Below are 57671 nucleotides of genomic sequence, written 5' to 3'. Positions count from 1 at the left end.
ACAATCAGGTCATACTCTGAAAATGCATGAATAATTTGCCCGGCATTAACTTGGGTATTGTTTCCGATGGCAATGAAATAGTCACTCTCGTTTGTTTCATAACGTATGATGTCATCATCTATAAGCAAATTGGTCTGCTTCAAGATGCTAACATCATAGAAATCACCTTGCACCGTATCGACTAGCAAAGTGTAATCACCGCGTCCCGGTACATACTGAGAAGATATTAAATAGTCTCCACTCGACGACACTTCACCCACGTTTTTGACCGTGTCATTCGACTCATTTGATAAAGGTTGATCCGCGAAATTCTCTGCACTTTCATTCAAGTAGAAGTTGCTTTGAATGATAGCATCTGTCGAATAGTAGTTCCCGACTACAATAAAAGATGAAGACGCTTCGCTAGCATTTACAATTGCGGCCACGTTAACCGTCTCGTTATCGCCGAGGCTTACCACTTTTCCCGGTTCCAGGTCTCCTGTAGGGGCGGCGTCTCTTTCTGCGATTAGGTTTTGCCCTATGGATATGTTCAATCCGTCATTTAGACCGCTTTCTGCTCTAGTTACCTGACCTTGAGCGAAATCCGTTAGCGCCTCATCCGCTCCACCATTACCTAAACCATTTAGAAATTCTATTTCTAAATGGCTCGATACCATGTTGAATTCTTCAGATAACGCGTCTCTTTGCTCTAACTCGGGACCGCCTTGCCAATGAACATGCTCCATTGTCAGCTCGTCATTGTCGGTGACCTCGTTTCTTTGGGAAGTAAAGATATGACCGGACGGCGCATCTATGCTCCGGTAGTAGGCCGTTATCGTATAAGTATACTCGGGAGGGAACGGAAACTCCGGAATATTCACTTCACCATCAGTAAATCCATGTAGCGCTTCCGAAGCAGATGGAACAACATCACTGAATGCCGGATCATAGCTGTTACCAAACAGTAGTGGGGCGGCAGCGGCGACATTGGAAGATACGGAGGCGACAGTCACTGACTGTTGATTGAAGGAAGGAAGATCATCATCATTGATCTCGACTTGGGCTTCGAATGCAACATCGGCATTAGGAAGCCCAGCCAACACTTCAGCACCACTTTTGTATTCAACCAAATCACCGAACTGGTCATCGTAGAGCTTCAAATACCCTAGATAGTGCCAGGTAATTTCGTTGATCACTTGCGAAAGCATTTGGTTCCCCTCGAAAAAGAAAAGGGCCCACGCAGGATGTCCGCGTGAACCCAGTTTAATAGATTAGGCTAGGTCGTCTTCACCAACGACGTTAACGGTCGAAGAACCGCCAACGACGCCGATGTCTACAGAGTTAGCCTGAACGTTGGCACCCATTACGATGTTCTGGTTGAAGGCATTTGCCACACCAACTGCGTCAGCAGACGCGGAGCTCAGAGCATCTACGGTGTAATCATCCCCGACACTCACATCGAACAATGCTTCTGCATCGAGAATGCCATCGCCAGCAGTTGCGGTACCGCCAAGGACATCCACGGTCTGGCTAAAGGATGCACCGTTGTTAACGACTGATGGATTTGTGATTACATCCTGATCGTTAAGCGCATTTGCTTGTTCAATGGTGAATGCTGAATCGGTGCCGTTGGCATCAACGCCGCCGCCGCCGACTTCGTCTGCCCCAACTGGGATGACATCAAGAGCGGCCAAACCAGACCCAAGAGTGCTATCCCCATCAGTGAAGAGGTAGGTGTCGTTGTCTCCGGTAACATCAGCGGAAGCTGCGTTGACCTGAGTGTTCGAACCGACCGACAGATTCTGATTGAATGCAAATGCGGAACCGGTAGCGTCTGCGGACGCCATGGCCTCAGCAGTGATGCTATAATCACCACCTACGTTGCTGCTAGGATCGAAGTCCTTGGTATAATCATCGTAGATGCCGTGACCTGTAGTTGCCACACCAGTTTCAGGATCACTGTCCTCGCCAACACTAACGTTTTGACTAAAGCTAGCACCAGAAGCATGTTCTACGGACGGATCAGTAATCCGATCGTTATCCGCCAGATCGTTATTCTGTTGAATATGGATATCACTATCCGCATCATTCGAACGTAGACCAGAGAATAGGTTTCCAGAGTGCGCTTCAGAATCCGCGCCAATCGAGACCATATTTTCCGAAGCACCCACAATATCAATCGCAGACTGATTGACCTGCGTGTTTCCGCCAGTGCTGATATTCTGATTGAACGCCGAGGCCTGACCAACGGAGTCAGCTGACGCTGAAGTCGTGCCTGCTACCGAAGAATCGTCACCAACATCGTGTGCGCCAATGAAGCTTTCAGCACGGATGCCATTCCCAGAGCCAGCGTTGCCGCCATCGGCAGTCACGTTCTGTGCAACATTGCCGTTGTTTTGGAGGGTCGGAGTGTTCACATAATCTGCGTCACTAAGGTCATTGTCCTGCGACACATGTAGAACAGAATCCGTCGAATTGTCAGCCAATTCTGCAGCTGGTGTAGATGGCGCTGATGCGGTGCTACCAAGAGCCACAGTATTGTCTTCGCCCGTAGAAACCAGATTGCTATCACCGCCAGTAACATCAATCTCAGCGCCGTTACCCTGCCAGTTACCAGCAGTTCCGATATTCTGTCCGAATGCCGAGGCAACAGCCGAAGCGTCTGCGCTAGCAGAAGAGGAGCCGGTAATGGATGAATCATCACCTACTACGCTACTACCCAGTATTGGAGTATCTAGGTTCTCGTCCACAGAATCAGACCGGATACCATCTCTGGCAGTAGCATCACCGCCCGTAGCAACAACATCTTGAGTTACTGTGCCATCGTTGGTGAGTGTTGGATTCTGAATGTAATCATCATCGTCGAGATCATTAGACTGATAGAGATGAACATCGGTATCCGTATCGGGCTCAACGCCAGCAGGAACAACGCCTAGATGAGAGTTGTGTGCATCGTTCTCACCTGCAGAAGCGCCGTTTTGGTTATTACCCACCACAGACATATCTGCTGCATTGGTCTGCATATTCCCACCGGTAGAAAGTGTTTGGTTGAAACCAAAGGCATATGCAGACGCATCAGCGGACGCTTCAGCAGAGCCAGAAATGCTGCTATCGCCACCGTCGCCACCGCCGGCAGATCCGACATGCGCAACAGAATTAATGCCATAGTGGGCATTGGAGGTTCCGCCGGTTACATCAACATCCTGATCAAGAGAATTGCCACTTCCATTATTTACCGTCGGATCATAAATAAGATCCTGATCATTCATTGGCGTAGGCGCACCACCGCCAGTTACACCACCGTTAGCTTGTGTTAAATGAACGTAAGTATCGGTATCAGATTGACCTGTACTGCCAATAGCCCCTGGCACTGCCGCATCACTACCGCCTGCGGAGGCAATATTTACATCAGTACCAACTACAGACACATCAGCGCTATTAGACTGCTGATTACCGCCGGTGCTCAGTTCTTGGTTAAATGCGTTTGCAACGCCAAGAGCATCAGCGGATGCAGAAGTAGTACCCGCGATAGAAAGATCATCACCGACAGAGATGAGGCCAGACGACCCGCTATCTCCACCCAGAACAACATCGTCGTTACGAAGGCTTTCGATACCGCTTTCAGCCGTAGCCGTACCACCGTTGACATCAACATCCTGATGAAGCGTACCGTTATTCTGTACGGTTGCGGCATTATCTGGAACGGTCACGCTACCAATAATATCCACGTCGCTCAGTTCGTTAACCTGCGAGCCACCTAGAGCTGTGTCGGTACCATCGCTGGCGAGCTGCGTCTGCTCACCATTGTTAAAGCTGGCACCATCACCACCTGAAGCGGAAACATCATAGTCACCGCCGACGATGGAGGCATTTAGGCTGTTTGATTGCGCGTTGCCGCCCATCGAAATGTCTTGGTTGAATGCTTCGGCATAACCGGCACCGTCAGCGGATGCAGCAGATGCGCCCGATACGGACATGTCATCGCCGACGACATCGGCACCACTGGTGTCATCGATGCCATCTCGGGAGTGAGCAGTACCGCCATCAACACCAACGGTTTGCGTTGGAGCTGCGTTATTTTCTACTTCGGCATTGATCAACCGGTCATGGTCATTGTTGCCATTGAATTGCGTAGAGGAAAGATTGGAGTCCGTTCCGTCAGAATTAAGGTCAACAGTGATTGTTGGGGTAGGCTCAGACCCACTGCCGCTGGAAGGGCTAGGCGTAGAAGACGGAGGAGGCGTGGTAGGGTTCGTAGTATGATCAGTCATTAATAAAAGCTCCAGACGCGCCTTCACTCTAAACCTGCAAAGAAATGTCGATCTTCTGCGTCGTCAAATCCCGGCGGTTACAGACCAAAGGCTGTTAAAACCGGATGACAATGAGCAAACACTTGAAGAGGGAAATGCAGGCGAGTTCGTGCGATCCCAGCCCTAAGGCAGGGACACTGCTCACCTAACTATACGATTGCTAGCCGGAAATTGGCTTTGAGACAAAAAGTATATCCTTCAAAGTAAAATGCTTGCTATGTGCCACCATCAGAGGCTTGAAATGTTGGCCTCGACGGACACACTTATGCGGAGATTTTATCGGGAAGAAAAACAGCTCAAAATATCTGGAAACATTCACTCAGTAATAAATTAGGGCCACTTACATATTCAGAAATAGATAATCTCATTTATCACCAAAGGAAGGCTGAGATTGCATCATTTACTTGAAATAGTACATGTAACTAATGACAGGTTATTCAAACATCTCTTTTTATATAACTTCAGAGACATTGATCTTACGCAAATGAATTTGCTGGACTTTTTGGCTTATCCTCACATTTAGGCAAGCCAGTAACAGTTCATCTTCTTGAGGCCGACCAGTTCATCAAAGGCTCCACTACCTCATTTCCTCTCCATTTTATTAGATTATGGCCGATCGCCCCCTTGCTGTGCTAATCTTTAAAAAGTGACATCTACGTCACTCTACACAATGACAGCGGGAAGCTTTAGGAATGGCTGAAAGCACGATCGAGGAACCAGACTTCGAAGCGTTGGAACGTTCGGCAGCCTCCCATGCCAAGCAAAGAACCCGCCTGTTTGCGCTCATGGGCAACATGAACTACTGCTGGTCGAACAACGAAAGCATGTTCATCTATATTCTTCAATACCTTATGCAAACAGATGAGATTACCGCGACGCTCGTGTTCGGCACGCTCAACACCACCCGTGCACGTACAGAACTGGTGGAGCGACTCTCTGGCGTGAAGTTGCGACGCAAAGATATGGTTCGAGATCTGCGCCGAATAATCCGTGTTTTCAATGACGTTACCAAGGTGCGTAACGAGTTCAACCACGCGATGTTCAAGATTGATCAGGAAGGCGCAATAACCCATACCCAAACAATGCGCATTCAAAGAAAGCACGGGCAGCTGCAACTGGGTGAGGTAAAGCCGATTGACGATGAGCGCGTTAAGCAAATGCAAGCGAGCATTACCAAAATGGTTCGTCTCAACAGAGAGATTTGGCACTTTCTGCCAAGGCTAAAGGAATACATGCAGAACGACAGTGCTAGGCCCTCACAGGCCAGTTAGCGCACTTGAGAGTTGTCAGCTGTCAATCTCAGCAGACCATCGTTTTCGCAAGGTGGCTCTATTCAAATTGATCGACTTGAGATTTCCTTGCCAGTGTCTTTGGATTCTACTTTGGAAAACAAGGCTGCCTTGTAAATTGAGAATGACAGCAACCGCTTAGTTACCTAGGAATTTCGTCAGTAACATTCGTTGTCCTCCTGCAAACTGGCGGTTTCATGAACATGCTTTCAAAGGCAGTCTGGAAGCTGATCTCGGACTCTCTCCGGCTCTTTATGGTTATGGTGAAAACCATGGTGCCGGTGATGATTGCAGTCCGCGTCGCAACAGAACTCGGTGTCGTTGATTATCTGGCGATAGCCCTAAAGCCGATTATGGGCCTCGTTGGCCTACCTGCAGAACTGGGCCTTGCCCTCGCCTCCGGCCTGTTGATCAATATCTACGCGGCAATCGCTGTCTTCGTTGGCCTTCTTCCGACGCTTGAGCTCACCGTCGCCGATTCTACCATCCTGCTTTCTATTCTTCTTATCGCCCATGCGATTCCTCTTGAGCAGATGATTTCACGAAGCGCGGGCGTTAGTTTTGTGTTCTCATCAACGCTGCGCATTGTTATCGGCTTGCTATATGGCATGACGTTGAACTTCATTTATTCCGCAGGCGGCTGGCTGCAGGAGCCGCTGGATCTGAAATGGCTGCCTTTTGAGCCGAAGGTGAATGAGACATGGCTTGAGTGGGCTTATGGAAGCGGAACACTGCTCTTCACGATGTTCTGGATCATTCTTGGGCTGATTATCTTTCTTAAAGTCCTTGAAGTTCTCAAAATCACCGACTTCCTCAACAAACTGCTCGCCCCACTGCTTGGCATTATGGGAATTTCCAAGGAAGCAACATCAATCACCATGGTTGGTGTACTGCTCGGACTTTCCTATGGCGGCGGCTTGATTATTCGTGAGGCTCAGGCAGGCAAACTCCAGCCTCGTGACGTAGTGCTATCACTGTGCTTCATGGGTATATGCCACGGGTTGATCGAAGACCCGCTGGTGATGATCGCCTTCGGCGGTCACTGGTCCGGAGTATTGGTGGGGCGCTTCATCTTCTGCGTATTGGCAATGGCACTCGTTAGCCGCGTGGTGTTGATGATGCCAGAGGATGCCTTCCGAAAATATCTATACCGACCAAGCAACACAGCACCTGCAGCAGCTTAAAAACCAAAAGGCGCGATACCATTCGGATCGCGCCTTTCCTATATTCCAACGCCTGCTTAGTCTTCCATAGCACGCAGGTAAGGCGGGATCTTAATATGCCCGCGATCACGAATGCGGTCGAAGTTATCGCACATATACGTCCGACCGAGTTCCAAATGCTCGCGAAGCAACTCAGAGGCGTCTTTAGGTTTGCGCTCGATGATGCGGTTCAAAACTGCCTCGTGCTCATCAAGCAGCATCTCCTGCCCTCTGATGTCGCGATGGAAACGCGGCGAGAAGCTCACATTAATCAGCGGGATCTGAGAACGATAAATCGCATGGCGCATCTCCTCGTTTGGACAACGCTTTAGCACGCCCACATGCAGATCCATCTCGAATTCATAGAAGTCGTTACCGGTCAGGCTATCGAGGTTTTCTCTACCGCGGCGTAGACGAGAAACTTTCTCTTCCAGTATTGTGCGGCTGTATCGGCCAACACCAAGGATAAGCGCTGCTGGCTCCAACAGAATGCGCATCTCATAGTAATCAGAGATGCGATCTTTGGTGAGCGGCACTGTAAACCAACGCCCTTTGTTGTTCTGACGCACAAGACCAATGCGCTCTAAACGGGTCAGCAAATCTCGTACAACTGTCCGGCCAACACCAAGGTGCGCGGAAACATCCAGCTCCGTTAGCTGAAACTCGCCAAGACGCATGATGCAGGCGATCTCACGCTCCATCTGCGGATAAAGGCGCTCGCGTACACTGCGGATTTTTAAAGTGTCTTCGCTCTGCGCATTCATGCGCACGCGCATATCGCTCAACGGGCTGCGGTTGATATCGGCATGCTCTGGACCGAACGCAACCAAAAAGCCCCTACCGGCAGCAGGTACGATTAGTTTTTCTTGAATGAGTAGCTTGAATGCCTCTCGAACCGGCGTGCGGCCAACTTTGAAGTAACGCGCTGTATCGGTTTCGTTGAGGGCGTAGTTGTGGTGGAGAGCGCCATCTAGAATGCTATCGCGCAGTACGCCATAGATCGTCTTATATGATGCTTTTGGCGTCATGATGATGGCTTCCCTGAGTAATAATGGTTAGAGCATATGTGCATTGTACGCAAAATGCTAACTACCATAAAGAAATGGCGAGGAAAGACTTTGTTTTCTTTCCCCGCCAGAAATGTGTAGATCCCCTCCCCCGGTTTCCCACAAAACCGCAGGAGGGCGATCTATCAGAGTGGAGAAGGCATAGAGATGCCGAAACCTTCTGCGACAGGCTCAATGCCTTTCATGATGGTTTCGTACAGTTCCAGACCTTCAGCCTTGGCTGCACGCAGCCCTACGGAAGCCTTACCACCTGGCAAACGCACAGGTCGGGAAACATCGGCAGGCTTCACGTTGCGGCAGGTTTCTGCGAGGAACTCGGTCTGACGCTTAAGGGAATCCGCACCCGCAAAAGCTTCAGGATCAAGAACTTGGAGGAACACAGAACCCTGCCAACCGGTTGGTTGGTCAGCGCGACCAAAACCAGAAAGACCTTGGGTTAGAGTTTCAACCATCAGAGCCATGCCATAACCTTTATGGCCATATTCCTGACCGCCCAATGGCAGCAAGGTGCCTTTTGGTTCGCTCAGCATTACGGATGGATCGTCGGTTGCATTACCTTCTGCATCCTGCACCCATTTTCCAGGGAAGCGGCGGCCTTCGGCGTTCAAACGGCCAGCCATAGAAACGGTGCTGATGGAGCAGGAGATATCTACGAGGATAGGATCACCCTCTGTAGGGATACCCATTGCATATGGGTTAGGAGTAAAGACAGGCTCTACACCACCAAACGGTGCAACTGCTTTACCGGAAGGATCGGAGGTCGCAAGAATTGCGATCATGCCCTGTTCTGTAACAGCAGGAAGGAATGCTGCCAGACAGCCGATGTGGTGCGCTTCACGCATGGTCAAAGTACAGGTGCCGTACTTCTTCGCGCGTTCTGCAGCCAGTGTCATTGCTTTTTCCGCAAGCCAGATACCTGGCAGGCGTTTGCCGTTCCAAACAACAGTTGGACCGCGATCCTGAAGAACTTCCGGCTCACCTTCGATGGTCATAGTGCCGTCTTTCAGACCCTTCACGTAGAAAGGCACCTGAGCCAGACCGTGGGTGGTGTGACCCATCGCGTCAGCTGTCACCAAAAGGCGAGAAACGGACTCTGCTTTTTCTTCATTCAAACCGGCAGCAAGAAAAATCTTTGTGCCAAGGTCTACGAGATCCTGAAACGCATACTTCATTGAATTTTTCCCAGTCTGGATACTCGGTATCCTTGTTCCCATGGATTAGCGCCGAATGGGCGGCGCCAAAGCCTCCTCCGAGGCGACCCATGAGAAGAACCGTATCATTTGGATTTTGCACGCAAAATCCATATTGCCACCTATGGAAAATCACTACCCACACAAAACACAAGGAAAACCCTAGGTTTCTGCTAGGAAAATGAGGGGGTTTTTATGAACTCAAAGGCAAATTACCCTTTGGATATCACTGATTTGTGGAGCCAAAAATGCGTTTGCAGAACCTAAAAAAACCAATTGGCGTCATAGCATTTGGGTGCCTGATGGTTGCTCTAACTGGTTGCAATAATGAAAATCGTCTGGCTCCCGCCTTCTCAACTTTGCTCACCGTTCCGCCTGATGGATACATCCTCACAGTGGTCACACAACCAATTGGCGCTACCTGCTATATATCGGGTGCGCGTGATCGGTTTGTAATTGAAAAGACACCCGGCACAATTTCCATGCCCATGGGGTATGAAGGCCGAAATCTGATTTGCGAGAAGCAGGGTTACCAAACGAGCGAAGGCATTTGGTACGTGCAGCCAATAGGCGGCAATACCCAGTACATAATTCAGCGGCAGCTCTCTCCTCTTTAGCCGCACTTGCAAAAAGATCACTTGCGCAGCATCTGCTTTTGCCTTCTTACTAGCGCGTCAATTGATTGGAGTTTTCCATGTCTTGGGAGCATTGGTCTGCGTTTGTGCTTGCCAGCGTTGTTGTTCTGGCAATACCCGGCCCTACAATCCTGCTTGTTATCAGCTATGCCCTTGGGCAAGGGCGGCGCAGTGCCGTAGCTACTGTCAGCGGCAGCTCTCTCGGTGATTTTGTTGCAATTACTGCTTCTCTCTTAGGCGCGGGCGCTATTCTCGCGGCCTCGTCAACGTTGTTTACCCTTCTCAAACTTGTAGGTGCTGCCTACCTTGTATGGCTGGGTATCAAGATGTGGCGAGCACCCACACTAACCCGCGATATTAAGGCCGCAGGTGCACACACACCGCTTCGGAAAATCTTCGGAAATTGTTTTCTTGTTACAGCTCTCAATCCTAAGAGCATCATTTTCTTTACTGCGTTCGTACCGCAGTTTGTGGACCCTGCTTCAGCCCTAACCCCGCAGTTTGTAACGCTTATTGTGACATTCGTAAGCCTTGCAACAATCAATGCCGTTATGTGGGCCATGATGGCGGGCAGCCTGCGCGTTCATTTCCAAAAACCAACCGCCATGAAAATTGCCAATCGCATCGGCGGTGGTTTTCTCGTAAGCGCAGGGCTTCTCACAGCGGCGGTACAGCGCGCTTAAACCATTGAAAGCGCGACTTTGAGTATTCTCGGACTAGACCACATTCAAACTGCCATCCCCGTTGGCGAGGAAGACAAAGCTAGAGCCTTTTATTCCAGCCTCCTTGGCTTCAAGGAAGTCCCTAAACCTGTGTCATTAGCAGGCAGAGGTGGACTTTGGCTGCAAGGCGGATCTCTAAGCCTTCACATCGGTGTGGAAGCGGAATTTAAACCGGCAAAGAAAGCACATCCTGCTTTCTTGTTTTCCAATCTGGACGAGGTTCGTGCCCAGCTTGAGGCAAATGATTGCCTCATAAAGGAAGATGCTCCCCTACCCGGTTATAAGCGATGCTTTACGCAGGACCCCTTTGGCAATCGTATCGAGCTAATGCAACGCGTTTAGCCGCCATCTGAGGAAACCAGACAAGAGAGAGTGATGTCGCTCTGTATGCGCGTCGTTCAAACGACACGCGATTTCTGGAGCTACCAGTAGCGATATTCAGCGTACAAACCTGCACTCTACGAGAGTATCCCGATTTTCCGTAAATCCAAGCAAGGTATCGTGCCTCGAATTCGGTGGGGGCACGATGAACTGCAATTCTTATAGCTGGCGGAGCGCGTTAACAGGCCATCTAGTAGCTTGGGACGCTTCTTCATATTCCGCATCTATGGTGCGTTCACTTGATGACGGGCTCTTTTGCGCATTCATGCTCGCCAAGACCGGCAGGAGTGGAGAAGCACGCACCTTGATGTCCATGCTGGGCGGCAGACACGCCACTCAGCTGTCTGTGTGCATGAAGAAAACCGCCGAGTTCATCCTCGTAGACATCCACGTAAAGGCTTACGAGAGCAAGGCGTTTGACCAGACCGACAAGCAGCTCATTTTGAATGCCTTGCGCAGTATTGATGCTGACGACTGTATCGGCCAAGCTCTTGCCAACAACCACCTAAGCACCATTGAGTTTCACCTTGGAAACTTCGATAGAGCGCAGGAATATGCTGAAACAGCAGCAGCCTTGTATCTGCAGGCAGGCGCTGTGTTTGGTGCGAACCATCTGCATTCCCATATCGGGCAGGTTCGCCTCTACCGCGGTGATCTTCTCGGTGCGGCGGGGCAGTTTACCAAGATGGTCTCTTCAACCCATCCCAACGCACCAGATGGAAACTCGCTAGAAGATGCGTACCGCATTCTTTCGGCCGAGGTCTGTTACGAAGCCGACCAGCTTCAAGAAGCCGAGCAACTTTTGGCCCCGCTTATCGGTCGGCACAAGGAAATCGATGCTTGGGGGACGCTGCATGGCGCGTACTTTCGGGTTCGTACCCGTTTAGCGCTGGAGCGCGGCGGCCTAGCAGAAGCCCTTGGCATTCTCGCTGAAGGTGAAAGCTACGCGCAAACCAGACAAATGAAGCTCCTGAAGCGGCAAATGCAGCTGGAAAGAGCTGAGGCTTACATCCGCTTTAACGAGCTACCCCAAGCCAGAAGAGAGCTTTCGCAACTCAAAGCGCATCCGGACTTGAAGCTTTGGAGAAACAACGACGACTGGGGCTTGCACAGCACCCTAATTGTTACCGCGGTTGCTAGGTGGCTTGTACGAAATCGGCAAGGTGCGGATGCGCTGGATCTAATTACCCTTTGCGAAGATGAAGCGATACGACGGGGCCGTCTTCTATGCCTTGCCAAGATGCGTATCGTTAAAGCGGAAGCGCACTGGCAGGTCGATCAAAAAACACTGGCAACCAACTCTCTGCTTAGCTCCTTGCGACTACTCACCGGCCAGCCATTTCGACGTTTTCTGGTAGAAGACGGCATGTATGCCAAGCCCATTGTTCAGGCCATTCTCGATGGAAACTACATCTCCTTCCCGCCGGAACGTGCCATCAAAACGGCTCTGCAAGACATCATGTACGGCTGGGTGGTCAGAAAACCACGGGCGCAGAATACGGCCGACCAGTCCCATGCGGCTGGCCTTGAAAAATACACCTATGAGTATTTGAAGCTTATGGCAGCAGGCATGAGCAACAAGGAAATCGCCATGCTTAAGGGTGTGAGTGAGAACACCGCAAAGTACCACCTGAAGAAGATCTTCAAGCAGCTTAATGTCAGCAGCCGCAGCAAGGCTGTAGCTGTGGCTAGAGAGCTCAAAATTATAGACTAATACGGAGAATAGGAAACTATTCTCAACCACTACCCGTTCGGGTAGTCGCGATTGCCGTTCCGTCTTGAGAAGTTGACGCACAGAGCAACTAGGGCAGTAGACCTGACATTGCTAGCCCCACAAGACGGTGAGAACCAATGGCTTTTAAACTGAACTCCAAAACCGACATTGAAGATTTCGTACGCGGCTGCACATTTTTCGCAACCGGCGGCGGCGGCTTGCCGAAAAACGGTATCGCTTCCCTGATGAGCGAACTGGAAGCTGGCCGTAATCCAGGCTGGGTTGATCTGGACGATATTGATGATGAAGCAATCGTCGCATGCCCGTTCCTTATGGGCTCTATTGCGCCTCACACCCCTGAAACTCTGCGTGAAATGAACGGCTTTGGTTTCGTTACCAGCGAAAACACCGAAAAAGACCGTATGCGCAAGGCTTTGGAAGAACTGGAAGAATATACCGGCCAGAAGATTGAAGCGATTGTTCCAATTGAGCTTGCTGGTGCAAACACTTCCGCAGCTATGGCTGCTGCTTCTGAAATGGGCATTGCAGTGTTTGACGGTGACTACACCGGCCGCGCAATTCCTGAAATTCAGCAGACCACCCCTTACCTTGCAGACAAAACCCTACTGCCAATCACTTCCGTTGATGAATGGGGTAACGTTGCGATCATCAAGAACGGTATCAACTACCGTGTAACCGAGCGCCTCGGCAAACTCATCAGTGCGAACGGTTATGGCCTTGCAGGTCAGGCAGGCTTCTTGATGAAGGCTTCTGAAGTCAAGAAAATCATCGTCAAGAACACCATGACCCAGAGCTATGAGCTGGGCCGCTTTATTCGCGAAGCACGCGAACAGGGCAAAGATGTTGTTCCTGCTATGATGGAGTACCTCAACGGTCACATTCTGGCGACTGGCGTTGTTACTGAAAAGAACGACGAAGATAAGCTCGGCTACTACTGGGGCGAATACAAGGTAGAAGGTCGCGGCGACTTCGCCAATAACGAATACCGCGTCTGGTTCAAAAACGAGAACCACGTAACTTGGAAAAACGACGAACCATATGTAACCAGCCCGGACATTATCGCTCTGGTTGATCTGCATACTGGTGAGCCTATTCCAAACCCTCTGGTCGCAGCCGGTCAAGAAGTTGCTCTTGTAGCCATGAAGTCCCCTGAACACTTCCTCTCCGAGAAGGGTCTGGAGATTTTGGGCCCTCGCTACTTCGACTTCGACATTGATTACAAACCGTTGGAGGAAGTTCTCTAATCTTGGATTAGGGGATGGGAGGAAACAATGTCTACTGATCCACAAAAGCCGGATACCAGCGCCTTTTACGACTACCCGACCGAGCCTGTTCCAATGGAAAAGCGTCGCGGCTGGTTGAACTTGGCGTTCGTTACGGCGGGCATCGCTGTTGCCATGTCCACCCTTTACACCGGTGCAGCCCTTGGCAACCTGCTTACGTTCAAAGACGCTGTTTGGGCCATCATTGGCGCAAGCGCATTCTTGTTCGTAATGGCAGGTATCGTCGGCGGTCTCGGCTCGGCTTGCGGTGTTACGTTCTCGGTACTTGCTCGCCATTCATTTGGTCGTAGCGGTTCCATGATTGTTGGTCTTATCTGGGCCATTACCTTGAGCGGCTGGTATGCGTACCAGTGCGGCTTCTTTGGCCAAACCATCAATCTGATGTTCCCAGATCACGCACTCACCCAAGCTGAAGTGGCAACCGTTTGGGGCGGCCTTATCATGATGCTCACCGCAATTGTGGGCTTCAAGGCGATGGCGATCTTGAGCACCATTGCAGGCCCAGTCATTCTCGGCGTCTGTTTCTGGGGTGTAATCAGCGCGATCAACACTCAAGGGCTGGATGCGATTGCAGCGATCACGCCTGACAATCCGGCAACGGTCGGAACCGGTGTAACCATCGTAATTGGTGGCTGGATTATCGGCGCTATCATGCAGCCAGACGTTTCCCGCTACGCCATTAGCGGCAAACACAACTGGATCGCCTGCTTCCTTGCTCTTACCGTCTATGGTCTTGCTACCTTTGCAGGCATGGTCATGGTGAAAGCAGCCCAGACTGACACTGTTATGGAAGCCATGACGACGCTCGGTATGGGTGCAGGTACACTGCTGATGGTGGTTCTTGCCCAGTGGACCAGTAACGACAACAACCTCTACTCTGCTTCTTTGGGCGCTGCGAATATCATCAAGGTCGAAAAATATAAGATCGCGTTGGTACTCGGCCTCATCGCAACCTGTATTGCGTTCTTTGGCGTGACGGACTTCTTCGTGCCGTTTCTGGTGTTCCTTGGTGTATTTGTGCCACCGATTGGCGGCATCATTCTCGTCGACTACTACTTCCTTGGTCGTCAGCATCAATACACCTTCGATAAATCCACCCGTTATCGTCAATGGAATATGGCAGCGCTCGGAGCCTCCGCTCTTGCAGCTATTATCGCCAATAACATTGACTGGGGCGTTGGCGCGATCAACTCCTTCGTAATCGGCGGCGTGCTTTACTTCGCACTCATGAAACTAAGCGCATCGATGCGGGTTAACCCGTTTATCGGCAGTGAAGTTAGCCACGAAAGCAACTAATTGGACGATGCGGGGCTCCATGCCCCGCATTGCCTTTTTTGCATCTTATGCAGGCCTCGCACTTCCTCAAAACGGCGCTGCTTTAACTCCAAGTAGTGCCGCCCAAGACCATATTATCCCGGATAATAGAAACGAAGCCACTTGGCCGCTGTCTGGCTAAGTGGCTTTTTCTTTACCGGGCATGCGATCAAGACCTGCTCTAAAACAGCTCAAACAAACCGTAGCGTGTAATTAATTTTCACAAATTACACTTTTTTACATAGGTATCTTGACCTAAAAGCACCTCTGCTCCAAGTTTATGAAAATTATTTTCATGAATCACCTAGAGGTCAGAGGGGACGGCATGACACTGGGGGACAAGGTCACGGGAAAGACCTGTAAGGCTACGCATCAACTTTGGGCAAGCGGGTTTGGTTTCTGCATTCAGAAAGACCACCCAACCTCAGCACTGGATGTCGTGGCTTCTCCATACTCAACGTTTGCGCGGTCTCAGCCGACTGAAGGAGCTTAACCAGTGAATGCCCGAGGTTCGGCAGTCCTATTCGCGTGGCTGCTTTTATTGCCAGCGACCATTTATATCGCTGTTATTGTTATCTATCCGCTTATCGACACAATTCATCTGTCTTTCACCAACGCCTCACTGCGAAAGACCTTTTCTTATGTCGGCTGGCTGAACTACGACAAGATTTTCAACGAGACATTTGCGGGTGTTATCGGACGCACCTTTGTCTGGACTTTCTTTTCAGTGCTTTTGAAGATGACCGTTGGCATCGCTGGCGCTGTATTGCTCAACAGCGCAATTCCGGGAAGAGCTCTCTTTCGCCTACTGACCATGCCTCCATGGATTGTGCCTATGGCTATCGGCATTTTCATGTGGGGTTGGATGTACAATGGCCAGTTCGGCATGATCTCCGGCGTAATGCAAAAGTGGGGCCTTGTAGATGGACCGGTGGCGTTTCTGGCCTACGGAAGCAGCGCGTTCTGGGCGACTATTATAACCGACGTGTGGATCGGCGTGCCTATGGTAACCCTCTATATGCTTGCTGCAATTCAGGCCATTCCTGAAGACCTTTACGAAGCAGCATGGACCGATGGTGCCAGCCGGTTTTACAGGTTCCGCCGCATTACCTTGCCGCTCCTTCTGCCTGCGATCATCACCATGTCTATGATCTCTATGATCGCTACGTTCAACTCGTTCGACATCATCTGGATTTTGACCCAAGGCGGGCCAAGTGGCTCAACAACCACGATGATTATCGACACCTACAAGACCGCGATCGGTTCCTACAAGTATGGTGAGGGTGCAGCTAGAGCAGTCCTAATCTGCATTTTCCTTTCGATCTTCACCTACTTCTATTTCCGCGTAACCAGCCGCCTTTCGCAGGAGTACGCCCGATGAGCAACAAAGTCGCTATGATCAACCGCTATGCGTGGTACGAGAAGCTGGGCATCTACTGTGGTATCGCACTGTTTATGATCTTTATTCTGGCGCCGTTCGTTGAGGGCTTTCTGGTTTCGCTCAAGCCTCTCAGCATGCTGTTCTCGTCGCCTTACCGGTTTATTCCAGAGAACGGCTCTTTCACCGCCTACTTCACCATGTGGGAGAGTGTGCCCGGCTTTGGCCGATATGTGTTCAATTCTCTCTTCATCTCCTTGGTTGTTACGGCCTTGGTGCTTCTCATGGTCGTACCAGCCGCCTACGCCTTCGCTCGCTTTCAGTTCAAAGGGAATGGCCATCTACTCGGCGCGTTTCTGGCAGTGAACATGTTCTCCGGCGCTGTGCTCATCATTCCGCTATTTCGCTTAATGCGGAGCATGGGTGTCTTGAACACCTATATGGCTATGATCCTGCCCGGTGCAGCCTTTCTAATTCCGACCGCCATTTGGCTGCTGCGCACTTACATGCTGCGTATTCCAAAAGAGCTTGAAGAAGCAGCCTACGTAGATGGTGCGGGATACTTTTATACCTTCAGGCGCGTAATTCTGCCGCTCGCAAGGCCCGGCATCGCTGTTGTGGCGATCATGACCTTTATCGGAGCCTATGCGCAGCAATTCATCTACGCGCTGACTTTTAATTCCAAGACAGAATATATGCCTTTGCCAATCGGCCTGTTCGCCTATTTCGGCAGGCAGGAAGTGATCTGGAACGAGCTTATGGCAGCCAGCTTTGTTGGCATCCTACCTGCCCTCGTCGTGATCTTTTTCATGCAGCGTTATCTCGTAAGCGGGCTAACTGCTGGCGCCGTCAAATAACAATAATAAAGCACTTTTCCTTCAGATAATGGGGACGTTTATTATGGTATTTAATTCTTTTAAAACGGGCGTTTGTGCCCTCGCCCTTGCAGCAACATCTACACTGGGTGTGACAGCCGCAAACGCAGCCGATCAGGAAATCAGCTGGATTTACTGCGGTGACCGTATTGACGCAATTCACGAACGTTACATCGAAGAGTGGGAAGCAGAAAACCCGGGCTGGAGAATTGCTCCAGAAGTTGTTGGCTGGGCTCAGTGTCAGGACAAAGCAACGACACTGGCTGCTGCTGGCTCCCCTGTTGGCATGGCTTATGTCGGCTCGCGCACTTTGAAGCAGTTTGCGGAGAATGACCTCATCGTACCTGTACCGATGAGCGATGCGGAAAAAGAGACTTACTACCCGAACATTGTGAGCACCGTTACCTTTGACGGCACACAGTGGGGCGTTCCTATCGCATTCTCCACTAAGTCCCTGTTCTGGAACAAAGACCTCTTTAAAGAAGCTGGCCTAGACCCAGAATCCCCGCCGAAAACATGGGCGGAGACAATCGAATACGCCAAGATCATTCAAGAAAAAACCGGCATTGCCGGCTACGGCCTTCCTGCAAAGACCTTCGACAACACAATGCACCAGTTCCTCCATTGGGTTTACACCAACAATGGTCAGGTGATTGACGCAGAAGGCAACATCACGCTCGATAGCCCAGAAGTTCTTGCTGCACTTCAAGCTTACAAGGATATCGTTCCTTATTCTGTTGAAGGCGCAACAGCCTATGAGCAAAACGAGATCCGCGCTATTTGGCTGGACGGAAAAGTCGGCATGATCCAGTCCAACACCGGCGCTGCTGTTCGCGCACAGGGAACCGAGATGAACTGGGGCGTAACCACTCTTCCTCTTGGTCCATCTGCAGCGGGGAACGGCACACTTCTCATCACCGACAGCCTTGCAATCTTCAAAGGCACTGGCGTTGAAGAAAAGGCCGTTGAGTTCGCCAAATTCATCACCTCCCCTAAGCCTCAGGGCGAGTTTGAGCTGCAAGGCGGCGCGGGCCTTACACCGCTACGCCCTTCTGCTCAGGTCGATGCGTTCGTTGAAAAGGACCCTTACTGGGCACCGTTCATTGAAGGTATTTTCTCTGGCGGCCCAGAGCCACTCTTCTTTGACTATAAGGGTCTTCAGAATGTGATGATCGAGATGGTCCAGTCTGTCGTCACAGGTCAAGCAGAGCCGGAAGCTGCACTGAAAAAGGCAGCAGGCGAACTTGAGCAATATAAGTAAATAAAATTTCCCTGTCGGCATGCCCCGTTATGCCGGCAGGGTCTGCACAGCACGTGCAACCTCCACTCCATCGACTACAGATTTGTTTTCTCTGCTAGAGTTAGAGACTGCATAATTTTCGGGGCATTCAAATGGACATACTCGCTACTATCCAACAGGAACAGGATCAGTTTTCGCAGGCAGATGCCCGCATAGCTGAGATTGTCCGGACCGATTTCGATTTTGCAGTCAACGCATCAATCTTGGAGCTGGCACAACGCGCTGCCGTTTCACCGCCCACAGTTACTCGGTTTTGTCGCCGTGTAGGGTGCCAAAGCTACTCTGAGTTCAAGGTCATGCTGGCGAAGTCCACCTTTGTTGGTTCGCGCTACATGAACCCAGCCAAGCAAAGCACAGCGCCGCAAGACGTAGCTGAAGATATCGTCGGCAAGGCGCAAAACGCTCTGTTCCAGTTTCTCGGTAATTTAGACCATGAGAAGCTGCAGCTCGCGGCAAGCCTGATCGCGGGCGCAGAGATGGTCTACGCCTTCGGTTCTGGTGGCAACTCATCCATGATCGCGACGGAAATTCATAACCGGCTATTTCGTCTTGGCATGAGAGTTAGCGTATCGACCGATCACAGCCTGCAGATGATGATTGCAGCTACAGCGCGTCCGCAAGATGTCGTCGTCGGTTCGTCATTTTCCGGCAGAAACAAAGAGCTTGTGAGTTCCCTTTCTGCTGCCAGAGATGCCGGTGCCACAACAATTGCACTCACGCAGGCGGACAGTCCGGTGGCGCACGTTGCTGATGTGGTGTTGCCGATAGATCTGCCCGAGGGCGTAAACATCTTCCGTCCTACCTCAACGCGTTACGCCTATCTGGCGCTCGTCGATATACTTGCTTGTTTGGTTGCCTATGACATTCGCCCACAAGCGGCGGCAAATCTGCGTCAGATCAAACAGCAGTTGGTAACGCACCGCGATGGTGATGATGGCCAGCTTTTGGGCGACTAAGCGCGCCCTTCCTAAGCACTCACATTTTTTACTTTATAAATTCAGGGAATGAACCGATGGCCTCCGGCTTGATTTTGGAAAATGTCTGGCACCCTTTGGGCGATGATGTCTTTGGCAAAATATCATTTGCGCTTCACAATTTCTCAGATGATGTGCTGACCGATTTCAAGCTGGTCTACACCTGTTTGACGCGCACGGTTGAAAGCCCAATCTGCACAAACGCAACTTATCTTCGGCGCGTAGCCAACTTTCATGAGCTATCTACTCCCGCTGACTTTTCCTTGAAACAGGGGGAGACATGGCGTTTTGAGGTTGAAGGGTTTTTGCGAGCAGCCGTTCACCGGACCGACGGTGCAAAGTCCGCTTATGTGACGACGGCAGATGGAAAGCACATTCCAGCTTCTGTCGGCGATCTCTTGCTAGATGGATATGAAGCCAGCAAGGTTCCCCCTCTTCTGGCTGAAGGCCATCTGGAGCGACCGTTCTATATGCAGCCTTGGCCAGCTAATGCCGAACTAGTCCCCGCCAAAACCTGCCCGCCCATCATTTCAGCAACAGAAAGCGCAAGCACCGAAGAACGTGCTGCGATGCTGACGATTAATCAGCTGCAACAACGTTTGTTTCCGGAAGCTCAAGATGCTTTTACTGCTACGCCGGTCAGTGGCGCTAGGCTGTTGCGCTTTTCCAAGACGCAAGCGCAACAGCCTAGCGGATATCAGCTCACATTCAACGAAGCTGATGTTCTGCTTGAATACAACGACAAAGCAGGCCTAAATTACGGCCTAACGACAATCGCTCAGTTGCACCACGGCGCGAAGCTAGACGCCGCGAAATTTTCGTTCCCTGCCGTAGGTATCATCAAAGACGAGCCGCGGTATTCTTGGCGCGGATGTCACCTAGACGTTTCCCGCCAGTTCTACCCAAAAGACGATATCAAGCGCATCCTCGATATTCTGGCTTGGTTGAAGATGAACGTCTTTCATTGGCATTTGAATGATGATGAGTCTTGGCGGTTGGAAGTTAAAGCCTACCCGGAACTTACCGAGATTGGGGCAACCCGCAGCCCGGACGGACCGCTTTTGCCCCAGCTAGGCAATGGAGCAGAGCCAGCATCAGGCCACTACACCCACGATGATGTTCGTGAAATAGTGTCTCACGGCGCGAAGCTGTGCGTCGACATTCTTCCCGAGATCGATCTCCCGGGCCACTGCACCGCTACCTTGGCGGCTATACAAGAACTCTCAGACGGACAGGAAGCACCGGACAGTTATCGTTCCGTTCAAGGCTATCCCAACAATGCGATAAACCCGGCAATGGAAGAGACCTACATCTTTCTGGACAAGCTCTTTGATGAATTGGTGTCGCTCTTTCCTTTCCGCTACATCCATGTTGGCGGCGATGAAGTCTCTGAAAACGCTTGGCTACACTCGCCAAGAGCCCGCGCCCTGATGGAGCGTGAGGGACTAAAAAACACCTTTGACCTACAGGCGTATTTCTTAAAGCGCGTGCAAGACATGTTGCACCAACGGGGCAAGCGGCTTGCGGGATGGGAAGAGGTTTCCCTAGGAACCGGAGTGTCTCGGGAGGATACCCTTCTCTTTCCGTGGCAAGCACCTGAGGTCGGTATCAACTTGGCTGAACAAGGGTACGATGTCGTGATGGCACCGGGCCAAGCCTACTACCTCGACATGGCCCAGTCTGATGACTGGTATGAGCCCGGTGCCAGTTGGGCCGGAACTGTACCGCCGGAGCATACTTACACCTATGAACCAGAAGGGGATTTCCCTGAGGAGCTGCGCCCACGGATGAAGGGCGTGCAAGCCTGTATCTGGTGCGAGCATTTTCTAACACGGGCCTACTTCAACCGCCTCGTATTCCCGCGCTTGTGCGCCATTGCGGAGGCGGGCTGGACGCCTAAGGAAAACAAAAGCTGGCAGCGTTTTTCCGCTTTGGCTCCCTATACACCCAAGTTGTAATCAACGACCACTCTCGTTCTCGGGTACGCAAGAAGGGCTCCGAAGAGCCCTTCTCAACCTATATAAAGCTGTTTGATCGCAAACATATTAGGTTAGCTTGCGAGCCAGCCTTCCAGCTTACTTACGTCCGGCAGCCCGCCTGCGTGCACCAGCACACCATCAACGGAAATACCCGGCGTGGACATTACGCCTGCCATAGCAATCTGAACCGGATCGGAAACCTTCTCCACCTCAGCATCAATAGAGAGCTTTGCGGCTGCATCCTTCACCATCTGGGCAACGGTTTCACAACGCTGGCAACCGGGCCCGTATACTTTGATTTGTTTCATTGTTTTTCCTTTAGAAGATTACGTTGAACAGGAAGCCAACGGACAAGATCCCGCAGGCGACAATACCGACAAAGACAGCAATCAGGCGGAGCGTTAGCACCTGCTTGAGGATGATCATTTCAGGTAGGCTGAGAGCGATAACGCTCATCATGAAGGCCAGAGTAGTGCCAAGGGCAGCGCCTTTTCCCAGCAGCGCTTCGACGATTGGAATAACGCCAGCAGCATTGGTGTACATAGGAATGCCCAAAAGCACAGCAGCAGGCACGCTCCACCAAGTATCCGCGCCCATAATCTGCACCATCAGGTCTTCCGGTACATAACCATGGATTAGCGCGCCAATTCCGATACCGAGTATGATCCATTTCCAAACCTTGCGGAAAATCTCGGTCATCGCTGACAAGCCTGCACGGTAGCGATCTACAAAAGTGAGGCTGTCGCCAATGTTTTGGGTAGAAGCGGCGCCGTTCAGGTGAATATTGCGCACCCACTCTTGCAACCAGCCTTCCAGCTTTAGTTTTCCGATGATGAAGCCAGACACAATCGCGATAGCAAGGCCAAAGGCAAGATAAAGCGCAGCAACCTTCCAACCCACTAGTCCAAAGAGCAAAATGAGAGCGACCTCATTGACCATTGGTGCGGCGATCAAAAAGGAGAACGTCACCCCTAGCGGCACGCCTGCAGACACAAAGCCAACAAACAACGGCACGGCGGAGCAGGAACAAAATGGTGTCAGAATGCCCAAACAAGCGGAAAGAACATTGCCAACACCTTCCCTGCGGCCTGACAAAAGCGCCCGCGTTTTCTCAGCGCTGAAGTAGCTGCGAACAACACCCATTGCGAAAACGATGAGCGCCAACAAAAGCATAACCTTGGGAACATCATAAAGGAAAAAGGCTACAGCTTCCCCTGCGTGGCTATTGCGTTCAATAGGAAGCAGGGAAGTGAGCCATTCCGAAAAGGCTATCAAATTAGAATAGAGAACAAACCATAAGAGGACGGCGACAGCTACGCCTCCGTGCCAGTAAAGCGGGTTATCGGAGAGTTTTTGTTTATTGTTTTGAGCAATTTCCATGGCTCTCGTCCTTGAGAGAGAGGGGACACGCCGCACTGAGTATAGCGTCCAGCGCTGCTTTGAGATGGGAAGGGAGTTGCGGGTTCAGCTTAAACCTCACCCATTGCGCATCACGGCGATCAACGACGATGCCCTGTTGCTTTAGTATCTGCATGTGGCGCGACATGCGGCTCTGCGTTGCCCCAAGCAAGGGCATCAGTTCGCAGCTGCAATGCTCTTCGCCGCCAGCGAGGATCTTGATGGCTTGAAGCCTTGTTGGGTCCGCAATCGCGTTCAAGAAGGCAATAAGGTCGGTATCTGTCTCTAAGTCTTGCATATGCGCATATGCGCATTTGCATGAGTGAAATGATTTGATCCCTATCAATACTAGGTATTGCGCCGTATTCGAAAACTACCGCCCGCCGAGTGTGCAGCTAGCTCGGGAGATGCAACGTTGCAGTGCTCTTGCTTCAAATGCCCACGCTGCTTTAGCCTACGAAAATTGTAAGTAGGGGCACATTGAAATGCTCGACATAAAAGACGTTAACTATTGAGCGATTCTAAGCAAATAAGCGATGCTCCCAGCAAGTCTCATAAAGACTTGGAAGCCGACATGCCCTATGTTTCGCACCTCAGCCATTTCAGCAAACCGCCACGCTCTTTGTGAGTATGACGGGGCACGCTTGTTCACCAACTTTACCGCCATACCAATAAACGAATGAAAGACGAAACATGACCTATTCCCTCGCGATCCACGGCGGCGCTGGAACCATTTTGAAGTCCAGCATGACGCCGGAAAAGGAAGCCTCCTACCACGCGGGCCTCGCGAAAGCGCTCGAAGCAGGCGAAACCATTTTGAAGGCTGGTGGCAGCGCTATGGACGCAGTTGTTGCTGCGGTCTGCGCATTGGAAGATGACCCGCAGTTCAACGCTGGTCGCGGCTCTGTCTTTACCGCCGAAGGTAAGCAGGAAATGGACGCAGCGGTCATGGACGGTAAGGACCGCAGCGCAGGAACCGTTGCAGGCATCTTTGGCCCGCGCAATCCGGTAAAGGCCGCCCGCGCGGTTATGGAAAACACCTCCCACGTAACGCTTATCGGCCCAAATGCACTTCAGGTTGCTAAGGATGCAGGACTTGAGTTCGAAACCAGCGATTACTTCTTCACGCAGCAGCGCTGGGACTCTCTTCAAGAAACTCTGGAGATGCGTGCTCGCGGCGAACAAAGTACAGACCCTGCCCGTCGGCATGGCACCGTTGGCGCTGTAGCGCTGGACGAGCATGGCAACCTTGCAGCCGCAACCTCGACTGGCGGTATGACAGCAAAGGCAGCAGGCCGTGTTGGCGACAGCCCAATCATCGGCGCTGGCACCTATGCCGATAACGACACCTGCGCTGTTTCAGGCACTGGCCACGGTGAAGTCTTCATTCGTTGGACAGCAGCAAGCGATATCGCAGCACGCATGCGCTACGCAGGCCAGTCTCTGGAAGAAGCTGCTGACGTGGTTGTTATGAAGAACCTTGCTGAAAACGACGGCTCCGGCGGTGTTGTGGCAGTTGATGCCAAAGGTAACATCTCCATGCCATTCAACTGCGAAGGCATGTACCGCGGTTCCGTCAAAAAGGGTGAAGAGCCGTTCACCGCGATCTATCGCTAATGCGTTTGACCATGCCCGCTCTCACAGAGCGGGCATGGCTTCATAGCCCCTCGCCAGCAAGCGCTCCGCCTTCAAAATCAAAGACCCGCACAAGCTCCCAAGTCAGACATAAAATGGCAGCATTTTGCGCCTCATCACTGGCATGTAAGCGCGACCTCACGTCAAACTCTGCGTTAAACCCTCTTTGATTCCCTAGAGACAAGAACAGCGCCCGATTTCTCCGGCACCTAAATATTTTGAACCTAAAGTGGCTGTTTTTAGCCAACCAGCCTTTGGGTGCGGTGCAAAATAATCGATTTACATCCACAGGCTGTTTTTGGATTTCCGCTGAGAGATGTGACAGACGAGCCAAAAGCAAATAATTATAATTACGTAGTTATTGAAGTGTCACTTCTTTGTGCCGCCGCTGTCATTAATCAGCATTAGGGAAGGCGGGTCAAAATCGCTAATACTGGGGAAATATTTATGCGATCTACATCCATCAAATCATTAGCCGTTGCGCTGCTCGTATCCACGTTCGCCGCGCCTGCCGTTGCGCTCGACGCCCGCTATCAGGACAAAGATGGCGACCTTACCGCTGACGTTCCAATGGACGCCTCTCAGCAGATCGACCCAAGCACTCTTGTGTTTGCGTACACCCCTGTTGAAGACCCATCCGTTTACGAAGACGTATGGTCCGAGTTTCTTGCTCACCTTGAGGAAAAAACCGGCAAGCCGGTTCGCTTCTTCCCAGTGCAGAACAACGCTGCACAGATCGAAGCAATGCGCGCTGGTCGTCTGCATATTGCTGGCTTCAACACCGGCTCCAACCCGCTTGCAGTAAACTGCGCGGGCTTCAAGCCGTTCACCATCATGGCTGGTGCTGACGGCTCCTTCGGCTACGAGATGGAGATCATCACCCATCCGTCTTCCGGCATCGAGAAGGTTGAAGACCTGAAAGGCAAGAAGGTTGCCTTTACCTCTCCAACTTCCAACTCTGGCTTCAAAGCTCCTTCTGCGATCTTGAAGGCTGAGTACAACATGCAGGCGGAAGCGGACTTTGAGCCAGCATTCTCCGGTGCTCATGACAACTCCATCATCGGTGTTGCGCAGAAAGACTATGACGCAGCTGCAATTGCGAACTCTGTTCTAAGCCGCATGATCGACCGTGAAGTTGTGACTAAGGACGACGTAAAAACCATCTACAAGTCCCAAACCTTCCCGACCACCGGCTACGGTGTGGCTTACAACCTGAAACCAGAGCTGCAGGATACCATCCGCGAAGCATTCTTCAGCTTTGACTGGAAGGGCACCAAGCTTGAGGAAGAGTTTAGCCGCAACGGTGAAGCGCAGTTCATTCCAATCACCTACAAAGAGCATTGGGCTGTCATCCGTACTATCGACGAAGCAAATGGCGTGAGCTATTCCTGCCAGTAATACGGAGCACTTTGATGTCAATGCTAGAACTGCGTGCTGTAACCAAGCAGTACACAGCGAATGACTTGGCACTCAACAACGTCACCCTCAACATTGAGGGTGGCGAAGTTGTAGGCCTTATCGGTCCGTCTGGTGCGGGCAAATCCACCCTGATCCGCTGCATCAACAGATTGACCGAGCCAACCAAGGGATCTGTAACGTTCCAAGGCAGAGATCTTGTTGGCTTAAGCCGCCGTGAGCTGCGTAAAGCACGCACCAGTATTGGCATGATCTTTCAGGAATACGCCCTGATCGAGCGCCTGACTGTAATGGAAAATGTCCTGTCCGGCCGTCTGGGATACGTTCCGTTCTGGCGCAGCTTCTTGCGCAAGTATCCGCCTCAAGATGTTCAACGAGCCTATGCTCTTTTGGACCGCGTTGGTCTTCTGGACCACGTAAACAAGCGTGCAGATGCCCTCTCCGGCGGTCAGCGTCAGCGCGTTGGTATTGCCCGCGCCTTGGCGCAGGAGCCTGATCTGTTGCTGATCGACGAGCCAACCGCAGCTCTCGACCCACGCACAGCACGCCAGATCATGCGTCTTATTTCCGAGATTTGTGAAGAGCGCAGCCTTCCGGCAATCATTAACATTCACGATGTGAACCTTGCACGCCAGTTTGTGAAACGCATTGTGGGGCTTCGCCACGGTGAAGTAGTTTTTGATGGTCTGGCAAGCGAATTGACGCCAGCCGTTCTTACCGAGATTTACGGCGAAGAAGACTGGTCCAAAACCATCCAGAAAGGTGGCGAAGAGGCCGATGCCGAGAACGAGGCTGCATAATGACAACAGCAGCTTATCCAACGGTTTGGAAAAAGCCGCCGTTCATTAAATCGACCTATCTGCGCTACAGCCTTTGGGCTGCTGTGCTGGTTTATACCTTCCTCGCTTTGGGCTCTGTCGAAGTCAACTGGTCCCGCGTTGTTGAAGGCGCAGACCGTGGCATGCGCTTTGTAAAGGCCTTTGTGCAGCCAGACTTTGTTAGCCGCTGGCCAAACATCTGGAAGGGCCTTGTCGAGAGTTTGACCATGACACTGTGTTCAACAGTGGCTGGTATCATTCTCGCTATTCCGTTTGGCCTTGGTGCAGCACGCAATCTGGTTCCGGGTTGGGTCTACATTTTCTGCCGCGCGTTTATCGCCGTCTCCCGTAGCTTTCAGGAAATCATTATTGCGATTATCTGCGCTGCGGTTTTCGGTTTCGGCACATTTGCAGGCTTTGTAACCCTCACCTTTGCTACAATCGGCTTCCTTGCCAAATTGATTGCAGATGAGATTGAAGCGACCAACCCGCACGCACTCACAGCAATGCGCGCAACCGGCGCATCTTGGTGGCAGCAGGTCAACTACGCTATTCAGCCGCAAATTTCGCCGCGCACCATTGGTCTGTGCCTCTACCGTCTTGATATCAACTTCCGTGAATCCGCCGTTATCGGCGTGGTTGGCGCAGGAGGTATCGGCGCAACTCTGAACACCGCAATGGACCGCTATGAGTACGACAGCGCAGCAGCGATTTTGCTGATCATCATCGCTTTGGTAATGGTGGCTGAATACTTCTCCGGCATCATCCGCAAGCGCATCCAGTAGAGCGATAATCATGAGTGATACGACATCAAATTATAGCGATAGCTGGGACAGACGTAGCCGCGCAGAACGGTTGATCCGTTGGGTTCTTTGGCTGGTTTTCGTCGCTGTCTTTATTCAAAGCTGGCGCATCATGAACGAAGATACCCTTTGGTTCTTTGTTGAAGATGCACCTCGTCAGTTTGCCGACATCTCATCGCGCATGTGGCCTATTCGCTGGTCTTATATGGATCAGCTCTGGAAACCGCTTTGGGATACAATCAATATTGCAACTCTGGGCACCGCGCTCGGTGTTGTGATTGCCCTGCCAATCGCTTTTCTGGCAGCAAGCAATACCACACCAAACGCCTATATCGTCCGGCCGATTGCCTTGTTCATCATCGCGGCAAGCCGCTCTATCAACTCGTTGATCTGGGCGCTTCTTCTTGTGATGGTTCTCGGTCCGGGTCTGCTCGCAGGTATTATTGCGATCGCCCTTCGTTCCATCGGCTTTGTGGCAAAGCTGACTTACGAAGGCATTGAGGAGATCAACAAGACGCAGGTTGCAGCTGTTACAGCAACCGGTGCCAGCTCTGTTCAGGTTCTGGACTATGCGATTATTCCGCAAATCCTTCCTAACTTTGTCAGCACCGCGATCTTCCGCTGGGACATCAACATCCGCGAGAGTACCGTTCTGGGCATGGTTGGTGCTGGCGGTATCGGCCTTCAGCTGGACGCTTCGCTCGCAACCCTTGCATGGCCACAAGTTGCACTGATATTCATCGCTATTTTGGGTACCGTTGTGGTTTCCGAGAGTATCTCGGCCCGCGTTCGCAAGGCACTGATCTAAGCAAGCTCCATTAGCTGCTTGAAAAGTCAAAGGGGTGGTCAATTGGCCTCCCCTTTTTTCATAGGAGCCCCTGCCCCGCCATTGCAATCTATCGCTCTTTCGAGGTGCGAGCATCACGGCAGCGCTTGGAACAATATCTGACATTTGGCCAATCCTTTCGCCACTTCTTCCGCCAACTGAAAGGGCGTTGGCACACCGCACATACCTTTGTTGGGAGGTTTTCCTTCTTCATCGGCAAACTCCAAACAACGCTTCTTTTACCTACCTACGAAATTTATTTGAATTTTTCTCACACTTCAGAAGACATTGTCTCATGCTTTTATAGCCCTATGCGTGAGCTCATTTTTGCCAGCAACCCAGAGCACATTTTCACCCCTAGCACTTTCGCTAATTGTACAAAACACATACGCAGTCTTCGCTGGGGAGACGTCAAATTATTGCATTTTAACAGAGACTTATCTTGTGATAGGGACGCGCTTCTTCATTTCACTCACTAGAGGTAAAGATGAGTAAACTTGTTAAAAGTGCGCTGACCACAGTAATCGCTCTGTGTGCACTTCCTTTGGCTGCCGCAGCACAAATGAAAAGTGTTGAGGTTGAATCTTCATCTGCACCCCTACAGCCGATCATGATTCAAGGTCCGATGCCAATCGAGGCCGAGAACTTCGCTGCTATGCTGACCGATGTTCGCATGGAAAAAGCAGGCAACGCAAAGTTCTATATCGGCGAACTGAATGGCTACCCGATCGTAGTTGCGCAGACCAGCAAGGGCCTTGAAAACACCGCAGCAGCAACCGCTGTTGGTATCGAGCGCTACAAGCCACGCGCAATCATCAATCAGGGCACTTCCGGCGGTCACGACACTTCCCTCAACGTTGGCGACATCGTTCTTGGTAAGCGTTCTGTGAACTCCAACAACTTCAAAACCCAGCGTCTTGCTAAGGGTGAAGGCTCTCAGCCTCTAACATGGATCCCAATGGATATCATGGCATCCGAAAAGAGCGCCGGTGAAGGCAAGTCCGCACAGGACGCAGAAAAGATCCGTTACTACAAAGGTAACGAAGGTCTGCTCGCTTCTGCACACGCTGTGAAAGACACCTACACCCGTGGTAAGGTTGTTGAAGGCACCATCGGTAGCGGTAACTTCTGGAACAACGAACTTGACCGTATGGCTTGGCTGCACGAGAACTTCGGCACCAGCGTAGAAGAGATGGAAACATCCTCCGCTGCGATGATCTCCCACGCTTACGGCGTTCCGTTCCTTGGTGTTCGCGTTCTTTCCAACAACATCACCAATGGTGGCAAGTACGACCCAACCACCGCTGAAGACTGCCAAGAGTACGTGAAAGAAATCATCCTTCACTACATCTCTACCCTCTAAGTGTGAGTGTGTTCCGCGTCTAGCGGGATATAGAATACAAAAAAGCGCCCGGAACCTCTGGTTTCGGGCGCTTTTTTATTAACATCACTTGCTACATCGAACAGGACTTAGGCCCTGTTCAAATAAAGAACTCCGGGCTCGTCTTTGAAAGTTCAAGGGCTAGGTCTTCGGATTTGTTCAGGTGATCTTGCATGGAAGTGCTCAGCGTCTTCTCATCACCTTCAGCAATTGCCTTCAAGATAATCCGGTGCTCAGCAAGCACTTCTTGAAGATGGTCCTTGTTAGGCAAGAACATAAAACGAATTCTATCGAGATGCGCTCTGGCAGACTCAAGCATCTTCCAGATTTCCTGGTGCCCAATCAGTTCAAAGAACAGGCGATGGAAATCATTATCCAGCAAGACGAACTGCTCGAAACGCTCATGCTCGTAACAGAACTCCTGTTCGTCAATAATATCCTGCAGGGGCTCAAGAAGCTTGCCGTTGGATTGCTGCATCAGTTTCTTCGCCGCAGCAAATTCCAGCGATGTGCGAAGGAACTGAGCATCTCGGATTCGGCTCAAGCGAATTGGAGAGACCATCGTGCCGCTTTGCGGTCTGATCTCCAATAGATGCTCTTTTTCCAGGCGCAGAAAAGCTTCACGAACAGGAGTTCGGCTAACCCCCATTTCGTCGATAACCTGCTTCTCTTTAATTAGTTGCCCAGGCTTCAGATGCAGAAAAACGATGTCATGCCGTACTTTGGCATAGACACGGTCAGCAGCACTCATTTTCTCCGGCATCTCTTTGTTATGTATCATATTCCACACACAAATTGGGTTTAGCTCAGAACCTTTCAATGGTTCCAAATTCCAACTTCACGTTTCACAGCAAGAACAAAAAACCGGACGCAAAATTTAAAACACTAGTATGCAAAACGCTATTGAACGCACATTGCATAGGTCAAACTTTGGTCGATTTCAATATTCTTTGCCATGATTAAGGGGGCAGCTGCGAATGCCACCCCCCTTTTAATCTGGACTGAATACGCCTTGCCTTAGCGAGGCAGATTTAGCTCAAAGTATCTGTTGGCATTATTGAAACAAATGTCTTCAACCATACCGGAAAGCAGCTTCATATCGTGCGGAGCTTCACCCTCTACGACCCAGTTACCGATAATCCGGCAAAGCAGACGGCGGAAGTACTCGTGACGGGTATAGGAAAGGAAGCTGCGGCTATCGGTAAGCATACCAACAAAGTGGCTGAGCAGACCCATCTGGGACAGCTGTTCGATTTGACGGATCATGCCATCCTTCTGATCGTTGAACCACCAACCAGAACCAAACTGGATTTTGCCGTGAATACCGGCGCCCTGGAAGTTGCCGCACATAGTGGCAAGAACTTCGTTATCACGCGGGTTGAGGCAATAAAGAATGGTCTTAGGCAACGCATTCTCACGCTCAAGAGCATCCAGAAGCGAACCGAGAGCTTTTGCAAACACTTCGTCGTGGATAGAGTCAAAGCCAGTGCTATGACCGATACGCGCAACCATTGTTGTGTTCACAGAACGCATAGCCCCGATGTGGTACTGCTGCACCCAGTTGCGCTTTGAATATTCACGGCCAAGGAAGATCAACAGCGCGGTCTTTACCTTTGCAGCGTCCTGTGCACTCACCAGATTGCCGCTGAGGCGATCTTTGATGATCTTTTGCAGCTCAACGTCGGTGCTATCGCAATATTCAACAGTATCAAGAGCGTGGTCAGCGATGCAGCAGCCATGCGCTGCGAAGTGATCCATGCGGTTGATCAACGCATCGCAAAGGCTGGTGTAGTCGTTGATTTCAATACCAGACGCTTCAGATAGTTTGCCGAGATAGTTGATATAGTCTGGGCTGTTCACACCATAAGAATAGTCTGGGCGCCAGCTTGGCAGAACTTTCACACCAAATGAACCATCCGCTTGAAGCTTGGCGTGGTGCTCAAGGCTATCAATCGGGTCGTCGGTGGTGCCAACCATCTTTACGTTCATCTGCTGCATGATACCGCGAGCAGAAAACTCTGGAGTTGCGAGCATTTCGTTCGCTTCATCCCAGATTTTATCAGCAGTTTCCGGAGAAAGCAGAGTGTCGGTGATGCCGAAAGGTCTGCGCAGTTCCAAGTGGGTCCAGTGGTACAATGGGTTACCAATGGTTTTTGGAACGGTACCAGCCCAAGCGAGGAACTTGTCTTTGTCCGGCACTGCGCCTGTGCAGTATTCTTCAGGCACACCGTGGGTGCGCATAGCACGCCACTTATAGTGATCACCCTTCAGCCAGATGTCGGCAAGGTTCTTGAAGCGGTAGTCATCACCGATTTCCTGCGGGGGGAGATGGCAGTGATAATCGATGATAGGCATTTTGCTCGCGTGGTCATGGTACAGCTCACGGGCAACATCGCTATTGAGAAGAAAGTCTTCGGTCAAAAACTTATACATTTTGTTTCTTTTTTTATTGGGTGTTAGCCGGTGTAGCCGAGCAGAAGGCGAGGCAAGAACAAGCTGATGTCAGGGATCATGGTAACCAGTGCGAGCACAACCAGTGCACCAGCGTAGAACGGGATCATCGGCTTCAAGATGTCTTTGATGGCCACGCCGCCAACAGAACACGCCACGAACAGGGAAGAACCCACAGGCGGAGTGATAACGCCAATACACAGGTTAAAGGTCATCATGATGCCGAAGTGAACCGGATCCATGCCCAGCTCAGTTGCGGCTGGAAGGAAGATCGGAGTGAAAATCAGCATTGCTGGCGTCAAATCCATAAACACGCCAATGAAGAGCAGTGTCAGGTTGATAAGCAGCATAATGACAAGCGGGCTGTCGGAAACAGTTAGAAGTGCCTGTGCAAAAGCCTGCGGCATACCGGAGAACGCCATTGCCCAAGACATACCGATGGAACAACCAATCAGCAGCAGTACGATTGCGGTTGTAACGGCGGACTCCTGAATGATTGCAGGAACTTCAGAAAGCTTCACCTCTTTATAGAGGAAAACTGCCAGCAAGAAGGTGTAGGCAACAGCAACTGCAGATGCTTCGGTTGCGGTGAACAGGCCGCCAACGATACCGCCCATGATGATTACAACGAGCAGCAAAGGCAGGATTGCATCAGCTGCTTTATAAACAGCTTCTTTGAAGGTTGGCTTTTCCATCAGCGGGTAGCCGCGCTTCTTCGCGATAATTGTTGCAACAACCATGGCACTTACGCCCATGAGCACGCCCGGAATGTAACCAGCAACGAACAGGGTCGCCACAGATGTACCGCCGGAAACCAGCGAGTACACGATCAGCGGTGCACTTGGTGGAATAAGGCTACCGGTTGGGCAAGATGCAGCGTTAACAGCAGCGGAGAATGCTGGATCGTAGCCTTCTTTTTTCTGTAGCGGGCTCATAATGCCGCCAACAGCAGCAGCAGCAGCCACAGCAGAACCGGAAATCGAGCCAAACATCATGTTTGCCAAGATGTTGCAGTGAGCCAAAGCACCTGGAAGACGACCAGCCAGAACCTTTGCGAACTCAATCATTCGGCGGGCGATACCGCCGCGGTTCATGATGTTACCCGCAAGAATGAAGAACGGAATTGCTAGCAGCGTAAAGCTGTCCAGACCGATACCAATACGCTGAGCAACGATGAATGCTGCCTGCTGAGGGTTCATTGTCTGAGCAATACAGGCAGCTGTCGCCAAACCGATTGCGAAGGAGATTGGAACCCCGAATGTCACCAGAACGACGAAGAGGCCGAAAAGAATAAACGCACTTTCAAAAAACATATCAGGCAGCCTTATTCCGCAGTTGGATCAACGAGACTGTCATTTGGTCCGAGCTTGGAACCAAACAGGCGGTCGTGAACGAAATAGGCGCAATAAAACAACATGATAGCGCCACTAATCGGGATAACGAGGTAGATGTATCCCATCGGAATTTGCAGGGCTGGAGATACCTGACCGGTCATTAATGTGCGGGCTACGAGGGAATAACCGCCGTACAGCAGGATGTAGCCGGAGAACACCGCGACTGCTGCAATGATGAACATATCGGATGCGAGTTTGGCTTTTCCGATAAGTGCGCCAGTCAAAAGATCAATAGCGAGATGGCGTTTTTGTCCGAGCGTATAAGCAGAACCAAGAAGAGCTGACCAGATAAACATAAATCTGGCGACCTCATCAGTAAAGGTACTCGGCTCGGAAAGTGCAAATCGTGAAAATACCTGCCACAGAACGCAGAGTATTAGAATGGCAAATGTCCAAATCGAACAAAGCGACAGCGCTCTGTTCGTTATCCTGAATAATACTTCCATTTGATTGATGCTCCCAAACAGATAGGCAAAGAACCCTATAGTCAATCTAAAAATATTAGTATATCAATTTTCATGGCTGAATAATTGGTGCCATTACGAACACCGAGCCAAACACCAAATTTTCAAAAAGGCGGGCTTTAACCGCCGACACTAACTGCTACTGGGAGGTAGTCGGGCAATGTTTAATAAATCAGCGATCATGGGTTTTGCTGTAACTTCAGTACTTCTGGCGACCACTGCAGTGGATGCACGCACTCTGCGCCTCAGCAGCGTATTGCCTGAAGATAACCCATCCCATATTTCCCTCGAGTTCATGGCAGAGCGCGTTAAGGAGCTTTCCGGCGGCGACCTGCAGATCATGATCTTCCCTAACGGTCAGCTGGGCGACACCCGTGACTCTACCGAACAGGTACAGGGCGGCATGATCGACATGACCCGTTCTAGCGCGGCAGATCTTGCTGGCTTTGACGATTACTACATGGCTCTCAGCCTGCCATACCTTTTCCGCAGCGAAACGCACTTCCACAATGCGCTGTCCAACAAGGAAATTCAGGACGAAGTCTTCGGTTACACCAAAGACAAGGGCTTTGTTGGCCTGATGTTTACCTACGACGGTACTCGTTCTTTCTATTCCAACAAGGAAATCCACTCTCCTGCAGACCTCAAGGGTATGAAAATCCGCGTTCAGTCTTCCCCATCCGCACTGCGCATGGTTGAGCTGCTCGGCGCATCCCCTACCCCAATCTCCTTCGGCGAACTGTACTCTGCACTTCAGCAGGGCGTAGTTGATGGTGCTGAAAACAACCCACAGGCGCTCGTTGATATGCGTCACGGCGAAGTCAGCAAAGTCTACTCCATGGACGAGCATGGCATGAACCCGGGTGTGGTCATCATCTCCAGCATGACTTGGGATGGCCTGTCTGCTGAAGAACAGGGTTACCTGCGCCAGGCTGCTGACGAAACCATGTCCTACCACCGCGATCTTTATGCAAAGCAGACCCTTGAAGTGATCAAGACTGCACAGGAAGACCTCGGCGTTAAATTCATCGAAGTTGAAAAAGGCCCATTCATCGATGCAGTTCTGCCTATGCATGATGAAGTTGCAGCAAAAGAAGCACGCCTTTCCAAGCTCATCACCGACATCAAAGAAATCGACGGTTAATCTGAGCTCATTCCTTTCCTGTTGTTTATCTAAAGATACCTAAACACAGGCGAAATACCTCCGCCGTACCCATTGTACGGCGGAATCTACCCAGACCTTATATATTAATATGAAAGATAATAAAATGGACTACGGCTTAGAGGGTAAAGTAGTTGTAATCACTGGCGCAGCATCTGGTCTTGGCCTTGCAATGGCAAAGAGCTACGCAGCAATTGGCGCAAAGCCGGTTATCACCGACATCAGCCAGGAAGCTCTTGACCGCGCTTGTGAAGAAATCGGTCCAAACGTTGTTGCTTACCTGCATGACGTAACCGATCTCGAAAGCATCCCAGCGCTGATCGCGAAGATCGAAAGCGAAGTTGGTCCAATCGAATGCCTCATCAACAACGCTGGTAAGCACCAGAAGAAGTTCTCTGATGAAGTAACCGACGCTGAATTCCAGAGCGTTATCGAAGTGAACCTGTTCGGCGTATTTGCAATGACCCGCGAAGTCTTCAAGTACATGAAAGAACGCGGTCGCGGTTCTATCCAGATGATTTCTTCCATGACTGCAATCATCGGTCAGCCACGCGTTGTTGCATACTCTGTAACCAAAACCGGTCTTCTGGGTGCTACCCGCACTCTGGCTTCTGACTTCAGCCCATTCGGCGTTCGCGTAAACGCTATTCAGCCTGGCTTCATTGACACCCCAATGTTCCGCAAAGCTGTAGACGGCGATCAGGACCGCCAGAACCGTATTCTCACCAGAACTCCTCTGCAGAAATACGGTCACCCGCAGGACATCGCAAACGCTTCCCTCTTCCTTGCATCCAACAAGGCTGAATTTATCAACGGCATCGCACTGCCTGTTGATGGTGGCTTCTCCATCGGCTTCTAATTACTGAGAAAAAACATGGCCAAATACTGGAACAGCGACGAAGAGCTCTTTGCTCTTGCTAAGAGCGAACTGTTTGTAGCGCTTGTTGGCGACATTCTGGACACTATGGGCTATCAGCACCAGTTCCTGTCTCCAAGCCTTAAACCAATCGATAATGACATGGTCATCATCGGCCGTGCGATGCCTGTACTGGAAGCAGACTTCTTTGCTGCTTCCGTTCAGGGACAGAGCGAAATCTCCAGCAAGCCTTTCGGACGTTTGTTCGAAGCGCTTGACGACCTCAAGAAAGACGAGGTCTACGTCTGTGCCGGTTCTTCCCATCGCTACGCTCTTTGGGGTGGTCTCATGTCTACCCGCGCCATGGTTTGTGGCGCAGCAGGTGCTGTTGTGCATGGTTTCCACCGTGACACGCTTGAAATCCAGCGTCTGAAATTCCCTATCGCTTCTTTCGGCTCCTACGCTCAGGACCAAGGACCTCGTGGCAAGGTTGTTGACTGGCGTATTCCGATTGAAATGGACGGCGTGCGCGTTAACCCGGGCGACATCATTTATGGTGATCTCGACGGTGTTCTCGTCATTCCTCGCGAAGTTGAAGTCGCTGCGTTTGAAGGCGCTGTCGAAAAGGCTCGCGGCGAAAACGAAGTTCTTAAGGCTCTGCAGGGCGGTATGACCACCGTCGCAGTATTTGAGAAATTTGGCATCATGTAACCGAGGTTGCGGCTCCTGGCATTCCCCCGCTGGGGGCCGCGATACTTGCTTTTAATTTGGTAGCGGCAATGCCTGATAACTCCAAAAAACTCCTCCTTCTGAACAACCAGGACAACATTCTCGTTGCTATTGGCAATATCGAAGCAGACACGAACGTTCGCGTTGGTGACGATGAACTGCCGGTGCGCGCCAATACAAGTCTTGGTCACAAAATCGCTCGCCGGGATATTGAAGAGGGCGAAACCATCTTCAAATACGGCATGAGCATCGGCGTCGCCGCCGCTCCAATTTCGCGCGGTGAACACGTTCACATTCACAATATGCGCAGCAGCTACACTCCGTTTACGAACGTAGAATAAGGCCCCCTTACATGACTACCCAAAACACCGAGCAGTCCGCTGCTCCTATCATGGCGTGGCCGCGTAAAGATGGCCGCAAAGGCATTCGTAACGTTATTACTGTTGCCTACCTTGTCGAATGCGCTCATCAGGTCGCCGACAAAATCTGCCGAAAATTCGATGAGAGCGATGTACATCTGATCGGCTTTTCCGGCTGCTCCCCTAATGAATACAGCCAGTATATGATGGAGGCGCTTTGCACCGGCCCAAACGTTGGTGCGGTTCTACTCGTCTCTCTTGGCTGCGAGAATTTCAAAAAGCGCCAGCTTGCAAGCGTTGTGGAAGCAAGCGGCCGTCCGGTTCATACAATCACCATTCAGGAAACCGGCGGCACCCGTCGCTCCATTGATGAAGGCGTTGAGTGGATTAACACAACGCTGGCAGACCTACGCAAACAGCCGAAGGTGCCAATGGATGTGAGCGAGTTGGTTATCGGAACTATTTGCGGTGGTTCTGATGGCACCAGCGGTATCTCCGGCAACCCTGCTGCGGGTTATGCGTTTGATCGTCTTGTTGAAGCTGGCGCTACCTGCATCTTTGAAGAAACAGGCGAGTTGATCGGCTGCGAACACATCATGGCTGACCGCGCTATCTCCCCAGAGGTCGGCAAACAGATCATCGCAGCAGTTAACAAGGCTTCTGCTTACTACGACGAGATGGGCATTGGCTCGTTCTCCCAAGGCAACGCTGATGGTGGCTTGAGCACCATCGAAGAAAAGTCGTTGGGTGCCTACGCCAAATCTGGTTCCTCCAAGATTATGGGCGTTATCAAACCTGCTCAGCAGCCTGCTGGCCGTGGTTTGTATCTGCTGGACGTAGTCTCTGACGGCGGCATGAAGTACGGCGTGCCGAACATCAACGACACACAAGAGATCATCGAGCTGATTGCATCCGGTAGCCACGTCGTTACCTTTGTAACCGGCCGAGGTTCTGTTGCAGCGGCTGCCCTCTCACCAGTGATCAAGGTATGTGCCAACCCTGAAACATACGCCCGAATGGACGAGGATATGGACGTAAATGCTGGCCGCATTATTGCTGGCGAAGCAACCATTCAGGAAGTTGGTCAGGAAATCTTCGATTTGATTATCAAAGTAGCTCAAGGCGAACTGACGACCGGCGAACAGCTCGGTCACAACGAGTTCGTACTCGACTACAAATACTTCGATCGCTGACAAAAAAAGGTGGGCCGTGCTTTCCCGACGCGGCCCACCTTTTATTTCATTTCCGGCTCTTAAGTCCGATTACCCTCAAGCCGCTCCAACGGCTTTTTTTCCGCCTTCTGCACTACGTAGCTTCTTGCGGCTGATGCTTAGCTCGCCGTTTTCCTCCAAAATTGGATAGGCAACGGACGTAAGCAGGGCGTTGATCGTCTTCAGATCACTAATCGTTTCCAGATGCATCGAGCTGGTGTTACGGCTGGACTGCAGGTTTTTCTGCAAACGGCGAAGGTGCGCATCACGGCTGTCTTTTTCCAGCTGGCGTACCTTTAGCTTGCGATTATAAAGCGCCCGCGCCAGCGCAGTATCGCCGGTAATCATCACCTGAATGGATACCTGCAGGTTTTCGAGAACGATGGTGTGAAGCTGTTTGATCTCGCGCCAACCATCCTTGGAAAATTCGTAGCGAAGCCCTGCCCGCTTTTTCGCTTGGTTGAGCAAGTTGCGCTGTATTACGTCGCCGATCTGCTCAAGGCAGACGCAGTAATTCATAAGCGCTGCGTACTTCTGATAGTCGTCCTCATTCATACGGTCGGCGTTCACATCAGCCAGATATTCCTTGATAGAGCGATGAAGATCGTCAACTTCATCGTCAAGGCGCATGAGGTCTTTGACCGTCTTCGTCTTCTTGGTGCTGAAGGCCATCGGAACGCCGCGCAGCATCATCTCCACCTTTTCGCTCATGTGCATCATCTCGCGGATGGCAGCGGCGAAGGCAAGATCAGGCTCATCAAGCAACTTACGATCAAGCAGAGACATGCGGTCGGTTGGCAGCTCCTCGTCTGCCGCGTTTCGCTCTGGCAGCAGGCGGTTACAAAGAGCAATCATCAATCCGGCCAACGGCAGACCAAGCACGACAACGCCAAAGTTGAAGGCACTATGGAAGTTCGCAACGGCACGGGCAGGATCTGCACCGAAGGTGTTGAAGTCCACCAGTCCTGTTAAAAGCGCGAAAGCACCGATGATCACCCCGATACAGCGGAAGAGCATATTGCCCGTCATAACGCGGCGCACTTCTGGTCCATCGTTCATGGTCAGCACAAACGGAATGAAGCTGGAGCCGATGTTCGCGCCAAGCACAAACAGAAGCGCACTTTCAACCGAGATAGCGCCGGTGGTCGCCAACGTCATGATGGTGAGAACAACAGCAACGGAGGAATGAACCACCCATGTCAGTGCGGCAGCAAGCAAGATGGCGATCAGCGGGTCACCCGTAACCAGATTCAAGATCGCCGGAAAGGTCTCGTTTTGGCTGAGCGAAGCGGAAGCTGTACCGATCAGCTTCAACGCGATGAGCATCTGGCCAACACCAATCACCGCACGGCCAATCTGCTTGTTGGTACGCGAGGAGCTGCGCTCTTGCAAAAGCCCGCCGACGACCAACGCTAGTGGCAAGAGCCAGCTCATATCCAAGGAGAGCAGCTGAACCACCATAGTGGAACCCAAGTCAGCGCCAAGCATAATGGCAAGGCCGCCAATTGTGGTGATGACACCACGGGCGATAAAACTGCGGGCAAGGATTGCGGTGCCAGTAGCACTTTGCAGAAGAATGGAGATAATCAAACCGGTGCCAAAGCTGCTCAGCCTGTTGGCCGAGGCTTTCATCATCCATTCCCTAAAACGGGTACCTAGTGCGCGCTCCACGCCTGTACGGATAAGACGGGTAGCCCAAAACAGCAGCACCACACCAGCTGATAAATACAGTAGGGTTTCCAAGCTGCTCATTATTGCCCACCTCTGAACGTCGTTCTTGCTTATATAAGTAAAAATAAGAGTTCAGATTATCTTCAAATGTAGCAAAACTTCAACAGCTGGCAGCACTTTCCCCTCGGTTGACAACAATATTAACTACCTGAGTGCATGAGTTTTTTCAGGTAATACGCAAAACAACCTCTTATTTCCTTGGTAGTCGACTGGCGCATACAGTGCACATAGTGAACTGTTACACCTACAGCATAAACGTGTAACTGCGTATCAAAGACACAGCACTTACGCTCAAGCCATGTCCTCGGGAAAAATCTGGAGCAAACCAAAGCCGAAAATTCGGCTGCGCCCGATACCGTAGCGAATGGACTTCTTGAATAACTTTCGGTCAGTCACCTGTAACAGCCCAGTATACTTTACCGAGTGGCTATGGACTGTTTCGCCATACTTGGAAAATATCAATCTTGGCCGCGTGTGCGCGGCGATCGTCTCAGGGCAGACAGAAAAACCCCATTGCTCATCAGAGCGTGAGAGGAACCAGCTCTTCATCCCCTCTTCGTTCTTTACCGGCTCTCGCTTACCGGATTTGGTGTTTCTTCTTGTTGGGTTGAGCAAAACCTCGAAACGGTAACGCTCTGCATTGAAATACGTTTCAGGCATTTCGACAATTGTCAGCTGCGCGCCGTGTAGCCTGTTGTGTGAAGGACGATAGCGCGACTGAACCAAAATGAAGTGCTGCCCTCCCACCACGCCTTTGTCATAGAAAAGAACACCGGAAGGAGCCTGCTCCTTCTTTTGTTCATGTGTTCGGTGGTCACCAAACATCTCATAGACAAGCTGGCCCAGTCTGTGTGGGTTCAGGTAACCGGCATTTGAGGTTACATCGGCAGGAATTTGAAGCGCACCAACAAACATATCTCACCCTAGGGATAGGGTGCGGGAAACCTCCCGCACCACCTTTTAATAAACCAATTTGCCTAGTGTTTCTTTGGTTCAAACCAATCGACAACCAGCTCGCGAATACCTGCACGGTCGATAAGATCGCTAGAGGCTTGCAGCGCATCGGCGATGATCTTGTCTTGATCCACCTTTGTAGAGCGGCCATTTTCGACAACAAGCTGTCCGTCGATCACCACATGCTGAACATCGGAACCACGAGTAGACTGCGTCAGGCAGCAAACCGGACGGGTTGGCGGCTGTTGATGTACGCCGCTCATGTCCACGACAACAAAGTCTGCGGCCCAGCCTTCTTTCAGCTGACCAATCTTCTTCTTCATCATGCGGCCACCGTTGCGGGTTGCCATGCAAAGAACAAGCTCGGCGCTGGAAGATTCTGGATCAAGCTCACGCATATGCTGCAGCATCTGAGAGGACTTCATAGCCTCGAACATATCCTGCCCTGCTACTGCAACACCATCTGTACCCAGAGCAACGTTGGCACCTGCCTCCATCAACGGACCAAGCTTGATGATGCCAGACGCAAGGAACTGGTTGGAAATCGGGTTATGGATCAGCGTTGCACCTGCTTGACCAAGCAAGGATACTTCCTCTTCATCAAACCAGATGCCGTGGGCAAGCGTGGTTCTATCGCTCAGCAAGTTGTTATCGTGCAGCCACTTGGCAGGGCGTTTGCCGTAGATGGACTGGAAGATCTCAACCTCGAACTGGCTTTCACTACAGTGGGCGTGCCATGAAACGTTGTGTTTTTGCGCCAGCTCATCACACGCCATCATCAGATCAGGATCAAGGTAGACCACGTTTTCAGGTGCAGGCCACACTTCCACCAGAGAACCGCTTGGCTTTTCTGCAATACATTCTGCCGTGATTTCAATTTCTTCAGCGGCGGAGTATTTGAACAAACGCTCATCGCAGTTCATCCGAATGCCGCCTTCAACCATCGGGCCGAAAATACCGCGGGCAACGGCACCGCGCACGCCCACCTCTTCCATTGCATTTGCAGCATCAATAATGGTGCGGCTATCAACCGGAGCGTAGTGGTTATCTACGATGGATGTTGTACCGCACAACACCCCATGCAGGGCGCCCAAGCGAATAGCGGCCAGAGCTTCTTTTTCATTTATGGTTGCAGCCAGCGGCAGCATGAAGCGAGCAAGCCATGGCAAAAGAGCCAAGCCATCGCCAAGAGTTTTGCCAAGGTTCTGGAACAGATGGGTGTGACCGTCAATCATACCCGGCATAACGATAGACTGGGAAACCTCGATACGCTGTTTTGCAGTGATGCCCTTGGCTGCGATTTCCGCACTGGTTCCGATGGCGAAGATCTTGCCATCCAGAACACAGATTTCACCGCCTTTGATAACCGGGTTGGCAGGGTCCATCGTTACGATGTCCGCGCCGCTAACAATGATATCTACTAGTTGTTCGCTCATAATAAATTTCTCCCCCAAAATACTATTCTGCTGGCACTGCAACTGGCTGCGGACTTACATCAAGCTCTTCCCTATCCTTGGCGTTAGCCTCGCTCGGGAAGGACTCTTTCGTAACAAATCCGGCTATCGCACCCACAATACTTGCGAAGACCAGAAGCAGCATCGCGCTTTGAAAATTCTCAAGGCTAGGATTCGCCGCATCAATACCTGTCGTACCGGCAATCATGGCCCAAATACCGGAGCCAGACAATGCAAGGCCGGGCGCTGCCATAAGTACACCTGTCCAGAAAAATTGCAGGGTATTCACGTGCGAGCTTGCAGCACCAATCAATGACGGTGGCACCAACGCACCAGCGATTGGGTAGTTCATCGTTGTACTTGCAGAGCAAAGACCAACAAGGAAGAACACAAGCGGGCTCGCGTAGGATGGATTGTAGATCACAAAAGCCAGCACGCAGGCATGGGCAATTGTCGGATAAACTGCGAGAGGTCGGTTAAGCTTGATGCGTTCGGACACCCATACCCAAAGCGGGCAACCAACCAACATGCCGATAAAGGTAAATGAGCAAGTAAAGACAGCATCGGAGGTGCTCATACCCGCTTTGGTGAGGAAGATTGGGCCCCAAACCAGACTAACAGCAAGGTGCGTGCCGAAGGTCATGCCGCCGTGCAGCGTGTTCCACCACAGGTGCGGGCGAACAACCACGCGGGTCAGAGCCTTGAAAACATCGCGAACCAGCTGAGAAATGCCTGTCCATTCAAGCTGAGCGCCGCCAGGCAGCTTAGGCTCCCTAATGAACACAAACATAAGTGCGCTGACGGCCAGAATGAATACGGCGATGCCGTTCAAACTTGCTGACCAACCATAGCTTTCTACCGCATGACGAATGACGTTCTGATTGGCAAAGGAACCGACAGCACCAGCGGCCTGCACCAGGCCAAACATAATGCCGAAACGGTGCCAGCCAAACCATTTACCGCCGACCATGCCAGCGCCGATAAACGAGAACGCGCCGCCAATGGCCATAAAGCCGTTTGCAAGAAGCAGCATCGAGAAGGAGGTCGCATTGGCAAAGCCAAACGCACTCACAACAACGCAAACGCTAACAAAAGGAAGAATTCGAATACCAACACGATCCATAATCGCGCCGGAGAAAATTTGAACAGAGGCCAAGGCCCAAGTGTAAACGGAAGCGAGAATACCCACTTGCGCCAGTGTTAGGTTGAGGTCTTTAGCAATCGCTGTGCTGGTTGCACTGTAGGCTGCGGAAAACGCGAAACCGCCAATCACAAAGAGTGTTGCGATCGTCCAAATGGTCCACGCTCGGGCCCCACCGAGAGTATCGTAATTCGACATGAATACTATCCACCCACGTCCGGCAAGAAATGCGCGGGCGTGCTATCTAGCATTATCAATCACATAGTCGTCGCTGAATGTAGATGAAAGGATAGAGAAGCAGTTTTAACTAAAGCTCTTTCACTCGATTCTTGGTCCACAAACAATAACTTCTTCCAAAATGGAGAAGCTGCGTAATAACTATGCTTGCGAACCCAACGAATTGAGGATGTAGGTCTTTGAACCTTGTGTCAGACTAGGCAAGCGGTTGGAGTTTGTCCATCCGGTTTTGCCCGTGCATGGAATAATCCACGCCACTTTTCGTTGAGTAGGCAGTTGTGCGGGTTGGAGCCCCGCCGCATAGGCCCTGACCGGCCCAAAGCGGTTAGCGGTCTGCTAGGCCCATGACGTTGTTCCAAAACAGCTGCGAGGCATCTGTGAAGGGAATATCTTCTCTGCGAATTGCCTCAGCATACCAGTACTCTTTACCGCCATGCGCCAAGCGGAACTCCTGCACAACGCCCTGCTCTATTGCATCGCCCACCATATAACGCGGCGTGATTGCCCAACCGACACCTGCTTTTACCATTTCGATGATCTCGAATGCATTGTTGCAAACGAGTGTATGGTTGCTGATCCGGTGCCCTTCGGCCAAACTGGTACCCAACACAAACTCATGAATAATCTGGGTATGGCTGTTAATCTCAGATGGCTTTACGCCAGCCTCCTGTAGTTGCCAGTCAGGAGGGGCCACAAAACAAATCTCGAAATTGAAAGCCCGGGCTTGCGCCACTCCCCTTGCTGCGGTGAACATTGAGATGATCACGCCAATATCTGCGGTGCGGGAAGAAACCCACTCCATAACCTGAGCCGCATCCCCGTTCAGTATCTTGAGTTTAATGAGCGGAAAGGTAGCTAACACATCTTGGTAACAGCGGGTCAGCTCTGCAGAGCGAAGCGAAACATCAATGGCGATAGAAAGGTGGGTGGGCTCTTGCTCCAGCAAGCTTTCTGCTTTGGCGCTGAATAAGCCTAGTTCCTTCAACACCACCTCGGCGTAGCGATATAGCTCATCAGCCTTCCTAGTTGGTGATACGCCGCGCCTGCTGCGCTCAAAAAGAGCAAAGCCCAAATCAATTTCCAGATTTCCGATTTGGGCACTCACACTGGTCAGGTGCTTTCCAAGCGTATTCGCTGCGCCTACGAAGCTTCCGCTCTCGTAGGCGGCCACAAAAGCTCGAAGTTGGTCTACCGAAATTGCCAATGTAGCGCCCTTTCAAGAAAACTGAGATTTTCTTCGAAACCTTTTCACCCTCAAATACCTATAAAATTCAGCAGGATAACTACCGAAGCTATCATCAAAACAGAGTGACTATGGAATATCCCTACCTCAGATAGTTTGAGATAGGGATAATACGTGGTTCTTTCTTCTCGTCTTCAACAAGACCAGCGAAACAGAAGACCAGAGGAAAAAGAAAAATGAAGTCCATCAAGAACAACAAGATCGCCACTATCGCACTTGCAACCGTTACCGTAGCCGCCATGGCTACCAATGCTCTTGCCTGTACACGTTACATTGCGAACACCGATCACGGCCCAACTACTATTCGCTCTCTGGATTGGGGTGAGCGCCTTGGTGCCGTGGCAGCGATCCACCCTGTTGGCGAGGTTCGCCTGTCAGAAGGTGCAGGCCATTATGCCAAACCAGCAGCTTGGATTGTTAAGCACCACACAGTAGCAATGGAAGAGCCAGTGCTGTTCCACGGAACAGTGACCGAAGCACTGAATGACAAGGGCTTTGCCGCGATGGCTCTTTACATGAACGACAGCAAACCGTTTGTGAAAGAGCACAAAGACAACGGCGCACCAGCAGTCAATCAGGCAGACATCATCACCTTCTTCGCCGAAAATTATGAGAGTGTCGCCGAAGTACTGCATGCCCATGAAAATGGGGAATTTCAGATCGCTTGGGGTGATCAGGTTCGTGGCACTGGTGCCGATCACGGAATTCACTTCGCAGTCACGGACAAGTCCGGTGCGATCGCGCTGTTTCAGCTTAATGAAGGCGGAGAAGAGGTCATCCATAAAGGCACCACAGCAGATGACCTCTCGGTTATGACCAACAGCCCGCTTCAACAGGGCCAACGCGATTACGCCGCTAAGTACGATATCGATGCGAACGAGTTTGGTTCAGATCTTCCAGGCTCCATCAGTTCGCCAGACCGTAACGTGCGTATGCTTTTTAATGCCAGCAAGCAGGACTACACCGGCTTGGACCTGATCAGAACCGCCGCACTGCAACAGCAAGCATTTGATGCCTCGGTTCTTATCCCTCACGGTGTAGCAGACCCAATGGTAAACGGTTCCGGTGCGACCTACGCGACTTGGGTAACCTTCCAGTACAATCTTGAAAGCGGCGATTTTAAAGTACGCGATATTGAAACTGCCACGTCCGTAACGTTCAACATCAACGATACAAAGGGATTGGGTGAAGAACGTTACTGCGCTGATGCGATTGAGCAAGCACGCGCTGGCGCACAAACCCTCAAGTTTGCCCCGTGCCCTTAACAGACAATTGGAATGCCAAGCCCTCTTGGCCAATCAGCCCCAAACAATAAAAAAGCCCCGCTTCGCAACCGAAGCGGGGCTTTTGAGCCGAATGAGCGGCCTATTACATCGGCGTGAGAATGATTTCTACACGGCGGTTTTGAGCGCGGCCAGCTTCGGTAGCGTTAGAAGCGATTGGACGGGTCAAACCGTAGCCCATTGCAACGATACGCTGAGGAGCGATACCCTGGTTGATCAGGTATGCCGCTACAATGTCAGCACGGCGCTGGGAAAGTTCCAGATTGTACTGTGCAGAGCCAGTGTTATCGGTGTTACCAATAACGTTCAGACGGGTGCGGTTGTACTCTTTACCAACCAGAGCAACGCTGGTGAGCACCTGCATAGCACGCGGGCTCAGAGCAACCTGATCAACACCAAAAGTAATGTCATTCGGCATATTCAGAACGATCTGGTTACCATTACGGGTAACGGAAACGCCGCTAGCCTGAAGCTGTGAACGCAGCTGTGCTTCCTGACGGTCCATGTAGTTACCAATGCCGCCGCCGAGCAAGCCGCCAGCTGCTGCGCCTACAAGAGCGCCTTCAACGCGTGCACTGTCACCGCCAGCGATAGCGCCTATGATTGCGCCGGTTGCTGCGCCAAGGCCTGCACCGCCTGCAGTGTTAGAAATGCCGGACTGGCCGGTATAAGGATCCGTGGTGGTACATGCTGCGACGGTGGCCACCATGAAAAGCGCCAATGACGCGCGCAGGAAATTTTTCATTATCTTGCCCCAGAAAACGTCAAGGTTATCTAGCCCGACCCCGACTACCCGATGCAGCGGGCCGGACGAATGCGAAGTTCACACAATGTGAAGTAGAACGAACCACTGACAAGCATAGAGGGCAAAACAATGGCGAATGTCTACTTAATTGTGGGTCAGCTTACAAAACAACGGCTTTTTTCACGGGTTTCGTAACGCTACCTGAAAGGACCGAGTTTGGTTACAGGTGGCACTGCATTCGGCCTTAACCTAAAGGAGAGTCATTCCCGTTCATCTACTCCTCCCGCTTATCAGTACCCAGAAACCAGTACACCGCTTGGCTTGAAGAGACCGCAAAGCTGGCGCTTCCTTCGACCTGCCCAAAACAAACGCTGGAAATTGCGTGTTTTCGGCCTATTTCCGCAGCTGCCAAACCACCTCATGCGTACACTTCCCTATGGAATATGTTCAATGACATGGATACATCACGGATTAACCAGATTGATGCAGTATAGTTGCTGCATCCTCCAGTAATTGCGCCAAGTCGAGCAGAAGAAAGAGGCCGAGAAAGCAGCCACCATGCGGGACATTATTGAACAAGCTCTCAAGCCATTTCGAGATATTAAAGCTGGCCTACAAAAACTACAGCCAAAGGCGCTTACGCCTGAAGCTCTAGCTCTGCGCTCCAAGTCCAGCGAGGATATGCTGTTCGAGATCTGGCGCGGCGGCGGTGCTGACCTTTCCATGTTCGCAAAGAGCTTCTTCTCCATCGTTCCGGCAGAAGCGTTGCGCGAGGCGCTCGTGCAGGCAACCGAACTTTACGGCCCCGCCCTCAGCGTTGGCACCGAGAAACAGAAGAACGGCTATTTTCTAGAAACCAGCGAATACCGCCTTTCCGTGTTGTTGGAGCGAGACCGCAACGGTCTTGTGAAGGGCTTCTTCATTAAGCCACCTCTTTTCAAAATGGAGTCTATCAATGACCTCATGGCGAAAATGGCAGCGGAAGCGAGTGAACACGCTCTTATCGTTAAAAAGAATGGCGAGGTGGTTTACAGCCATCAGCCAGATAAAGCGCTCGCCGTCAGCTCATCCTACATGCTGTTTGTGCTTAAAGCGCTGAACGACAAGATGTCCGCTCAAAACATAAAGTGGCGCCAGAAAATCCGTTTGAAGCCGGAACTCGTCTCCTATCCGGAAGGCAGCCTCTACAAGAAGTCCAAAGGCGCTTTGGTTCCGTTGCAATCCGCAGCGCAGCACATGATGGTTCTTTCTGACAACTCCTGCGCGGACGTGATTATCGACTTCCTCGGCGCAAGCAGCCTTGAAGATACGCCAGAGCGTACTCCGTTCCTGACATCCAAGCAGTTCTTCAAGTTGCAGGCAGATACAGAACTTGCCGCCCGCTATAAAGACGCAGAAGTGGAAGAGCGCCGTGCGATCCTTGAGGAGATTGACGCGCGCGATCTACCAAGCCTTGAGGACATCAACCGCCCAGTTCAGGACGGTGTTGAATGGTACGCAAGCGCAAATGAACTCGCAAAGCTGATTGACGAGCTGGCACCGCTGCCACCAATGGCTGGCAACTCCGGCTTTGCTACAGCGGCTGACTGGCTGAAAGTCGCCTTCAAGGGCGGTAGCCAGATCGGCGTGATGGCGTTCACCTATAACCTGCAGGCGAAGAACGGTACTCGCTGGCAGGTTTCCATGATCTGGAACGACGAAAAGCCACTGAACGAAGGCCGCTTGATGGGCCTTTCCAACGCTCTTCTTAGCTACCTGAAAGACAAGAGCTAAGTTTTGCATTTGGCTGCGGCTCAAGCACGAGCAAGCAGCCCCACAGCAGCAGAAACCATGGCGGCATTATCGGCAGCCATGGTTCCATCGGGTAGGTAGAGGCTATCCTCGAAACCGATGCGGGTCGACAAACCGCGGGACGCAGCTTCGCTCACCATCTCCCACGTGGTCTCTTCCTGACCGTGCAACAAAACGGGACAGCCGATCCCCGCTTCCTCCAGAATATCCAGAATATCGGCAGCCTCGATAAGCGCCTCATCAGGATCTTCCGAGGTCATCTCGATCATTGCCCGCACTGCAAAGCGTGCGCAGCCAGACGTGACGAAGAGCTGAGCATCCTCAATCGAGTACAAGCCCGCTTCAATCGGAACACCGTTTCGCGCCAACGCATCGATATGGCGAATGCATTCATCTTCATAGAAGTTCACGCTGGCGTAGTCAGGTCGTTCGGTCCACCGCTCAATGACAGAAAACCGCTCCTCCCCCAACGGCGGTATCCAGCGGCCAGTTGAAATGCCGATGGGCACACCGGGAACAGCGGCGCGCACAGCCTTTAAAGTGCTAGCCACATCGTGCGGGAGAATGGACTCCCGCCCTTCCGCATCACGAGGATGGATATGAAGCTCGTCAGCACCAGCCATGATGGCCTGCGTTGCGGCGATGGCCAGTTCACCAGCACTGACTGGCAAAAGCGGATGCTCCGATTTTGTCCGCGCTCCGTTCAGGCACGCCTGCAACATGGATCAACCCTCTCAAAACAATAAAAGAATAACTTTCGAGACGGAGGCGGACACAATACAAAGCCCAAATCTCTAAAGGCACATTGTCATGCAACACGCTGACGATTTTTATCGCTTAATTTTGATAGGTTATTTCTTACGGTTGACGTGACCATGCACGCCTACCGCACCGCCGCTGTTACAGCCATGAGGCTTGGGTTTTCGGGAGTCGGCCTTCGGGGTCTACGACAGACAGAGACGGGTCACCAGAACCGTTCCAACGCCAGAGCACAATACAGGTGCCGCCCTTGGACATGAAGGATGGATAGAGCACGCCATGATAGCCTTCTTCCGCAAGACGGGTTTGGAGGGCGTGCGTTTGCGGAACCCTGCCCTCGTCCAGCTCGAAGCGCCATTGGCATTGGTGCAGCTCTTCGCTTTCGCCCCAACGCTCCAACTCGCTTGCTTGCGTTAGATCAGCAAGGCGTGCGCCCTTGAGTTCCAACTGCACGATAAGCGCGGGGTGCTGCACAAAGCCCTGATTATATTCCGCCCACGCGGTAGACATCTCTAGCGATGCATAAAGCGCAGGCGTTCCAACAGGGTTCCAGCGTCCACCAAAGCGCCGTGCGCCCTCGCCCGACAACGGGTCGAAGGCCCATCTGGGCACATAGGCTCGCCACAGCGTGAGCGCGTTCTCGGATGTTGGCTTAGCTGTAGACGCCGGCACGTACGGCCTCCAGATACGCCAGTACTTTGTCAGCCTTACCTTCCAACGTCAGGTCAAAAGCAGTCTTACCAGCCCAGCCGGGAATAGGCTGATGCTTGAACCACAGCGCGGCGCGGTCCGTGCTGCCGGTCATTTCCGTTGCCATGGATAGCATGCGCACAAGCGGGCTAAGCGCCTCGTCCACTTTGCGGCCACGGGTTGCCAGAGTGTTGCGAGCAATTCCGGCAAGCTGCGCAAGCTCTTTGCGGGTTACGCCAAGGTGCTTTTCAACCTCTTCAGCAGAAAGGTATGGAGCGCCGTCAAACCCGAAGGCTGCCGGCGTATTCTCAAAACCGGGACTAATCACTGCAAAATCCTTTCTCGATTTGATCTCACAGTGATCAATATAGGCTCAAAATTCGCTCACTTCAAGTTTAGCTCAAGCAGCGCTCGCGGTAAGGCCACCTGTCTCTAGCAGGAAAGACACCACCTCTTCCACGCCCTTACCGGATTTCATATCTGTAAACACAAAGGGTTTGCCTGCACGCATTCTCTTGGCGTCGCCATCCATCACCCCAAGGTCCGCGCCGACATAAGGAGCAAGATCCGCCTTATTGATCACAAGAAGATCAGAGCGCGTAATACCCGGTCCGCCTTTACGGGGAATTTCCTCTCCCTGACAAACGGAGATCACGTAGATGGTGAGATCAGCGAGGTCCGGCGAGAATGTAGCGGCGAGATTATCACCGCCCGATTCAATCAGCACGATCTCAAGATCAGGATGCCGTTTTACCAGTGTGTCGATGGCTTGCAGGTTGATGGTCGCATCTTCGCGAATAGCGGTGTGCGGGCAGCCGCCCGTTTCAACGCCCATAATCCGATCTTCAGACAGCGCCTGCGCCCGAACCAACGCCTGCGCATCTTCCTTGGTGTAAATATCGTTGGTCACGACAGCGATGGAAAAGCGCTCGCGAAGCGCCTTGCAAAGCTGCTCTGTTAAACTGGTTTTGCCAGAGCCGACCGGTCCGCCAATACCAATACGAAGAGGGCCGAACTGCGTGGTCATGATCTGAAAATCCTTGTGGTCTGTATTTCGTGCGCCATGCTGGCGATATCTGAAAGAATTGCAGCACTACCAAGATCATCCAGCGTACAGCCTTCTGCCTTGGCGGTGATATCTAAAAGCGGCACCTCTAACGTGTGAAGCAGCGCAACGCCTTCCTTCTGGCCAAGCGGTACATGTCGCACCATTGCCGAAACAAGGTTGGCAAGGAACGCTTGCAAGAACGCCGCCAAAGCCGCGCTGAGTGAAATGCCATGAAGTGCTGAGGTAGCGCCAACAGCCACCGGCATAGCTATTGGGCTGAGAACGCCAAGAAGGCCATTGTCATTGTCTGACCAAGCCTTGGCTGCATCAATAAACGCATCACCTTGCTGAACCGTTTCCTGATAGCGCTCCAAGCTTGGTGCCATGGCAAGAGCAAGCGTATTTGCTTCCACCAGCCGCGCTTTGTCTTCTGCCAGCGCCGCCCGCCAACTCTCGCAAAAGATCAACGCATCATTCCAGCCGCTGCCATGTTCCAACAACACCTGCAACCAATCAGACGCACTGTCCCTATCGTGGATCAAACCATGGCGGATCGCTGTTTCTACGCCGTGGCTATATGAGAACGCACCAATAGGAAACGCTGGCGAAAGCCATGTTTGCAGACGCAGTAAGCCTTGCAGGTCAACAGCGCCATACTCTGTTTTGCCCGCTTCAGTGTGCGTGTCCATGTCCCGCCCCATGGGAATCCCCGTGATGGTGATCATGCTCATGATCGTGAGAATGACCGCCGGATGTTTTGTGGTACGCACCACGAACAGGCGAGAAGCGCCCCTCTGTTTCGCTCAAGCTTGCTCCTAAGCCCTCCAGCATGTCGCAGATAACATGATCACGGAGGATAAATATCCGATCCAGCTCGATCTGTGCTGGCAGATGACGATTGCCGAGGTGCCAACAAAGCTGAGCATGATGAAGCGCATTTTTCGCCTTCACCTCGTAGAGAGGTTCAATAGCGGCAACGATGCCGATCCGCTCACCGCTATCAGCGATCAAGACATCGTCTTGCGAAAACGCAGTTGCACGCTCCAATTCGACCAGCAGCTTTTCACCGTTGGAAAGCACCAGCACCTTACGGCGCAGGTGGCGTTCATCAGAAGCAAGTTCGACCGTTGCGAAGAGGCGCGCGCCGGCGCGCGCACCCTCGCGCTCATATTTTGCAGCTTTCAACATCAGAATAAAAAGTACCTTTGTGCCATTGGAACTACGTCGGCGGGCTCGCATGTCAGCAGCTCTCCATCGGCCCTCACCTCGTAGGTTTCAGGGTCCACTTCAACGTGCGGTGTGGCGCAGTTATGCACCATGGAGGCCTTGGATATCCCCCTGCGGGTGTTCTTCACCGCCAGCAGCTCCTTCTCCGTTCCAAGCTGCTCTTTCAGCCCGCTTTGCAGAGCTGCTTCGCTTACAAAAACAACCGAGGAGTTGGTCAAGCTTTTGCCATAGGAGCCAAACATTGGGCGGTAGTGAACCGGCTGCGGCGTAGGAATAGAGGCGTTAGGATCACCCATCATGGCAGAGGCAATGGTGCCACCCACCAGAACCATATCCGGCTTTACCCCAAAGAAAGCTGGAGACCAGAGCACCAGATCTGCCCGCTTGCCAACCTCGATAGAGCCGATTTCCTTTGAAAGACCGTGAGCGATGGCTGGGTTGATGGTGTATTTGGCGATATAGCGCTTCACACGCACATTATCGTTGTCGCCCACCTCTTCAGGTAGTGCGCCGCGCTGGCGTTTCATCTTGTCTGCGGTCTGCCAAGTGCGGATCAGCACCTCACCAACACGGCCCATGGCCTGACTGTCAGACGCGATAATCGAGAACGCGCCCATGTCATGCAAAATGTCTTCTGCCGCGATTGTTTCTTTGCGAATGCGGCTTTCAGCAAACGCAACATCCTCAGGGATATTGGCATCAAGGTGATGGCAAACCATAAGCATATCAAGGTGCTCTGCTATGGTGTTGCGGGTGTAAGGGCGTGTTGGGTTAGTGGAAGATGGCAAGACGTTGGAAAGCCCGCAGACCTTGATAATATCCGGCGCGTGTCCGCCCCCTGCCCCTTCCGTATGGAACGCGTGGATGGTCCGCCCCTTAAACGCATCAACGGTGTTTTCAACGAACCCGCTTTCGTTGAGCGTATCGGTATGGATCATCACCTGCACATCCATATCATCGGCAACGCTAAGGCAGGTATCAATGGCAGAAGGTGTAGTGCCCCAGTCTTCGTGAAGCTTTAGCGCACACGCACCGCCTATTACCATCTCTTCTAGCGCTTCTGGATGAGAGGCATTGCCCTTACCAGCGAAGGCTAGGTTCATAGGAAAGGCATCTGCGGCCTGTACCATCCGCCCTATATGCCAAGGGCCGGGTGTGCACGTAGTGGCCAAGGTTCCGTGCGCTGGTCCCGTACCACCGCCAAGCATGGTTGTAACACCGGAGGTCAGCGCCTCTTCGATCTGCTGCGGGCAGATGTAGTGGATGTGGGCATCCATGCCACCTGCGGTGAGGATCTTACCCTCCCCCGCAATTGCTTCTGTCCCCGGTCCGACGATGATTGTTACACCGTCCTGCGTATCAGGATTACCCGCCTTACCGATGGCAACGATGCGGCCACCTTTCAAGCCAATATCTGCTTTGAAAATACCGGCGTGGTCCACCACCAAAGCGTTAGTGATGACGGTATCGACCGCGCCCCCTGCGCGCGAGGTTTGCGACTGGCCCATGCCATCACGAATAACCTTGCCGCCTCCGAACTTGACCTCCTCACCATATGTGGTGAAGTCCTTCTCCACTTCGATAAAGAGTTCGGTATCAGCAAGGCGAACCTTGTCGCCGGTCGTTGGGCCGAACATATCGGCGTACGCGGCCCGAGAAATCTTTAAAGGCATTTATCCCCCTCATGAAGCCAGCGCTCTTTCGGCAAGTCAATTGCCGAGCCCTTGAGCGATATCCTTCAAGTCCTTCGTCCGTTGTTCAGTCAATTTCGCAAGGCATTGGTTTTCCAGCGTCGGGACCAAAGTGCCGCCTCTGGCAAGAAAGCCATAGGAAACGCAGGCAGAATCCCGATAGGCGATCCAATCTCGCTGCGCCTTCACTAGAGCATCCTGAGCACGTTTCTCGTCCGGTCCAATGTAGCTATCGCTCTGTTTCATAAAGGCCATTGCCTTCGCATAAGCGGCGTTCAACGCCTTGTCCGCCAACTGGTAATTTTCATAGGTGCAGTTATTCATCTCCACCTGCGTGGTGACATTACTGCAATCAGTTTTGGCGAGCGCCGAACCCACGGAAAGGGAAGAAAAAGCGATTGCAAGCAGATAGATAGCTCTCATGGTGAAGGACACTCCGTTAAGCGGTTTCCGGTTAAGGCGCTTATTGCCTCTCATCGCCAGCTTAGAGCGCAGCAGCTTTGTTCCCCTTTCCTCAATGCCTCGAATTTTAAATTGCGCCTGCAATCAGCTTTTGATCTGGAAGCCGGTAATCACTTTATTTCCGCCAAACGGGATCAGCTGAACCTCACGCATCTGACCGGGTTCAAAACGCACCGCTGTTCCCGGCGCGATATCAAGGCGCTTTCCTTCTGCGGCTTTCCGATCAAAGGAAAGGCCGGGATTAACCTCGGCAAAGTGATAATGACTGCCAACCTGAACGGGTCGATCTCCCGTATTGGAAACGGCAAGCGTTATCGGCTCTGCACCTTCGTTCAGCACAATATCTTCAGATTTTACAATCGTTTCGCCCGGTATCATGGAGCCTCCAAGCTTCAAGCAGTTGCTGCGAGCATAAAGCCGCCAAGCGCTGCCAAAGCTCCTGCAACACGAAGAGAGAGTTTGCCTGCATTCGACTGGCCGAGCTTGCCCATCACAACGCCAGAGCAAACAAGCGCAAAGGAAGCGGCAACAAACCCAATTACATAACCGGCAGCAGAACCAACCGGCGCTTCAACACCGTGAGCGGCACCGTGAAACAGAGCGAGGAAGGCAATGATCGCTGTGCCTGCTACGAGCGAAACTTTGAGGCTCATGGCAATCGCAATCCCGAAAGCGATAACCGATGCAACAATACCCGTTTCGATAAGAGGTACAGTTACACCCGCAAAGGTCAGCGCGTAACCAACTGTCATCGCTGTGATGAAGGCAACTGGCAAAACGAAAGAGGATTTACGCCCCAAGAAACTTGCCCAGACGCCAGCACAAACCATTGCCAGAATGTGGTCAACGCCGCTTAGCGGATGAAGAAGACCGGAGATCACACCGCCGTTTGCGCTCATTAGGCTATGAGCATTTGCGCTGGATGCAAGCACGGTAAGGAAAGCAGTTAGACCAATAGTTTTAAGCATTGTGCCCTCTCAAAATAATTTCAAAAACTGGATATTTGCTAGCGGATAGGCTCGTGAACGGTCACGAGCTTCACACCATCTGGAAAGGTCGCCTCTACCTGAATGTCATGAATCATTTCAGGAATGCCCGTCATTACGTCGCTGCGCGTAAGAACGTGAGCGCCCGCTTCCATCAGGTCTTCAACGGCCCGCCCATCGCGCGCGCCCTCAACCACAAAATCGGTAATGAGCGCGATTGCCTCAGGGTGGTTTAGCTTCACGCCCCGCTCCAAACGGTTACGCGCAACAATTGCCGCCATTGCAATCAAAAGCTTGTCTTTTTCTCTAGGTGTCAGGTTCATTGCAAAGTCCTAAAGTTTCCAGAGTTTTGGCAATACGAAGGGATCACGAAGGCCGCCAAGAAACGGAATGAGTTTGGCCCGAAGCGCAAAACCACTCTCGGCAGAAAAACGAGCAGCCAGCTTGCCGTTCCAAACACTGACGCCCCAAGACAGCTCGTCTTGATCCGGCAGGAGCGAACAGAGTTTAGCCCGCAACTGCTCATCATCTTCCGGGCCTGAATATAAAATAGTCGCAAATGCGCGGGCTCCAGCAAGGACAGCCTTGCGCTTGGCGTTGGAATGAATGGAACCCGAAAAGCAAAGATCATCCGCATGGATGAGGTGACCGTTTCGATATATCCGCCAGCGATCTTTGAAGAGCCCCGCGTGGACTTCTTCGCCCATCGTCTCACGCCCGAAGATTACCGGCTCTACGGCTAGAAAACGGGCATCATTGTCAAGGTTTACTGTGAACCGCCGCTCCAAACGGGCGCGGTCAAACAGAATTGTCTCCTGCGGTAGCCAGTGAAGCTCTGCCCCTTCCCCGACCTCAAGAGAGGTATCTACACGAGCGTTTCCACCGCTGGATTTGTATAGTTTCTCGCAGGCCTGCGTGGTCACCACTACCGAGGTTTTTGGGGCTGCTAGCACCTGCCACCGCATAGTATCGCCGCCTGTGAGCCCGCCGGACGTATTGATGAGTACAGCCTCGGCTCTGCCATCATAAACTTTAGGAAGCCGGACTTTTGCAGCCCCGCGCTGATAAAGGCGATCCAGGCGCGTTACGTCGCCCGACGCGTCATGCTGAAGCTTGAACGAAACACGTCCTTCGCCCTCGGTCCTTTGGAGTTTTGGAGCAGCCGTAGCATTGCCGCCATTACTAGAGCGATACATGGAGAGCCCCAGCAAAATTCGGACACGCAAGAAATGACACCTCGGCAACATGAACGGTTGCCAATGATCGCTCGCTTAATCGTCCTAAAGTGATGCTCCAGATGCGGTTCAACAGTCCCCCCAAATTCCCTGCGTAGTTCGCTTGGCGTTAAAACCCGCAAAGTCTGTGCCAAGAATTGAAGGCTGAAGATCTCACCAAAACTGATGGTTTTTGGCAGCGCACCGCCAACTGCGCCAAACAAATACGCGTTTATGATTATTTTTTAGGCACACACAACAGAGCAAAGCGGCGCGCAAATAGGCAACGAAAAGCCCCGACCATGCTGCATGGCCGGGGCTTTTTGGATGGTGGAGTTTTGGAGGAACCCATCCAATCTTTGATTACATGATGCCGAACTTCTTGAAGGCGTCAGCGGTGCTCATGCCGTTTTGCAGCGCTTCAAGCACTTCGTTTTCACCGCGAGCTTTCTCGACTGCGCCCTCAAAGGCTTCCACTTCGATTTCCTGCGGGATGACA

Annotated in this window: 56 protein-coding genes (1 of these 56 only partly in view); 26 read left to right on the top strand and 30 right to left on the bottom strand. The window is 51.9% G+C overall.

All coding sequences use genetic code 11. The features are described from left to right. On the bottom strand, window positions 1–1187 hold the 5' portion of the coding sequence (locus E1162_RS12150; protein WP_155131182.1) for a hypothetical protein. 712 nt of this gene lie to the left of the window's left edge; the window shows 1187 of its 1899 coding nt (coding positions 1–1187); its start codon is at window positions 1185–1187; its stop codon lies beyond the left edge, outside the window. A 63-nt stretch (window positions 1188–1250) separates the two neighbouring features. Continuing rightward, complete coding sequence (locus E1162_RS12145) at window positions 1251–4250, bottom strand: beta strand repeat-containing protein (protein ID WP_155131179.1); 3000 nt, start codon at window positions 4248–4250, stop codon at window positions 1251–1253. Window positions 4251–4981: 731 nt separating this feature from the next. Between E1162_RS12145 and E1162_RS12140 the strand changes: the two genes are divergently transcribed. Beyond that, a complete protein-coding gene (locus E1162_RS12140; protein WP_155131176.1) occupies window positions 4982–5560 on the top strand; it encodes a hypothetical protein in 579 nt (192 codons plus the stop codon). Window positions 5561–5775: 215 nt separating this feature from the next. Continuing rightward, window positions 5776–6762 (top strand): nucleoside recognition protein, encoded by a 987-nt coding sequence (locus E1162_RS12135; protein ID WP_257098933.1) that lies wholly within the window; start codon window positions 5776–5778, stop codon window positions 6760–6762. A gap of 56 nt (window positions 6763–6818) precedes the next feature. On the opposite strand, the gene E1162_RS12130 is transcribed toward E1162_RS12135, so the two are convergent. Both E1162_RS12130 and E1162_RS12125 read right to left on the bottom strand, forming a co-directional pair. Further along, the gene (locus E1162_RS12130) at window positions 6819–7808 is read right to left on the bottom strand and encodes a GntR family transcriptional regulator (RefSeq protein ID WP_155131173.1); all 990 of its coding nucleotides are present in this window, start codon (window positions 7806–7808) and stop codon (window positions 6819–6821) included. Window positions 7809–7972: 164 nt separating this feature from the next. After that, a complete protein-coding gene (locus E1162_RS12125; RefSeq protein WP_155131170.1) occupies window positions 7973–9019 on the bottom strand; it encodes an Ldh family oxidoreductase in 1047 nt (348 codons plus the stop codon). Between the two features lie 266 nt (window positions 9020–9285). Between E1162_RS12125 and E1162_RS12120 the strand changes: the two genes are divergently transcribed. From E1162_RS12120 to E1162_RS12075, 11 genes are all read left to right on the top strand, one after another. Beyond that, a complete protein-coding gene (locus E1162_RS12120; protein WP_155131167.1) occupies window positions 9286–9654 on the top strand; it encodes a hypothetical protein in 369 nt (122 codons plus the stop codon). 77 nt (window positions 9655–9731) lie between these two features. Further along, on the top strand, window positions 9732–10355 hold the full coding sequence (locus tag E1162_RS19560; protein ID WP_257098932.1) for a LysE family translocator: 624 nt from the start codon (window positions 9732–9734) through the stop codon (window positions 10353–10355). An 18-nt stretch (window positions 10356–10373) separates the two neighbouring features. Beyond that, the gene (locus E1162_RS19555) at window positions 10374–10736 is read left to right on the top strand and encodes a VOC family protein (RefSeq protein WP_257098931.1); all 363 of its coding nucleotides are present in this window, start codon (window positions 10374–10376) and stop codon (window positions 10734–10736) included. A 265-nt stretch (window positions 10737–11001) separates the two neighbouring features. Further along, entirely contained in the window at window positions 11002–12489 is a 1488-nt protein-coding gene (locus tag E1162_RS12110) for a response regulator transcription factor (protein ID WP_257098930.1), read from the top strand. A gap of 137 nt (window positions 12490–12626) precedes the next feature. Next, window positions 12627–13754 (top strand): S-methyl thiohydantoin desulfurase family protein, encoded by a 1128-nt coding sequence (locus E1162_RS12105; RefSeq protein WP_155131161.1) that lies wholly within the window; start codon window positions 12627–12629, stop codon window positions 13752–13754. A gap of 27 nt (window positions 13755–13781) precedes the next feature. Continuing rightward, the gene (locus E1162_RS12100; RefSeq protein ID WP_155131158.1) at window positions 13782–15089 is read left to right on the top strand and encodes a cytosine permease; all 1308 of its coding nucleotides are present in this window, start codon (window positions 13782–13784) and stop codon (window positions 15087–15089) included. 514 nt (window positions 15090–15603) lie between these two features. Then, window positions 15604–16488: a carbohydrate ABC transporter permease gene (locus tag E1162_RS12095; protein WP_371311923.1), complete on the top strand. Its 885-nt coding sequence runs from the start codon at window positions 15604–15606 to the stop codon at window positions 16486–16488. Next, window positions 16485–17342: a carbohydrate ABC transporter permease gene (locus E1162_RS12090; protein WP_155131155.1), complete on the top strand. Its 858-nt coding sequence runs from the start codon at window positions 16485–16487 to the stop codon at window positions 17340–17342. Before E1162_RS12095 ends, E1162_RS12090 begins: the two co-directional genes overlap by 4 nt. A gap of 43 nt (window positions 17343–17385) precedes the next feature. Next, on the top strand, window positions 17386–18621 hold the full coding sequence (locus E1162_RS12085; protein ID WP_155131152.1) for an ABC transporter substrate-binding protein: 1236 nt from the start codon (window positions 17386–17388) through the stop codon (window positions 18619–18621). Window positions 18622–18752: 131 nt separating this feature from the next. Further along, entirely contained in the window at window positions 18753–19616 is an 864-nt protein-coding gene (locus E1162_RS12080) for a MurR/RpiR family transcriptional regulator (protein WP_155131149.1), read from the top strand. A gap of 56 nt (window positions 19617–19672) precedes the next feature. After that, window positions 19673–21592 (top strand): beta-N-acetylhexosaminidase, encoded by a 1920-nt coding sequence (locus tag E1162_RS12075; RefSeq protein ID WP_155131146.1) that lies wholly within the window; start codon window positions 19673–19675, stop codon window positions 21590–21592. Window positions 21593–21684: 92 nt separating this feature from the next. Here the strand turns inward: E1162_RS12075 and E1162_RS12070 are convergent, their stop codons facing one another. From E1162_RS12070 to E1162_RS12060, 3 genes are read right to left on the bottom strand one after another with little or no spacing between them, the layout of a single operon-like run. After that, window positions 21685–21921, bottom strand: a complete 237-nt coding sequence (locus E1162_RS12070) for a thioredoxin family protein (RefSeq protein WP_155131143.1) — start codon at window positions 21919–21921, stop codon at window positions 21685–21687. Between the two features lie 10 nt (window positions 21922–21931). Beyond that, window positions 21932–22993 (bottom strand): permease, encoded by a 1062-nt coding sequence (locus E1162_RS12065; RefSeq protein ID WP_155131140.1) that lies wholly within the window; start codon window positions 22991–22993, stop codon window positions 21932–21934. After that, a complete protein-coding gene (locus tag E1162_RS12060) occupies window positions 22971–23309 on the bottom strand; it encodes an ArsR/SmtB family transcription factor (RefSeq protein WP_155131137.1) in 339 nt (112 codons plus the stop codon). The genes E1162_RS12065 and E1162_RS12060 overlap by 23 nt, the downstream gene beginning before the upstream one ends. A gap of 395 nt (window positions 23310–23704) precedes the next feature. On the opposite strand from E1162_RS12060, the gene E1162_RS12055 reads away from it, so the two are divergent. From E1162_RS12055 to phnE (E1162_RS12035), 5 genes are all read left to right on the top strand, one after another. Further along, window positions 23705–24628 (top strand): isoaspartyl peptidase/L-asparaginase family protein, encoded by a 924-nt coding sequence (locus tag E1162_RS12055; RefSeq protein ID WP_155131134.1) that lies wholly within the window; start codon window positions 23705–23707, stop codon window positions 24626–24628. A gap of 465 nt (window positions 24629–25093) precedes the next feature. After that, complete coding sequence (phnD, locus tag E1162_RS12050; protein ID WP_155131131.1) at window positions 25094–26044, top strand: phosphate/phosphite/phosphonate ABC transporter substrate-binding protein; 951 nt, start codon at window positions 25094–25096, stop codon at window positions 26042–26044. Between the two features lie 20 nt (window positions 26045–26064). Next, window positions 26065–26862, top strand: coding sequence for a phosphonate ABC transporter ATP-binding protein (gene phnC, locus E1162_RS12045; RefSeq protein ID WP_257098976.1), 798 nt, complete (start codon window positions 26065–26067; stop codon window positions 26860–26862). Next, window positions 26862–27665, top strand: a complete 804-nt coding sequence (gene phnE, locus E1162_RS12040) for a phosphonate ABC transporter, permease protein PhnE (protein ID WP_155131125.1) — start codon at window positions 26862–26864, stop codon at window positions 27663–27665. Before phnC ends, phnE (E1162_RS12040) begins: the two co-directional genes overlap by 1 nt. Window positions 27666–27675: 10 nt before the next feature. Continuing rightward, window positions 27676–28491 (top strand): phosphonate ABC transporter, permease protein PhnE, encoded by an 816-nt coding sequence (phnE, locus tag E1162_RS12035; protein ID WP_155131122.1) that lies wholly within the window; start codon window positions 27676–27678, stop codon window positions 28489–28491. A gap of 88 nt (window positions 28492–28579) precedes the next feature. On the opposite strand, the gene E1162_RS12030 is transcribed toward phnE (E1162_RS12035), so the two are convergent. Continuing rightward, window positions 28580–28723: a DUF2256 domain-containing protein gene (locus E1162_RS12030; RefSeq protein WP_155131119.1), complete on the bottom strand. Its 144-nt coding sequence runs from the start codon at window positions 28721–28723 to the stop codon at window positions 28580–28582. A gap of 273 nt (window positions 28724–28996) precedes the next feature. Here E1162_RS12030 and E1162_RS12025 point away from each other — a divergent pair, with 273 nt between their 5' ends. Continuing rightward, window positions 28997–29872, top strand: a complete 876-nt coding sequence (locus E1162_RS12025) for a 5'-methylthioadenosine/S-adenosylhomocysteine nucleosidase (protein WP_155131116.1) — start codon at window positions 28997–28999, stop codon at window positions 29870–29872. A 118-nt stretch (window positions 29873–29990) separates the two neighbouring features. On the opposite strand, the gene E1162_RS12020 is transcribed toward E1162_RS12025, so the two are convergent. From E1162_RS12020 to E1162_RS12005, 4 genes are all read right to left on the bottom strand, one after another. After that, window positions 29991–30710 carry a GntR family transcriptional regulator gene (locus E1162_RS12020; protein WP_155131113.1) on the bottom strand — a complete coding sequence of 240 codons (720 nt, stop codon included), beginning with the start codon at window positions 30708–30710 and terminating at the stop codon, window positions 29991–29993. Between the two features lie 197 nt (window positions 30711–30907). Then, window positions 30908–32323, bottom strand: coding sequence for a glucuronate isomerase (gene uxaC, locus E1162_RS12015; RefSeq protein WP_155131110.1), 1416 nt, complete (start codon window positions 32321–32323; stop codon window positions 30908–30910). Between the two features lie 23 nt (window positions 32324–32346). Continuing rightward, window positions 32347–33654, bottom strand: coding sequence for a TRAP transporter large permease (locus E1162_RS12010; protein WP_155131107.1), 1308 nt, complete (start codon window positions 33652–33654; stop codon window positions 32347–32349). An 11-nt stretch (window positions 33655–33665) separates the two neighbouring features. Beyond that, the gene (locus E1162_RS12005; RefSeq protein WP_155131104.1) at window positions 33666–34181 is read right to left on the bottom strand and encodes a TRAP transporter small permease; all 516 of its coding nucleotides are present in this window, start codon (window positions 34179–34181) and stop codon (window positions 33666–33668) included. Window positions 34182–34359: 178 nt separating this feature from the next. Between E1162_RS12005 and E1162_RS12000 the strand changes: the two genes are divergently transcribed. The 5 genes from E1162_RS12000 to E1162_RS11980 all read left to right on the top strand — a co-directional run bounded on the left by E1162_RS12000 (window position 34360) and on the right by E1162_RS11980 (window position 38498). Continuing rightward, complete coding sequence (locus tag E1162_RS12000; protein WP_155131101.1) at window positions 34360–35343, top strand: TRAP transporter substrate-binding protein; 984 nt, start codon at window positions 34360–34362, stop codon at window positions 35341–35343. 124 nt (window positions 35344–35467) lie between these two features. Continuing rightward, window positions 35468–36220 (top strand): SDR family NAD(P)-dependent oxidoreductase, encoded by a 753-nt coding sequence (locus tag E1162_RS11995; protein ID WP_257098929.1) that lies wholly within the window; start codon window positions 35468–35470, stop codon window positions 36218–36220. Between the two features lie 15 nt (window positions 36221–36235). Further along, window positions 36236–36928, top strand: a complete 693-nt coding sequence (locus tag E1162_RS11990) for an RraA family protein (protein ID WP_155131095.1) — start codon at window positions 36236–36238, stop codon at window positions 36926–36928. Between the two features lie 68 nt (window positions 36929–36996). Next, entirely contained in the window at window positions 36997–37287 is a 291-nt protein-coding gene (locus tag E1162_RS11985) for a UxaA family hydrolase (protein ID WP_155131092.1), read from the top strand. Window positions 37288–37298: 11 nt separating this feature from the next. After that, window positions 37299–38498, top strand: coding sequence for a UxaA family hydrolase (locus E1162_RS11980; RefSeq protein ID WP_257098928.1), 1200 nt, complete (start codon window positions 37299–37301; stop codon window positions 38496–38498). A gap of 75 nt (window positions 38499–38573) precedes the next feature. Here E1162_RS11980 and E1162_RS11975 read toward each other — a convergent pair whose 3' ends face one another. The 5 genes from E1162_RS11975 to E1162_RS11955 form a co-directional block, all read right to left on the bottom strand. Further along, complete coding sequence (locus E1162_RS11975) at window positions 38574–40268, bottom strand: Na/Pi cotransporter family protein (protein ID WP_155131089.1); 1695 nt, start codon at window positions 40266–40268, stop codon at window positions 38574–38576. 270 nt (window positions 40269–40538) lie between these two features. Further along, entirely contained in the window at window positions 40539–41162 is a 624-nt protein-coding gene (cas6e, locus tag E1162_RS11970; RefSeq protein WP_155131086.1) for a type I-E CRISPR-associated protein Cas6/Cse3/CasE, read from the bottom strand. Between the two features lie 62 nt (window positions 41163–41224). Then, a complete protein-coding gene (locus E1162_RS11965) occupies window positions 41225–42637 on the bottom strand; it encodes an amidohydrolase family protein (protein ID WP_155131083.1) in 1413 nt (470 codons plus the stop codon). A gap of 22 nt (window positions 42638–42659) precedes the next feature. Continuing rightward, entirely contained in the window at window positions 42660–43994 is a 1335-nt protein-coding gene (locus E1162_RS11960; RefSeq protein ID WP_155131080.1) for an MFS transporter, read from the bottom strand. A gap of 364 nt (window positions 43995–44358) precedes the next feature. Continuing rightward, window positions 44359–45237 (bottom strand): LysR family transcriptional regulator, encoded by an 879-nt coding sequence (locus tag E1162_RS11955; RefSeq protein ID WP_155131077.1) that lies wholly within the window; start codon window positions 45235–45237, stop codon window positions 44359–44361. Window positions 45238–45452: 215 nt separating this feature from the next. Here E1162_RS11955 and E1162_RS11950 point away from each other — a divergent pair, with 215 nt between their 5' ends. After that, entirely contained in the window at window positions 45453–46541 is a 1089-nt protein-coding gene (locus tag E1162_RS11950; protein ID WP_155131074.1) for a linear amide C-N hydrolase, read from the top strand. A gap of 103 nt (window positions 46542–46644) precedes the next feature. Here E1162_RS11950 and E1162_RS11945 read toward each other — a convergent pair whose 3' ends face one another. Continuing rightward, window positions 46645–47304, bottom strand: a complete 660-nt coding sequence (locus E1162_RS11945) for a YiaD family glycine zipper/OmpA-like lipoprotein (RefSeq protein ID WP_155131071.1) — start codon at window positions 47302–47304, stop codon at window positions 46645–46647. A 558-nt stretch (window positions 47305–47862) separates the two neighbouring features. On the opposite strand from E1162_RS11945, the gene E1162_RS11940 reads away from it, so the two are divergent. Next, entirely contained in the window at window positions 47863–49077 is a 1215-nt protein-coding gene (locus tag E1162_RS11940) for a serine hydrolase (protein WP_155131068.1), read from the top strand. Window positions 49078–49097: 20 nt separating this feature from the next. Here E1162_RS11940 and E1162_RS11935 read toward each other — a convergent pair whose 3' ends face one another. The 12 genes from E1162_RS11935 to E1162_RS11880 form a co-directional block, all read right to left on the bottom strand. Then, on the bottom strand, window positions 49098–49817 hold the full coding sequence (locus E1162_RS11935; protein ID WP_155131065.1) for a 3-keto-5-aminohexanoate cleavage protein: 720 nt from the start codon (window positions 49815–49817) through the stop codon (window positions 49098–49100). Between the two features lie 178 nt (window positions 49818–49995). Beyond that, on the bottom strand, window positions 49996–50526 hold the full coding sequence (locus E1162_RS11930) for an RES family NAD+ phosphorylase (protein ID WP_371311922.1): 531 nt from the start codon (window positions 50524–50526) through the stop codon (window positions 49996–49998). Beyond that, entirely contained in the window at window positions 50507–50872 is a 366-nt protein-coding gene (locus E1162_RS19550) for an MbcA/ParS/Xre antitoxin family protein (RefSeq protein ID WP_371311921.1), read from the bottom strand. The genes E1162_RS11930 and E1162_RS19550 overlap by 20 nt, the downstream gene beginning before the upstream one ends. 72 nt (window positions 50873–50944) lie before the next feature. Further along, complete coding sequence (gene ureG, locus E1162_RS11920) at window positions 50945–51571, bottom strand: urease accessory protein UreG (protein ID WP_155131060.1); 627 nt, start codon at window positions 51569–51571, stop codon at window positions 50945–50947. Beyond that, on the bottom strand, window positions 51568–52281 hold the full coding sequence (locus E1162_RS11915; RefSeq protein WP_155131057.1) for an urease accessory protein UreF: 714 nt from the start codon (window positions 52279–52281) through the stop codon (window positions 51568–51570). Before E1162_RS11915 ends, ureG begins: the two co-directional genes overlap by 4 nt. Further along, the gene (locus tag E1162_RS11910) at window positions 52265–52780 is read right to left on the bottom strand and encodes an urease accessory protein UreE (RefSeq protein ID WP_155131054.1); all 516 of its coding nucleotides are present in this window, start codon (window positions 52778–52780) and stop codon (window positions 52265–52267) included. Before E1162_RS11910 ends, E1162_RS11915 begins: the two co-directional genes overlap by 17 nt. Next, complete coding sequence (ureC, locus tag E1162_RS11905; protein ID WP_155131051.1) at window positions 52780–54492, bottom strand: urease subunit alpha; 1713 nt, start codon at window positions 54490–54492, stop codon at window positions 52780–52782. Before ureC ends, E1162_RS11910 begins: the two co-directional genes overlap by 1 nt. 36 nt (window positions 54493–54528) lie before the next feature. Further along, window positions 54529–54933, bottom strand: a complete 405-nt coding sequence (locus E1162_RS11900) for a lysozyme inhibitor LprI family protein (RefSeq protein WP_257098927.1) — start codon at window positions 54931–54933, stop codon at window positions 54529–54531. A 123-nt stretch (window positions 54934–55056) separates the two neighbouring features. Beyond that, window positions 55057–55350: an urease subunit beta gene (locus E1162_RS11895; RefSeq protein WP_155131045.1), complete on the bottom strand. Its 294-nt coding sequence runs from the start codon at window positions 55348–55350 to the stop codon at window positions 55057–55059. Between the two features lie 14 nt (window positions 55351–55364). Beyond that, window positions 55365–55940, bottom strand: a complete 576-nt coding sequence (locus E1162_RS11890; RefSeq protein WP_155131042.1) for a HupE/UreJ family protein — start codon at window positions 55938–55940, stop codon at window positions 55365–55367. A 38-nt stretch (window positions 55941–55978) separates the two neighbouring features. Further along, the gene (locus E1162_RS11885) at window positions 55979–56281 is read right to left on the bottom strand and encodes an urease subunit gamma (RefSeq protein ID WP_155131039.1); all 303 of its coding nucleotides are present in this window, start codon (window positions 56279–56281) and stop codon (window positions 55979–55981) included. A 9-nt stretch (window positions 56282–56290) separates the two neighbouring features. Beyond that, a complete protein-coding gene (locus tag E1162_RS11880) occupies window positions 56291–57154 on the bottom strand; it encodes an urease accessory protein UreD (RefSeq protein ID WP_155131036.1) in 864 nt (287 codons plus the stop codon). Window positions 57155–57671: the final 517 nt, after the last annotated feature.

It is taken from the genome of Pseudovibrio flavus, from assembly GCF_009711345.1.
GTDB classification, from domain to species: domain Bacteria; phylum Pseudomonadota; class Alphaproteobacteria; order Rhizobiales; family Stappiaceae; genus Pseudovibrio; species Pseudovibrio flavus.
The sequence above is the reverse complement of the archived record's forward strand: the minus strand, read 5'-3'. Positions and strand labels throughout refer to the sequence as shown.

Excerpts from the sequence above, each read along its gene's own strand:
- E1162_RS12145 (WP_155131179.1), bottom strand. The coding sequence starts at position 4,250 with ATGACTGATCATACTACGAACCCTACCACGCCTCCTCCGTCTTCTACG.
- E1162_RS12140 (WP_155131176.1), top strand. The coding sequence starts at position 4,982 with ATGGCTGAAAGCACGATCGAGGAACCAGACTTCGAAGCGTTGGAACGT.
- E1162_RS12135 (WP_257098933.1), top strand. The coding sequence starts at position 5,776 with ATGAACATGCTTTCAAAGGCAGTCTGGAAGCTGATCTCGGACTCTCTC.
- E1162_RS12130 (WP_155131173.1), bottom strand. The coding sequence starts at position 7,808 with ATGACGCCAAAAGCATCATATAAGACGATCTATGGCGTACTGCGCGAT.
- E1162_RS12125 (WP_155131170.1), bottom strand. The coding sequence starts at position 9,019 with ATGAAGTATGCGTTTCAGGATCTCGTAGACCTTGGCACAAAGATTTTT.
- E1162_RS12120 (WP_155131167.1), top strand. The coding sequence starts at position 9,286 with ATGCGTTTGCAGAACCTAAAAAAACCAATTGGCGTCATAGCATTTGGG.
- E1162_RS19560 (WP_257098932.1), top strand. The coding sequence starts at position 9,732 with ATGTCTTGGGAGCATTGGTCTGCGTTTGTGCTTGCCAGCGTTGTTGTT.
- E1162_RS12110 (WP_257098930.1), top strand. The coding sequence starts at position 11,002 with ATGGTGCGTTCACTTGATGACGGGCTCTTTTGCGCATTCATGCTCGCC.
- E1162_RS12105 (WP_155131161.1), top strand. The coding sequence starts at position 12,627 with ATGGCTTTTAAACTGAACTCCAAAACCGACATTGAAGATTTCGTACGC.
- E1162_RS12100 (WP_155131158.1), top strand. The coding sequence starts at position 13,782 with ATGTCTACTGATCCACAAAAGCCGGATACCAGCGCCTTTTACGACTAC.
- E1162_RS12090 (WP_155131155.1), top strand. The coding sequence starts at position 16,485 with ATGAGCAACAAAGTCGCTATGATCAACCGCTATGCGTGGTACGAGAAG.
- E1162_RS12085 (WP_155131152.1), top strand. The coding sequence starts at position 17,386 with ATGGTATTTAATTCTTTTAAAACGGGCGTTTGTGCCCTCGCCCTTGCA.
- E1162_RS12080 (WP_155131149.1), top strand. The coding sequence starts at position 18,753 with ATGGACATACTCGCTACTATCCAACAGGAACAGGATCAGTTTTCGCAG.
- E1162_RS12075 (WP_155131146.1), top strand. The coding sequence starts at position 19,673 with ATGGCCTCCGGCTTGATTTTGGAAAATGTCTGGCACCCTTTGGGCGAT.
- E1162_RS12070 (WP_155131143.1), bottom strand. The coding sequence starts at position 21,921 with ATGAAACAAATCAAAGTATACGGGCCCGGTTGCCAGCGTTGTGAAACC.
- E1162_RS12065 (WP_155131140.1), bottom strand. The coding sequence starts at position 22,993 with ATGGAAATTGCTCAAAACAATAAACAAAAACTCTCCGATAACCCGCTT.
- E1162_RS12060 (WP_155131137.1), bottom strand. The coding sequence starts at position 23,309 with ATGCAAGACTTAGAGACAGATACCGACCTTATTGCCTTCTTGAACGCG.
- E1162_RS12055 (WP_155131134.1), top strand. The coding sequence starts at position 23,705 with ATGACCTATTCCCTCGCGATCCACGGCGGCGCTGGAACCATTTTGAAG.
- phnD (WP_155131131.1), top strand. The coding sequence starts at position 25,094 with ATGCGATCTACATCCATCAAATCATTAGCCGTTGCGCTGCTCGTATCC.
- phnC (WP_257098976.1), top strand. The coding sequence starts at position 26,065 with ATGCTAGAACTGCGTGCTGTAACCAAGCAGTACACAGCGAATGACTTG.
- phnE (WP_155131125.1), top strand. The coding sequence starts at position 26,862 with ATGACAACAGCAGCTTATCCAACGGTTTGGAAAAAGCCGCCGTTCATT.
- phnE (WP_155131122.1), top strand. The coding sequence starts at position 27,676 with ATGAGTGATACGACATCAAATTATAGCGATAGCTGGGACAGACGTAGC.
- E1162_RS12030 (WP_155131119.1), bottom strand. The coding sequence starts at position 28,723 with ATGAAGAAGGAAAACCTCCCAACAAAGGTATGTGCGGTGTGCCAACGC.
- E1162_RS12025 (WP_155131116.1), top strand. The coding sequence starts at position 28,997 with ATGAGTAAACTTGTTAAAAGTGCGCTGACCACAGTAATCGCTCTGTGT.
- uxaC (WP_155131110.1), bottom strand. The coding sequence starts at position 32,323 with ATGTATAAGTTTTTGACCGAAGACTTTCTTCTCAATAGCGATGTTGCC.
- E1162_RS12010 (WP_155131107.1), bottom strand. The coding sequence starts at position 33,654 with ATGTTTTTTGAAAGTGCGTTTATTCTTTTCGGCCTCTTCGTCGTTCTG.
- E1162_RS12005 (WP_155131104.1), bottom strand. The coding sequence starts at position 34,181 with ATGGAAGTATTATTCAGGATAACGAACAGAGCGCTGTCGCTTTGTTCG.
- E1162_RS12000 (WP_155131101.1), top strand. The coding sequence starts at position 34,360 with ATGTTTAATAAATCAGCGATCATGGGTTTTGCTGTAACTTCAGTACTT.
- E1162_RS11995 (WP_257098929.1), top strand. The coding sequence starts at position 35,468 with ATGGACTACGGCTTAGAGGGTAAAGTAGTTGTAATCACTGGCGCAGCA.
- E1162_RS11990 (WP_155131095.1), top strand. The coding sequence starts at position 36,236 with ATGGCCAAATACTGGAACAGCGACGAAGAGCTCTTTGCTCTTGCTAAG.
- E1162_RS11985 (WP_155131092.1), top strand. The coding sequence starts at position 36,997 with ATGCCTGATAACTCCAAAAAACTCCTCCTTCTGAACAACCAGGACAAC.
- E1162_RS11980 (WP_257098928.1), top strand. The coding sequence starts at position 37,299 with ATGACTACCCAAAACACCGAGCAGTCCGCTGCTCCTATCATGGCGTGG.
- E1162_RS11975 (WP_155131089.1), bottom strand. The coding sequence starts at position 40,268 with ATGAGCAGCTTGGAAACCCTACTGTATTTATCAGCTGGTGTGGTGCTG.
- cas6e (WP_155131086.1), bottom strand. The coding sequence starts at position 41,162 with ATGTTTGTTGGTGCGCTTCAAATTCCTGCCGATGTAACCTCAAATGCC.
- E1162_RS11965 (WP_155131083.1), bottom strand. The coding sequence starts at position 42,637 with ATGAGCGAACAACTAGTAGATATCATTGTTAGCGGCGCGGACATCGTA.
- E1162_RS11960 (WP_155131080.1), bottom strand. The coding sequence starts at position 43,994 with ATGTCGAATTACGATACTCTCGGTGGGGCCCGAGCGTGGACCATTTGG.
- E1162_RS11950 (WP_155131074.1), top strand. The coding sequence starts at position 45,453 with ATGAAGTCCATCAAGAACAACAAGATCGCCACTATCGCACTTGCAACC.
- E1162_RS11945 (WP_155131071.1), bottom strand. The coding sequence starts at position 47,304 with ATGAAAAATTTCCTGCGCGCGTCATTGGCGCTTTTCATGGTGGCCACC.
- E1162_RS11940 (WP_155131068.1), top strand. The coding sequence starts at position 47,863 with ATGCGGGACATTATTGAACAAGCTCTCAAGCCATTTCGAGATATTAAA.
- E1162_RS11935 (WP_155131065.1), bottom strand. The coding sequence starts at position 49,817 with ATGTTGCAGGCGTGCCTGAACGGAGCGCGGACAAAATCGGAGCATCCG.
- ureG (WP_155131060.1), bottom strand. The coding sequence starts at position 51,571 with ATGACCACGCAGTTCGGCCCTCTTCGTATTGGTATTGGCGGACCGGTC.
- E1162_RS11915 (WP_155131057.1), bottom strand. The coding sequence starts at position 52,281 with ATGGACACGCACACTGAAGCGGGCAAAACAGAGTATGGCGCTGTTGAC.
- E1162_RS11910 (WP_155131054.1), bottom strand. The coding sequence starts at position 52,780 with ATGTTGAAAGCTGCAAAATATGAGCGCGAGGGTGCGCGCGCCGGCGCG.
- ureC (WP_155131051.1), bottom strand. The coding sequence starts at position 54,492 with ATGCCTTTAAAGATTTCTCGGGCCGCGTACGCCGATATGTTCGGCCCA.
- E1162_RS11900 (WP_257098927.1), bottom strand. The coding sequence starts at position 54,933 with ATGAGAGCTATCTATCTGCTTGCAATCGCTTTTTCTTCCCTTTCCGTG.
- E1162_RS11895 (WP_155131045.1), bottom strand. The coding sequence starts at position 55,350 with ATGATACCGGGCGAAACGATTGTAAAATCTGAAGATATTGTGCTGAAC.
- E1162_RS11890 (WP_155131042.1), bottom strand. The coding sequence starts at position 55,940 with ATGCTTAAAACTATTGGTCTAACTGCTTTCCTTACCGTGCTTGCATCC.
- E1162_RS11885 (WP_155131039.1), bottom strand. The coding sequence starts at position 56,281 with ATGAACCTGACACCTAGAGAAAAAGACAAGCTTTTGATTGCAATGGCG.
- E1162_RS11880 (WP_155131036.1), bottom strand. The coding sequence starts at position 57,154 with ATGTATCGCTCTAGTAATGGCGGCAATGCTACGGCTGCTCCAAAACTC.